This window comes from Ruegeria arenilitoris (genome assembly GCF_013032855.1).
Classification (GTDB): Bacteria; Pseudomonadota; Alphaproteobacteria; order Rhodobacterales; family Rhodobacteraceae; genus Ruegeria; species Ruegeria arenilitoris.
In genome coordinates this window covers 402,093-458,534 of sequence record NZ_WQDA01000003.1, presented here as the reverse complement: position 1 = coordinate 458,534, position 56,442 = coordinate 402,093, and the positions used below count along the sequence as shown (strand labels likewise).

The 56,442-nt window shown below is 60.3% G+C and carries 54 protein-coding genes, 3 tRNA genes and 1 pseudogene (2 of these 58 running past the window's edge); 31 read left to right on the top strand and 27 right to left on the bottom strand.

Annotation, left to right across the window (positions count from 1 at the left end; genetic code table 11):
* From GOW72_RS12405 to grxD, 5 genes are all read left to right on the top strand, one after another.
* A protein-coding gene (locus GOW72_RS12405) for a LysR family transcriptional regulator (protein ID WP_093961966.1) crosses the window boundary here: on the top strand, window positions 1–465 show its 3' portion. 444 nt of this gene lie to the left of the window's left edge; only the last 465 of its 909 coding nucleotides appear in the window; its start codon lies off the left edge, out of view; it ends in the stop codon at window positions 463–465.
* 269 nt (window positions 466–734) lie between these two features.
* Window positions 735–2,987: a mechanosensitive ion channel family protein gene (locus GOW72_RS12400; RefSeq protein ID WP_170367052.1), complete on the top strand. Its 2,253-nt coding sequence runs from the start codon at window positions 735–737 to the stop codon at window positions 2,985–2,987.
* Between the two features lie 196 nt (window positions 2,988–3,183).
* The gene (gene purL / locus GOW72_RS12395; RefSeq protein WP_170367051.1) at window positions 3,184–5,343 is read left to right on the top strand and encodes a phosphoribosylformylglycinamidine synthase subunit PurL; all 2,160 of its coding nucleotides are present in this window, start codon (window positions 3,184–3,186) and stop codon (window positions 5,341–5,343) included.
* Between the two features lie 139 nt (window positions 5,344–5,482).
* Window positions 5,483–5,719 (top strand): BolA/IbaG family iron-sulfur metabolism protein, encoded by a 237-nt coding sequence (locus GOW72_RS12390; protein ID WP_093961963.1) that lies wholly within the window; start codon window positions 5,483–5,485, stop codon window positions 5,717–5,719.
* A gap of 382 nt (window positions 5,720–6,101) precedes the next feature.
* Complete coding sequence (grxD, locus tag GOW72_RS12385; protein WP_170338767.1) at window positions 6,102–6,464, top strand: Grx4 family monothiol glutaredoxin; 363 nt, start codon at window positions 6,102–6,104, stop codon at window positions 6,462–6,464.
* 8 nt (window positions 6,465–6,472) lie between these two features.
* Here grxD and GOW72_RS12380 read toward each other — a convergent pair whose 3' ends face one another.
* The 3 genes from GOW72_RS12380 to GOW72_RS12370 are packed head-to-tail and all read right to left on the bottom strand — an operon-like array spanning window position 6,473 to window position 7,898.
* Window positions 6,473–6,820, bottom strand: a complete 348-nt coding sequence (locus GOW72_RS12380) for an MliC family protein (protein ID WP_170339345.1) — start codon at window positions 6,818–6,820, stop codon at window positions 6,473–6,475.
* Entirely contained in the window at window positions 6,817–7,212 is a 396-nt protein-coding gene (locus GOW72_RS12375) for a cell division protein ZapA (protein WP_170339348.1), read from the bottom strand. The genes GOW72_RS12380 and GOW72_RS12375 overlap by 4 nt, the downstream gene beginning before the upstream one ends.
* Window positions 7,212–7,898, bottom strand: coding sequence for a hypothetical protein (locus GOW72_RS12370; RefSeq protein ID WP_170367050.1), 687 nt, complete (start codon window positions 7,896–7,898; stop codon window positions 7,212–7,214). The genes GOW72_RS12375 and GOW72_RS12370 overlap by 1 nt, the downstream gene beginning before the upstream one ends.
* A gap of 235 nt (window positions 7,899–8,133) precedes the next feature.
* On the opposite strand from GOW72_RS12370, the gene tkt reads away from it, so the two are divergent.
* On the top strand, window positions 8,134–10,155 hold the full coding sequence (gene tkt, locus GOW72_RS12365; protein WP_170367049.1) for a transketolase: 2,022 nt from the start codon (window positions 8,134–8,136) through the stop codon (window positions 10,153–10,155).
* Between the two features lie 56 nt (window positions 10,156–10,211).
* Here tkt and GOW72_RS12360 read toward each other — a convergent pair whose 3' ends face one another.
* Window positions 10,212–11,183, bottom strand: coding sequence for a DUF808 domain-containing protein (locus tag GOW72_RS12360; protein WP_170357679.1), 972 nt, complete (start codon window positions 11,181–11,183; stop codon window positions 10,212–10,214).
* Window positions 11,184–11,365: 182 nt separating this feature from the next.
* On the opposite strand from GOW72_RS12360, the gene gap (GOW72_RS12355) reads away from it, so the two are divergent.
* The 3 genes from gap (GOW72_RS12355) (at window position 11,366) to gap (GOW72_RS12345) (ending at window position 13,679) form a co-directional block, all read left to right on the top strand.
* Window positions 11,366–12,367, top strand: coding sequence for a type I glyceraldehyde-3-phosphate dehydrogenase (gap, locus tag GOW72_RS12355; protein WP_170339356.1), 1,002 nt, complete (start codon window positions 11,366–11,368; stop codon window positions 12,365–12,367).
* Between the two features lie 71 nt (window positions 12,368–12,438).
* Complete coding sequence (locus tag GOW72_RS12350; protein ID WP_170338780.1) at window positions 12,439–12,582, top strand: hypothetical protein; 144 nt, start codon at window positions 12,439–12,441, stop codon at window positions 12,580–12,582.
* 92 nt (window positions 12,583–12,674) lie between these two features.
* Window positions 12,675–13,679 (top strand): type I glyceraldehyde-3-phosphate dehydrogenase, encoded by a 1,005-nt coding sequence (gene gap, locus GOW72_RS12345; RefSeq protein WP_170367048.1) that lies wholly within the window; start codon window positions 12,675–12,677, stop codon window positions 13,677–13,679.
* Here the strand turns inward: gap (GOW72_RS12345) and coaD are convergent.
* The 3 genes from coaD to GOW72_RS12330 all read right to left on the bottom strand — a co-directional run bounded on the left by coaD (window position 13,671) and on the right by GOW72_RS12330 (window position 15,649).
* Window positions 13,671–14,162 (bottom strand): pantetheine-phosphate adenylyltransferase, encoded by a 492-nt coding sequence (coaD, locus tag GOW72_RS12340; protein WP_093961954.1) that lies wholly within the window; start codon window positions 14,160–14,162, stop codon window positions 13,671–13,673. The two genes, gap (GOW72_RS12345) and coaD, sit on opposite strands and share 9 nt — an antisense overlap.
* 85 nt (window positions 14,163–14,247) lie before the next feature.
* Window positions 14,248–14,685, bottom strand: a complete 438-nt coding sequence (locus GOW72_RS12335) for a CBS domain-containing protein (protein WP_170367047.1) — start codon at window positions 14,683–14,685, stop codon at window positions 14,248–14,250.
* A 61-nt stretch (window positions 14,686–14,746) separates the two neighbouring features.
* Window positions 14,747–15,649 (bottom strand): LysR family transcriptional regulator, encoded by a 903-nt coding sequence (locus tag GOW72_RS12330; RefSeq protein ID WP_170367046.1) that lies wholly within the window; start codon window positions 15,647–15,649, stop codon window positions 14,747–14,749.
* A 101-nt stretch (window positions 15,650–15,750) separates the two neighbouring features.
* Between GOW72_RS12330 and GOW72_RS12325 the strand changes: the two genes are divergently transcribed.
* Window positions 15,751–17,250 carry a CoA-acylating methylmalonate-semialdehyde dehydrogenase gene (locus GOW72_RS12325; protein WP_170367045.1) on the top strand — a complete coding sequence of 500 codons (1,500 nt, stop codon included), beginning with the start codon at window positions 15,751–15,753 and terminating at the stop codon, window positions 17,248–17,250.
* Window positions 17,251–17,278: 28 nt separating this feature from the next.
* Here GOW72_RS12325 and GOW72_RS12320 read toward each other — a convergent pair whose 3' ends face one another.
* A complete protein-coding gene (locus GOW72_RS12320; RefSeq protein WP_170366789.1) occupies window positions 17,279–17,470 on the bottom strand; it encodes a hypothetical protein in 192 nt (63 codons plus the stop codon).
* A gap of 1 nt (window position 17,471) precedes the next feature.
* Here GOW72_RS12320 and GOW72_RS12315 point away from each other — a divergent pair, with 1 nt between their 5' ends.
* A complete protein-coding gene (locus GOW72_RS12315) occupies window positions 17,472–18,068 on the top strand; it encodes a L,D-transpeptidase (RefSeq protein WP_425328547.1) in 597 nt (198 codons plus the stop codon).
* A gap of 56 nt (window positions 18,069–18,124) precedes the next feature.
* Here the strand turns inward: GOW72_RS12315 and GOW72_RS12310 are convergent, their stop codons facing one another.
* Window positions 18,125–18,601 carry a fasciclin domain-containing protein gene (locus GOW72_RS12310; protein ID WP_170338788.1) on the bottom strand — a complete coding sequence of 159 codons (477 nt, stop codon included), beginning with the start codon at window positions 18,599–18,601 and terminating at the stop codon, window positions 18,125–18,127.
* A 75-nt stretch (window positions 18,602–18,676) separates the two neighbouring features.
* The gene (locus GOW72_RS12305; protein ID WP_170367044.1) at window positions 18,677–19,522 is read right to left on the bottom strand and encodes a class I SAM-dependent methyltransferase; all 846 of its coding nucleotides are present in this window, start codon (window positions 19,520–19,522) and stop codon (window positions 18,677–18,679) included.
* A gap of 143 nt (window positions 19,523–19,665) precedes the next feature.
* Between GOW72_RS12305 and GOW72_RS12300 the strand changes: the two genes are divergently transcribed.
* Window positions 19,666–20,781, top strand: a complete 1,116-nt coding sequence (locus GOW72_RS12300) for a carboxylate-amine ligase (protein WP_170367043.1) — start codon at window positions 19,666–19,668, stop codon at window positions 20,779–20,781.
* 3 nt (window positions 20,782–20,784) lie between these two features.
* Here GOW72_RS12300 and GOW72_RS12295 read toward each other — a convergent pair whose 3' ends face one another.
* A complete protein-coding gene (locus GOW72_RS12295; protein WP_170367042.1) occupies window positions 20,785–21,642 on the bottom strand; it encodes a hypothetical protein in 858 nt (285 codons plus the stop codon).
* 175 nt (window positions 21,643–21,817) lie between these two features.
* Between GOW72_RS12295 and GOW72_RS12290 the strand changes: the two genes are divergently transcribed.
* The 4 genes from GOW72_RS12290 (at window position 21,818) to GOW72_RS12280 (ending at window position 25,371) form a co-directional block, all read left to right on the top strand.
* Window positions 21,818–22,960 (top strand): acyl-CoA dehydrogenase family protein, encoded by a 1,143-nt coding sequence (locus GOW72_RS12290; protein ID WP_170367041.1) that lies wholly within the window; start codon window positions 21,818–21,820, stop codon window positions 22,958–22,960.
* A 7-nt stretch (window positions 22,961–22,967) separates the two neighbouring features.
* Entirely contained in the window at window positions 22,968–24,002 is a 1,035-nt protein-coding gene (locus GOW72_RS18960; protein ID WP_244952409.1) for an enoyl-CoA hydratase/isomerase family protein, read from the top strand.
* A 3-nt stretch (window positions 24,003–24,005) separates the two neighbouring features.
* A complete protein-coding gene (gene mmsB / locus GOW72_RS18955) occupies window positions 24,006–24,878 on the top strand; it encodes a 3-hydroxyisobutyrate dehydrogenase (protein ID WP_244952408.1) in 873 nt (290 codons plus the stop codon).
* 103 nt (window positions 24,879–24,981) lie between these two features.
* The gene (locus GOW72_RS12280) at window positions 24,982–25,371 is read left to right on the top strand and encodes a hypothetical protein (protein WP_170367040.1); all 390 of its coding nucleotides are present in this window, start codon (window positions 24,982–24,984) and stop codon (window positions 25,369–25,371) included.
* 12 nt (window positions 25,372–25,383) lie between these two features.
* Here GOW72_RS12280 and uvrA read toward each other — a convergent pair whose 3' ends face one another.
* From uvrA to GOW72_RS12260, 4 genes are all read right to left on the bottom strand, one after another.
* Window positions 25,384–28,242, bottom strand: coding sequence for an excinuclease ABC subunit UvrA (uvrA, locus tag GOW72_RS12275; protein WP_170367039.1), 2,859 nt, complete (start codon window positions 28,240–28,242; stop codon window positions 25,384–25,386).
* A gap of 105 nt (window positions 28,243–28,347) precedes the next feature.
* A complete protein-coding gene (locus GOW72_RS12270) occupies window positions 28,348–28,917 on the bottom strand; it encodes a methyltransferase domain-containing protein (protein ID WP_170367038.1) in 570 nt (189 codons plus the stop codon).
* A gap of 92 nt (window positions 28,918–29,009) precedes the next feature.
* Window positions 29,010–29,086, bottom strand: a tRNA-Asp gene (locus GOW72_RS12265).
* Window positions 29,087–29,136: 50 nt separating this feature from the next.
* Window positions 29,137–29,213, bottom strand: a tRNA-Asp gene (locus tag GOW72_RS12260).
* Window positions 29,214–30,062: 849 nt separating this feature from the next.
* On the opposite strand from GOW72_RS12260, the gene GOW72_RS12255 reads away from it, so the two are divergent.
* From GOW72_RS12255 to GOW72_RS12245, 3 genes are all read left to right on the top strand, one after another.
* Window positions 30,063–31,664, top strand: coding sequence for a M10 family metallopeptidase C-terminal domain-containing protein (locus tag GOW72_RS12255; protein WP_170367037.1), 1,602 nt, complete (start codon window positions 30,063–30,065; stop codon window positions 31,662–31,664).
* Window positions 31,665–31,871: 207 nt separating this feature from the next.
* A tRNA-Val gene (locus GOW72_RS12250) sits at window positions 31,872–31,946 on the top strand.
* A gap of 95 nt (window positions 31,947–32,041) precedes the next feature.
* On the top strand, window positions 32,042–33,625 hold the full coding sequence (locus GOW72_RS12245) for an APC family permease (RefSeq protein ID WP_170367036.1): 1,584 nt from the start codon (window positions 32,042–32,044) through the stop codon (window positions 33,623–33,625).
* Between the two features lie 47 nt (window positions 33,626–33,672).
* On the opposite strand, the gene lon is transcribed toward GOW72_RS12245, so the two are convergent.
* The 3 genes from lon to GOW72_RS12230 all read right to left on the bottom strand — a co-directional run bounded on the left by lon (window position 33,673) and on the right by GOW72_RS12230 (window position 38,401).
* Window positions 33,673–36,081 (bottom strand): endopeptidase La, encoded by a 2,409-nt coding sequence (lon, locus tag GOW72_RS12240; RefSeq protein ID WP_170367035.1) that lies wholly within the window; start codon window positions 36,079–36,081, stop codon window positions 33,673–33,675.
* Window positions 36,082–36,295: 214 nt separating this feature from the next.
* Window positions 36,296–37,426 (bottom strand): tRNA guanosine(34) transglycosylase Tgt, encoded by a 1,131-nt coding sequence (gene tgt, locus GOW72_RS12235; protein WP_170367034.1) that lies wholly within the window; start codon window positions 37,424–37,426, stop codon window positions 36,296–36,298.
* Window positions 37,427–37,489: 63 nt separating this feature from the next.
* Window positions 37,490–38,401 carry a nucleoside hydrolase gene (locus tag GOW72_RS12230; RefSeq protein WP_170367033.1) on the bottom strand — a complete coding sequence of 304 codons (912 nt, stop codon included), beginning with the start codon at window positions 38,399–38,401 and terminating at the stop codon, window positions 37,490–37,492.
* Window positions 38,402–38,576: 175 nt separating this feature from the next.
* Here GOW72_RS12230 and GOW72_RS12225 point away from each other — a divergent pair, with 175 nt between their 5' ends.
* The 3 genes from GOW72_RS12225 (at window position 38,577) to GOW72_RS12215 (ending at window position 40,203) form a co-directional block, all read left to right on the top strand.
* Window positions 38,577–39,467 carry an SPFH domain-containing protein gene (locus GOW72_RS12225; RefSeq protein WP_170338815.1) on the top strand — a complete coding sequence of 297 codons (891 nt, stop codon included), beginning with the start codon at window positions 38,577–38,579 and terminating at the stop codon, window positions 39,465–39,467.
* Window positions 39,467–39,745 (top strand): NfeD family protein, encoded by a 279-nt coding sequence (locus tag GOW72_RS12220; RefSeq protein ID WP_093962948.1) that lies wholly within the window; start codon window positions 39,467–39,469, stop codon window positions 39,743–39,745. The genes GOW72_RS12225 and GOW72_RS12220 overlap by 1 nt, the downstream gene beginning before the upstream one ends.
* Window positions 39,746–39,840: 95 nt before the next feature.
* Window positions 39,841–40,203, top strand: a complete 363-nt coding sequence (locus GOW72_RS12215; protein ID WP_170339389.1) for an SUF system Fe-S cluster assembly protein — start codon at window positions 39,841–39,843, stop codon at window positions 40,201–40,203.
* A gap of 263 nt (window positions 40,204–40,466) precedes the next feature.
* Here the strand turns inward: GOW72_RS12215 and GOW72_RS12210 are convergent, their stop codons facing one another.
* Entirely contained in the window at window positions 40,467–40,799 is a 333-nt protein-coding gene (locus GOW72_RS12210; RefSeq protein ID WP_170339391.1) for a hypothetical protein, read from the bottom strand.
* A 171-nt stretch (window positions 40,800–40,970) separates the two neighbouring features.
* Here GOW72_RS12210 and GOW72_RS12205 point away from each other — a divergent pair, with 171 nt between their 5' ends.
* Both GOW72_RS12205 and tpiA read left to right on the top strand, forming a co-directional pair.
* A complete protein-coding gene (locus GOW72_RS12205; protein ID WP_170338817.1) occupies window positions 40,971–41,336 on the top strand; it encodes a HesB/IscA family protein in 366 nt (121 codons plus the stop codon).
* A 180-nt stretch (window positions 41,337–41,516) separates the two neighbouring features.
* A complete protein-coding gene (gene tpiA, locus GOW72_RS12200) occupies window positions 41,517–42,266 on the top strand; it encodes a triose-phosphate isomerase (RefSeq protein WP_170338818.1) in 750 nt (249 codons plus the stop codon).
* Window positions 42,267–42,281: 15 nt separating this feature from the next.
* On the opposite strand, the gene GOW72_RS12195 is transcribed toward tpiA, so the two are convergent.
* The 7 genes from GOW72_RS12195 to GOW72_RS12165 all read right to left on the bottom strand — a co-directional run bounded on the left by GOW72_RS12195 (window position 42,282) and on the right by GOW72_RS12165 (window position 49,709).
* The gene (locus tag GOW72_RS12195) at window positions 42,282–42,815 is read right to left on the bottom strand and encodes a nucleoside deaminase (protein ID WP_244952407.1); all 534 of its coding nucleotides are present in this window, start codon (window positions 42,813–42,815) and stop codon (window positions 42,282–42,284) included.
* Window positions 42,808–43,119, bottom strand: coding sequence for a DMT family transporter (locus GOW72_RS12190; RefSeq protein ID WP_170357657.1), 312 nt, complete (start codon window positions 43,117–43,119; stop codon window positions 42,808–42,810). Before GOW72_RS12190 ends, GOW72_RS12195 begins: the two co-directional genes overlap by 8 nt.
* 193 nt (window positions 43,120–43,312) lie before the next feature.
* Window positions 43,313–44,689, bottom strand: coding sequence for a TRAP transporter large permease (locus GOW72_RS12185; RefSeq protein WP_170338824.1), 1,377 nt, complete (start codon window positions 44,687–44,689; stop codon window positions 43,313–43,315).
* On the bottom strand, window positions 44,689–45,366 hold the full coding sequence (locus GOW72_RS12180) for a TRAP transporter small permease (protein ID WP_170338826.1): 678 nt from the start codon (window positions 45,364–45,366) through the stop codon (window positions 44,689–44,691). Before GOW72_RS12180 ends, GOW72_RS12185 begins: the two co-directional genes overlap by 1 nt.
* Window positions 45,367–45,474: 108 nt before the next feature.
* Window positions 45,475–46,476 carry a DctP family TRAP transporter solute-binding subunit gene (locus tag GOW72_RS12175; protein WP_170357656.1) on the bottom strand — a complete coding sequence of 334 codons (1,002 nt, stop codon included), beginning with the start codon at window positions 46,474–46,476 and terminating at the stop codon, window positions 45,475–45,477.
* A gap of 273 nt (window positions 46,477–46,749) precedes the next feature.
* Entirely contained in the window at window positions 46,750–47,979 is a 1,230-nt protein-coding gene (locus GOW72_RS12170) for a sigma-54-dependent transcriptional regulator (protein ID WP_170367032.1), read from the bottom strand.
* On the bottom strand, window positions 47,976–49,709 hold the full coding sequence (locus GOW72_RS12165; RefSeq protein ID WP_170367031.1) for a sensor histidine kinase: 1,734 nt from the start codon (window positions 49,707–49,709) through the stop codon (window positions 47,976–47,978). The genes GOW72_RS12170 and GOW72_RS12165 overlap by 4 nt, the downstream gene beginning before the upstream one ends.
* A gap of 47 nt (window positions 49,710–49,756) precedes the next feature.
* Between GOW72_RS12165 and GOW72_RS12160 the strand changes: the two genes are divergently transcribed.
* Window positions 49,757–50,938, top strand: coding sequence for a cytochrome P450 (locus GOW72_RS12160; protein ID WP_170367203.1), 1,182 nt, complete (start codon window positions 49,757–49,759; stop codon window positions 50,936–50,938).
* A gap of 7 nt (window positions 50,939–50,945) precedes the next feature.
* Here the strand turns inward: GOW72_RS12160 and GOW72_RS12155 are convergent, their stop codons facing one another.
* Entirely contained in the window at window positions 50,946–51,425 is a 480-nt protein-coding gene (locus tag GOW72_RS12155) for an Lrp/AsnC family transcriptional regulator (RefSeq protein ID WP_093961931.1), read from the bottom strand.
* 174 nt (window positions 51,426–51,599) lie between these two features.
* Here GOW72_RS12155 and cobA point away from each other — a divergent pair.
* The 6 genes and pseudogenes from cobA to GOW72_RS12125 form a co-directional block, all read left to right on the top strand.
* A pseudogene (gene cobA, locus GOW72_RS12150) lies at window positions 51,600–52,346 on the top strand (uroporphyrinogen-III C-methyltransferase); the annotation flags it as partial.
* Entirely contained in the window at window positions 52,346–52,660 is a 315-nt protein-coding gene (locus tag GOW72_RS12145) for a DUF2849 domain-containing protein (protein WP_093961929.1), read from the top strand. The pseudogene cobA and the gene GOW72_RS12145, both read left to right, overlap by 1 nt.
* A 65-nt stretch (window positions 52,661–52,725) precedes the next feature.
* A complete protein-coding gene (locus GOW72_RS12140) occupies window positions 52,726–54,390 on the top strand; it encodes a nitrite/sulfite reductase (protein ID WP_170367029.1) in 1,665 nt (554 codons plus the stop codon).
* On the top strand, window positions 54,380–55,141 hold the full coding sequence (locus GOW72_RS12135) for a phosphoadenylyl-sulfate reductase (RefSeq protein ID WP_093961927.1): 762 nt from the start codon (window positions 54,380–54,382) through the stop codon (window positions 55,139–55,141). The genes GOW72_RS12140 and GOW72_RS12135 overlap by 11 nt, the downstream gene beginning before the upstream one ends.
* On the top strand, window positions 55,138–55,545 hold the full coding sequence (locus GOW72_RS12130) for a DUF934 domain-containing protein (RefSeq protein ID WP_170367028.1): 408 nt from the start codon (window positions 55,138–55,140) through the stop codon (window positions 55,543–55,545). Before GOW72_RS12135 ends, GOW72_RS12130 begins: the two co-directional genes overlap by 4 nt.
* A gap of 88 nt (window positions 55,546–55,633) precedes the next feature.
* On the top strand, window positions 55,634–56,442 hold the 5' portion of the coding sequence (locus GOW72_RS12125; RefSeq protein ID WP_170367027.1) for a ferredoxin--NADP reductase. Its footprint extends 25 nt past the window's final position; the window shows 809 of its 834 coding nt (coding positions 1–809); its start codon is at window positions 55,634–55,636; the stop codon falls past the right edge of the window.

Here is a 56,442-nt window from a genome sequence, read left to right as displayed (position 1 = left end):
CAGGCCGATCTTGTCCGCAAGCGTCTGATGACCGTTCGAATGATGTTGTATGCGACCAAGACCTACTTGGATTCGCACGGCGGTGCACCCCAGACGCTGGAGGACATTTCGAAACACCGCCTGATCTGTCAGACCCCCGCCGCACCCCAGGTTGGCGTTGGCGCGTCGATGGTCAGTCACCTGATGACCTACGAACCCAGCTCACTGCTGACGGTGAACAACTACTTTGGTGTTCTGCAGGGTGTTCTGAATGACCTCGGAATTGGCGTCCTGCCCGACTACGTGACCGAGGATTTCCCTGACCTGGTCCCGATCCTGTCCGACATCGAGACGGCGAATGTGCCGGTATATTTGGCCTATCCTGAAGAACTGAGGCACTCAAAACGGGTCGCAGCGTTCCGAGATTTTGTTCAGGATGAAATCATTGCGCATCGCAAGCAGCTGAAACATCTGGGAAAACTGTAGCTATGCACTCGCAGCATAGCGGACATGCCCTCAATGCGCCCAAAAAACCTTGATCGTTCACAGAGTGATCCCTAAATGAGCACTCGAAGGCGATGATGCTGAAACGCTCATCATCTTCATACCTCCCTGTTGGACTACGGCCGAGCTTAGTGCTCGGCCTTTTTTTTGGCCTGCACCCCGGTGCGCGGTGCCAAATCGTTTGGAATTATTTTGCCAACGGGCCTATGATCGCGAAAAACCATAATATTTCGTGTTCGAGGACAAAGTTTATGACCAGCCTACTCCGCCTGTTTTTGATGGCGTTGGTATCCGTCACGTTCCTGGCCCGGCCAAGCATGGCCCAGAGCACCAGCGAATCCACTACCACCCATGTCACCATCCCCGAAGATCTGACCCCTGAACAGGTCGACGATCTGGTGGCGCGAATGTCTGACGATCAGGTCCGGGCCATTTTGCTGGAACGGCTTGATGCGGTCGCGGCGAAACAGACTGAAACGCAGACTTCCCGTAAGGGGCTGCTGCAAACGATCTCATCCTCGGCGGGCGACATGGCTGCGTCTTGGCTGGATGTGATCCGCAAGGTTCCGCTACTGGTTTCGGCTCAGGTCGAAGCCTTCAGCAATTTCGGAAACAAGTTTGGCGCAAGCGGTCTGGCAACCCTGTTCGGGTTCACCTTCCTGGCGCTTGCAATCGGGTATGCCGCAGAAACCGCGGTTGGCCTTTGGACACGCCGTTGGATCAAAGTCGTCGATGGGGATGCTTCGACCAACCTAAAAGGCGCGGTTGTCTTTTTGTTCAAGCGCTTCTGCGTCGAGTTTCTGGGCCTGCTTGTCTTTTATTACACGCTGGTTTTCGTCGGGCGTCGATTGCTGGACGAACAGCAAATTGCCCAGGCGGCACCGTTCGTATTCTTCCTGATCTGGTTCCCCCGCCTGGGAGCCGCGATTTCCCGTTTCATTCTGGCCCCGAAGCAGAGCAACTTGCGCCTGGTCAACGTGAATGACAAATGGGCAAAATACCTGCATCGGAACCTGATCGGCCTGTTCCTGCTGATCGGGTTCACCCTGTTCATCCTGGATTTCAATGCGATGAATGGCGTGATGCCGGGTGAATCGCGCCTTGGTTTCTGGCTGAACACCGCCATCCACATCTATGTCGGTGTCATTGCTTGGACGGCCCGCAACGGTCTGACCGACATGATGCGTGGTTCCGATCCGGATCGTACGCATTTCGACGAAGAAGTCGCCCGCTACTATCCGTATTTTGCGATCGCCGTGTCGGCAGGTACCTGGCTTTTGGTCGAGTTCCTCGCCGCTCAGCGTAATCCGGCCGTGTTTGCCCTTCTGGCCGAGGGCGCGCATTTCGTCACGATGTTCTGGCTGCTGATCGCACCGGCGCTCGACACGCTGATCCGAGGGCTGACCCGGCACCTGCTGCCGCCGATGATGGGCGATGGTCCGATCGCGGAACGTGCCTACAAATCGACCAAACGCAGCTACATCCGCATCGGACGGGTTCTGGCCGGCATTTTGGTCATTCTGATGATTGCAGATGCCTGGAATCTGGACCTGCAGGATATTGCGGGCGGGGACTCGGAAACCGGCAGCAAACTGGTTCAGTTCTTCATCATCATCGCAATCGGCTACATCCTGAACGAGGTGGTCTCGCTTTGGATCAACCGCCGGCTTGCCAAAGAGCAAACAGCTTCGGAGCAGAGCCCCGATGAGGAAGCCGGCGAAGGCGGCGGTGCCGGCGGCTCGCGCCTGGCCACGGTTCTGCCTTTGCTGCGCGTGACTGCTCAGGTGGCCATCGCGGTGATCTTCGCCTTGCTGGCGCTGGGCGCTCTGGGCTTGGACATCACGCCGCTTCTGGCTGGTGCCGGTATCCTGGGTCTGGCCATCGGCTTTGGTGCGCAGAAACTGGTCTCGGACATCGTGGGCGGCATCTTCTTCCTGATCGACGATGCTTTCCGCGTGGGTGAATATGTCGATGTGGGTGGCACCACCGGCACGGTAGAGAAGATTTCGATCCGCTCCATGCAGCTGCGCCACCATCGCGGTCCGGTGCATACCATCCCTTACGGTGAGATTCAGAAGCTGACCAACTACAGCCGCGACTGGGTCATCATGAAGCTGAAATTCACCGTGCCCTTCGACACTGATCCGAACAAGGTCAAGAAGATCTTCAAGAAGATCGGCGCCGAGATGATGGAGGACCCGCTCCACAAGGATGGCTTCCTGCAGCCCTTCAAATCGCAGGGCGTGTTCGACTTTGACGATGTCGGCATGATCATCCGCGGCAAGTTCATGGCCAAGCCCGGCAAGCAGTTCACCCTGCGCAAGGAGATCTTCAACCGGGTCAAGGCCGCCTTCAAGGAGAACGGGATCGACTTTGCCCGCCGTGAGGTGCGCGTCGCCATCCCCGGTTTGGAAGAGGCCGAAAACCTGACCGAACAGCAGAAAGCGGCGATCGGCGCGGCCGCGGCCGACGCAGTGAACAAGAAGGAAGAGCCGCCTCAATAACGGCGGCGGGACAGCGGCGCACGCGCCGCTGTCCCCGTCATTCCGGTGGTGCAACCTGCATTTCCCGGTCGCCGACCGCTGCATTCTGCCAGCAAATAGCGGGTTCCTGTTCGCTGCGCGCTCTTGACCCTTTCCCAAATCGCCCGGTTGCCCTAAAAGGCCCGCAATCCCGGCCACCTTGGAAACAGGACACACGATGCAAGAGCCCGCCATCACACCGGATCTGATTGCCGCACACGGGTTGAAACCCGAAGAATACGACATGATCCTCGAGATTATCGGGCGCGAGCCGACCTTTACCGAGCTGGGGATTTTCTCGGCCATGTGGAACGAGCACTGTTCTTACAAATCCTCGAAGAAATGGTTGCGCACCCTGCCCACCTCGGGCCCTCAGGTGATCTGCGGACCCGGTGAAAACGCCGGTGTGGTCGATATCGGCGACGGGCAGGCCGTGGTCTTCAAAATGGAAAGCCACAACCACCCGTCGTACATCGAACCCTATCAAGGGGCGGCAACCGGCGTGGGCGGCATCCTGCGCGACGTGTTCACCATGGGCGCGCGGCCCATCGCGGCAATGAACGCGCTGTCCTTCGGCGAACCCAACCACCCCAAGACCCGCCAGCTGGTCAATGGCGTGGTCGAAGGCATCGGAGGCTACGGAAACTGCTTCGGCGTACCGACCGTGGGCGGTGAAGTTCGATTCCACCCGGCCTACAATGGCAACTGCCTCGTGAACGCCTTTGCCGCCGGGTTGGCCGATGCCGACAAGATCTTCTACTCGGCCGCGTCGGGCGTGGGCATGCCCGTCGTCTATCTGGGCGCCAAGACCGGCCGCGACGGTGTGGGCGGTGCCACGATGGCCTCGGCCGAATTCGACGACACGATCGAGGAAAAGCGCCCCACCGTGCAGGTCGGTGACCCCTTCACCGAAAAACGCCTGATGGAGGCGACGCTGGAACTGATGCAGACCGGCGCCGTGATCTCGATTCAGGACATGGGCGCGGCGGGCCTGACTTGCTCGGCCGTCGAGATGGGCGACAAGGGCGGGTTGGGTGTCCGGCTTGACCTGGAAAACGTGCCCCAGCGCGAGGAAAACATGACGGCCTACGAGATGATGCTGTCCGAGTCCCAGGAACGCATGCTGATGGTGCTGAAGCCCGAGCTTGAGGCCGAAGCCCGCGCCGTGTTCGAGAAATGGGATCTGGATTTCGCCATCGTCGGTGAAACCATCGCCGAAGACCGGTTCCTGATCATGCACAACGGCGAAATCAAGGCCGACCTGCCGCTGTCGAAACTGGCATCAACGGCACCGGAATACGACCGCCCCTGGGTCCCCAGCTCGACGGCCGAAGATCTGGGCGAGGTACCGCAGATCGACCCGATCGACGGGCTGCGGGCGCTGATCTCGTCGCCTAACTACGCAAGCAAGCACTGGGTCTATGAGCAATACGACACCATGGTGATGGCTGACACGGCGCGTACGCCTGGCGTTGGTGCAGGCATGGTGCGCGTACATGGCACCGACAAGGTGCTGGCCTTCACTTCGGACGTGACCCCGCGATACGTGCGCGCCAACCCCAAGGAAGGCGGCAAGCAGGCCGTGGCCGAAGCCTATCGCAACCTGACCGCCGTGGGCGCCAAGCCGCTGGCCACCACTGACAACCTGAATTTCGGCAACCCCGAAAAGCCCGAGATCATGGGCCAGTTCGTCGGTGCCATCCAAGGCATCGGAGCCGCCGTGGCCGCGCTGGATATGCCGATCGTCTCGGGCAATGTGTCGCTCTACAACGAAACCGACGGTCAGGCGATCCTGCCCACACCGACCATCGGTGCCGTCGGCCTTTTGCAGCACGCCGACGAAATCATCGGCACCGAGGTTCGCGAAGGGCATGTGGCGCTGGTGATTGGTGAAACCAAGGGGCATCTGGGCCAATCCGCCCTGCTGGCCGAGGTCTTCAACCGCGAAGACGGCGACGCGCCGCATGTGGATCTGGATGCGGAAAAGCGCAACGGCGACTTCATCCGGGCCAATCGCGAGATGATCAAGGCCTGTACTGACCTGAGCGATGGCGGCCTTGCACTGGCGGCCTTCGAACTGGCCGAAGCCGCGGGCGTGGGTGTGCATCTTGATGACGCCCCGACCGAGTTCCTGTTCGGTGAGGATCAGGGCCGTTACCTGGTGGCCTGCAACTTCGATCAGGCCGAAGCGCTGATGATTGCGGCGGGCCAGGCTGGCGTGCCGCTGGTTTCGGTCGGGCGCTTTACCGGAGAAACCGTGCGGATCGGAGCGTCCGAAGCTCCTCTGAGTGAACTCTCAGCGCTGTATCGCAGCAGTTTTGCCGAAGCCGTCGCCTGAGCACGACGACGCTGAACCATACTCGGATCCTGCGCTGTTCGATCAGCGCGGGATCTGACTTTTCCAAGGGCGCTGCACACCCTTGCGCGGGCTTCGGCATCGCTCTACATCTTTGAAAAGACCTTCAGGAGTATCTTAAATGCCAATGAGCGCCCACGAAATCGAACATCTGCTGCGCGAAGCCTTTCCGAATGCAGAAATCCAGGTCGGCGGCACCGATGGCGTACACATGTCCGCCATGGTCGTGGACGAAAGCTTTCGCGGGAAGAACAGGGTCCAGCAGCAGCGCGCCGTCTATGCGGCGCTGAAGGGCAAGATGGACGGCCCGGATGGCGAGTTGCACGCGCTGGCGTTGACCACGAAAGTACCCGAGTGATGAGGCCGGCGGCGGCCAGTGCCATGCCCACTCTGGTGATGGCGCCCGCTGCCTTGTGCATTCCGATGGCATCCGACAATTCGGTCACGTGACATGATCGGTTGGGTTGTCTGGATCGCAATATGTGTCGGCGGACTGGTGGTTGCCGCGGCTCTGCTCGAAGCCTATCTGAATCGGAACAGAACAAGATGACTGTCGGAAATGCGCCCCGACACCAACGCTATGAAACGCAGACCGTGGGAAGCCGACGGCGTGACAAAAGTCAATGAAATCGACGAGGTTCGTGCGATGAACCAGCGTACTGAACCAAGAAACTGGTGGCGCAGCCGCCAATCGAAATGACCGCCCGACAGACGGACGAACGTAAACAAGGAAACGCGAAATGACCGACGTTAAGACCCAGATCGACGAAACCGTCAAAAGCAACGATGTGGTGCTGTACATGAAGGGCACCAAAGAAATGCCGCAGTGCGGATTTTCATCTCGGGTGGCCGGTGTTCTGAACTATATGGGTGTCGAATACACCGACGTGAACGTACTGGCGGACGAGGAAATCCGCCAGGGCATCAAGGACTATTCGGACTGGCCGACCGTGCCTCAACTCTACGTCAAAGGCGAATTTGTGGGTGGTTGTGATATCATCACGGAAATGACCCTGTCAGGAGAGCTGGACACGCTCTTCGACGAAAACGGTGTCGCCTACAACAAGGAAGCCGCCGACAAAATCCGCGAGGCAAACGCCTGATCAGCCGCTCAGCGGCTGACACAGTCTTTCAAAATCTCGGTTTCGTCGGTGGCTCCGGCCGCCGCGAAACTGACCATCGCGTTCCAGCCTTTCGACCGCAGGGTATACGTACCCTGCCCGTTCACCGACTCGTAACGGATACCCGAGCCGCTCTGGACCTGACGCAACGCAATCAACTGACCATCGACGATCATAGCCGCAGCCCCTTCACCGTCGGAGGGGTTGAAGTATGTCACGGGCAGCTCAACGCCACTCTCGCAGGTGAAGGTCACCGATAGGATGTCAATCTGTGCCAATGCCGGGCCCGAGACCGCCCCGACCAACGCCGCCAGGCACAAACTCCGCAAATGTGTCATCTCGCGTTCTTCTCTTCGATCACCGAGGCCAGCGCCTCGGCGCGTGCCGCCATCTCTGCAAGTGTGTCGGTAACCGACGGCGGAACAACGGCCACTTCGATCCGTTCCGGCTCGGGCGCGGGCGCACTGCGCATACGCTCCAATTCGCCTTCAACCTCGGCCAGCTTCGCCTCGAGTGTCTTGATGCGATCCTCGGTGGCCGCCGCCTTGTCGGCCAGCATTAGCCCCGCCATCAACAGCATCCGCGACTCGGGCATACGGCCAATCTGGTCGGCCATCACCTGGGCCTCATCGTCCAGCATCTTCGCGGCTGCGTGCAGAAACGGTTCCTCGCCGTCCTGGCAGGAAACCTCAAATCCGCGCCCGCCAATATGAATGGTAACCTCGGGCATTACTCTACCTCTCCTTCGGCCAGGTTGGCGTGGGTCAGCAAAGGCTCAAGCCGCGCCAGAACCGCGTGAGCCTCGGCCGCGTCGGTGGCGCGGGCGGCCCGGGTGGCCTCCAGCTCGGCCACGGTTGCCTTGTTCAGAAGCTCGGCATCGGGAACGCCGTCCTCGGCAGCCTTGCGCAACTCGTCGACCGCTTCGCGCAATTGGTCATTTGCCTTGCGCAAGCGCTGCAGGTCGTCATCAAGCCGCGACATGGCTGCGCCGTGGCTGGCGCGTTCGGCCCGCAGCATTTCCAGTTCGGCATTCAATTCGGGGATACGCTCTGAATCCTCCAGCTGCCGCCGCAATTCGGAGATCTCGGCCTTCAGCGCTGCAACTTCGTCCTGATTTTCCAGCGCGGCCTTGGCTTCGGACAGTTCGGCACGCGCGGCCTCGACGGTGGCCAGTTTGGCATTGGACTCGCCCAACTGGGCGCGCAATGCGTCGATTTCCTGATCATGCCGCTCCCTCAGAGACTTCAGGCGCTCTTCCAATTGCGCATTAGCCAGCTTTTCCTCATCCAGGGCGGCGCGCAATTGTCCATCTTCGCTGCCCGAGACCGGACCCGCCGATTGCAACGCCTCGATCCCGGTGCCAATCCGATCCATCGCGGCCATGATGCGTCGCTGTAAGTCTTCGATCTGGCTCATTGCCCCTGTCACCTCTTTACCAAGGTTCGTTCTGTTTTTCCGATGGCCGAATCAATACGGCTCGTACCGGTACTTAGTCTAACGGAATGTTCGCCAAAATACCCACTCTTTGCTTTCAAAGGCTTGAGCAACACTCTTGAAGCGATGGCAATGCGCCGCGCCGGGTTCCGCTTGCACTTTGGGGGGTGGATGGTATTCAGCCCGCAATCTGCCGTAATCCAAAGGAACAACACCCGTGGACCTGACTGCGCTGCGCAATGCCAACCCTGAACACTGGGCGAAGGCTGCGGCCATTCGCACCCTGACCCTTGATGCTGTCGCCGCCGCCAATTCCGGCCATTCCGGAATGCCGATGGGCATGGCCGACGTCGCGACCGTGTTGTTTGAAAAACACCTGAAATTCGACGCCTCGGCCCCAAACTGGCCCGACCGCGACCGGTTCATCCTGTCGGCCGGCCATGGCTCGATGCTGATCTATTCCCTGCTCTACCTGTCGGGCTACAGCGCAGTTACTCTGGACGAGATCAAGAACTTCCGCCAACTGGGCGCGAAGACCGCCGGCCACCCGGAAAACTTCCTGATTGATGGTGTTGAAACCACCACCGGTCCTCTTGGGCAAGGAATTGCCAACGCCGTCGGTTTTGCGATGGCCGAAGAAATCCAGCGGGCCCATTACGGCAAAAAGGTTGTCGACCACTACACCTATGTGATCGCCGGTGACGGCTGCCTGATGGAAGGTGTCAGCCAGGAGGCCATCACCCTGGCCGGTCGGCACGAGCTCAGCAAGCTGATCGTGTTCTGGGACAACAACAACATCACCATCGACGGCACCGTGGACATTGCCGACCGCACTGATCAGGTGCGCCGGTTCGCCGCTTCGGGCTGGCATGTGATCGAGATCGACGGCCACGACCCCAAGGCCATCGATGCGGCGATTGTGCAGGCAAAAGCGTCGAAGAAACCGACCATGATCGCCTGCGAAAGCCATATCGCGCTGGGGCATGCCGCGCAGGATACGTCGAAAGGTCACGGCGCATTGACGGATGCCGAACAGCTGCAGGCCGCCAAGGATGCATATGGCTGGCCGCACGGGCCGTTCGAAATTCCGACCGAGGTGAAATCCGCGTGGGAAGCAATCGGCGCGCGTGGCGCAATGGAACGGAAGGCGTGGGAAGAACGTTTTGCCCAACTGTCCGAGCGCAAGCAGGCCGAGTTCAACCGCGCCTACGCGTTCGAGGCGCCGAAGAAGCTGGCTGGCGCCATCCGTGCCTTCAAAAAGCAGGTTTCCGAGGATCAACCCAAGCTGGCCACCCGCGCCTCGTCGGAAAAGGTGCTGAACGTCGTGAACCCGATCATGACCGAGACGGTCGGCGGATCGGCGGACCTGACCGGGTCGAACAACACCAAATCAGCCGATATGGGCGTGTTCTTGCCGGAAAACCGCAAGGGCCGCTATATCCACTACGGCATCCGTGAACACGGCATGGCCGCGGCGATGAACGGCATGGCGCTGCATGGTGGCATCCGTCCCTATGGCGGCACTTTCATGGCCTTCACCGACTATGCGCGCCCGTCGATGCGTTTGGCCGCGCTGATGAAGATCCCCAGCGTTTTCGTGATGACCCATGACTCGATCGGTCTGGGCGAAGACGGCCCGACGCACCAGCCGGTCGAGCATCTGGCGATCTCGCGCGCAACGCCGAATACCTATGTGTTCCGCCCTGCCGACACCGTCGAAACCGCCGAGGCCTGGGAACTAGCGCTGACCTTCAAGGACAGCCCCTCGGTCCTGTCGCTGACTCGTCAGGGCGTTCCGACCTTGCGCACTCAGCACAAGGCCAAGAACCTGACCGCCCAGGGCGCCTATGTTCTGGCCGAGGCCGAGGGCAAGCGTCAGGCGATCCTGATCGCCACCGGGTCCGAGGTGTCGCTGGCCATGGAGGCCAAGGCGATGCTCGAGGCCGAAGGGATCGGCACCCGCGTCGTTTCGATGCCCTGCATGGAGCTGTTCGCCGAGCAGGACGAAGCCTATCGCAAGAAGGTCCTGCCCGCCGGCCCCGTCCGCGTCGGTATCGAGGCCGCCGTCCGTGCCGGCGGCTGGGACCGCTGGCTGCTGGGCGAGCGTGGCCGCGAGGCCAAGGCCGGTTTCATCGGCATGTCGAGCTTTGGCGCGTCCGCTCCCGCAGGCGAACTGTACAAGCATTTCGGCATCACCGCCGAGGCGACGGTTGCCAAGGTCAAGGAATTGCTGGGCTGATCCAGCCGATCTGAGCAATCAAAGGGCGGCCATCGTGCCGCCCTTTTTTTTGGACCTCAATGGTCGGCTGTCTGCTCTGCCTTTTTGGGCCACAGCGGTGCGATGACCTTGGTCGCCAACGGGATCAGAACGAACCCCCAGGCCAGCCCGAACACGCCGTCCATCGCAGCCTTGCTGATCCACTCCACCGCGCCGACCCATTGATCGGACACGGCATGACCGGCCGCATAGGCCCAATCGTGGATGTGGTGCCCCAGCCAGCCAAAGCCCAGCACCTCGAGCCCATGGATCATGATCGAGCCGCCGACCCACAGCATCGCCGCCGTACCCACGACTGACAGGGTCTTCATGACCTTTGGCATCGCCTTGACCAGCCCGCGGCCCAGCCCGCGGCCAATCGGCGTTGGCGCGTTCTTTGCCAGATAAAGACCGACATCATCCATTTTGACGATCAACGCGACCGAGCCATAGACGGCCACCGTGACACCGATCCCCACAACCGCAAGCGTCGCGGCCTGCATCCAGACATTCGGTGCCTCGATGGCAGAAAGCGCGATGGTCATGATTTCGGCCGATAGGATGAAATCGGTCTTAATCGCGCCCTTGATCTTCTGCTCCTCCAGATGACCCGGATCACGCACGTTCATGTCCTCTTCGATCACGTGGCTTCCATGCGGGAACAGCACGTGAAAAATCTTCTCGGCGCCCTCGAAACACAGGTATGACCCGCCGATCATCAGCAAGGGCGTTATCAGCCACGGCGCGAAGTTCGCCAGCAATAGCGCCACAGGCAGCAGCAGAATGACCTTGTTGAACATCGACCCGCGCGCGATGCGCCAGATGATCGGCAACTCGCGCGCTGGAGCAAACCCTTGGACGTATTTCGGCGTAACGGCCGCGTCATCGATGATCACGCCCGCGGTCTTGGCCCCCGCCTTGCCGGCCGCCGCCGCAACATCGTCGACCGAGGCCGCCGCCACCTTGGCGATTCCCGCCACATCGTCCAACAGGGCCAGCAAACCGCTCATGCCGCATCCTTTCCGTTCATCCGTCGCACTTTGGACCCTAACCGATCCGACAGCTAGCGCAAGCGTTAGCGCAACCACGCCAAGTTTGCGCTAACACATTGCAAATATGGTATTTTCCATCTTTTTAGATGGGCCGATCATCGCTATATCGCCCGGAACACAAGCGGATTTGGAGACGTCACATGACCATCAAGGTCGGCATCAATGGTTTTGGCCGCATCGGCCGCTGTACCCTGTCGCACATCGCCGCGTCAGGCCGCAACGATATCGAAGTGATCAAGGTCAACGCCACGGGACCGCTTGAAACCTCGGCGCATCTGCTGAAATACGACAGCATCCACGGCCGCTTTCCACGCGATGTATCGATCAGCGGCAACACGATGGACCTGGGTCGCGGGCCTATGCAGATGTTTTCGACCTACGACATGAACGAGCTGGACTGGGAAGGCTGTGACGTCGTTCTGGAATGCACCGGCAAGTTCAACGACGGGCTGAAGGCGAAAACACACCTTGAACGTGGCGCTCAAAAGGTTCTGCTGTCGGCTCCGGGCAAGAACGTGGACAAAACGATCGTGTTCGGCGTCAACCACAACAGCCTGACCGCCAATGACAGGATGGTGTCGAATGGCTCGTGCACCACGAATTGCCTTGCCCCGCTTGCCAAGGTTCTGGACGAAGGCATCGGCATCGAAAACGGCATCATGACCACGATCCACGCCTATACCGGCGACCAGCCCACGCTGGATCGCCGCCACAGCGACCTGTACCGCGCCCGCGCCGCCGCCATGTCGATGATCCCCACCAGCACCGGTGCCGCCAAGGCGCTGGGCGAGGTTCTGCCGAACCTCAAGGGGCGCCTGGACGGTTCGGCCATTCGCGTGCCCACGCCGAACGTGTCCGCCGTCGACCTGACCTTCCGCGCCGCGCGCGAAGTGACCGTCGACGAAGTCAACGCCATCGTCGCCGAGGCCGCCAAGGGGCCGATGCAGCGCGTCCTGGGCTATGAACCCGCCCCCCTGGTGTCGACCGATTTCAACCACACCGAGGAAAGCTCGATCTTCGCGCCCGACCAGACCCGCGTCGTGGACGGCCGTATGGTTCGCGTGCTGGCGTGGTACGACAACGAATGGGGCTTCTCAGTACGCATGGCCGATGTGGCCGTCGCCATGGGACGGCTTAACTGATCTCATCAAGACCGCTTGAACCGCGTCGCCCGCTCAGGTTATCTGGGCGGGCTTTTTTGTTCGGAGCAGCAATGACAAACCAAATCGCGATCTGGCTGGGAGTCCTCATCCTTGGTGGTCTGATGCTGGATTTCGCGCTGTTTGGAACCGAGCACCTCCTGTTCCTCGGCAAGAAGTTCTACGACTTTCTCGACTGGGTCGCGTTCTGGCGGTGACAGAGGTTTTTCTTGACATTTTCGCCTGACTGCCTTTGTTAGCGCTAACTGATTTTAATCGCGGCTTAGCGGCCATTCAGACGGAGCGCGACATGACACTCAAACTTGCAATCAACGGATTTGGACGGATCGGGCGCGGTGTCCTGCGCGGCCTGATGGAAAGCGGTCGTACGGATGTGCAGATCGTCGCGATCAACGACCTCGCCAAGCCGGAAATGAATGCGCATCTGTTCGAGTTCGACAGCGTGCATGGCCGCTACACCAAGCCGGTCACCCTGAGCGAGGCCGGGCTGGACGTAGGTGCCGGCCCGATCCGGCTGACCAGCGAGCGCGACCCCGAGGCGCTGGATTGGTCGGACGTGGACGTGGTTCTGGAATGCACCGGCGTGTTCCGCACGCGCGAAGCTGCGTCTCGCCATTTCAAGAACGGCGCAAAAAAGGTTCTGATCTCGGCGCCAGCGCGTGGGGATGGCGAGGTTAAAACCGTGGTGTTCGGCGTGAACGACCACGAACTGACCGCCGCCGACACGGTGGTTTCCAACGCATCCTGCACCACCAACTGCCTGTCGCCGGTCGCTGCCGCGCTGGATGCGGGCCTTGGTATCGTGCACGGCAACATGACCACGGTGCACGCCTATACCGCCAGCCAGCCGGTGCATGACACCGCCGGCAAGGACCCGTACCTGTCGCGCGCGGCGGCGCTGTCGATGATCCCGACCACCACCGGCGCGGCCTCGGCCGTGGGGCTGGTTCTACCGCAACTGCAGGGCAAGCTGACCGGTCAAGCGATCCGGGTTCCCACCCCCAACGTCTCGGTCGTCGATCTCGTGGTCGAGGTATCGCGCCCCACCACCGAAGACGAGGTCAACGCCCTGTTCACCGAGGCAGCGGCCAAGATCCCGACCGTTCTGGCCGCGGAAACCCGCCCGTTGATCTCGATCGATTTCAACCACGATTCCCACAGCTCGACCGTGTCGCTGGCCGAAACCAAAGTGACCGACGGCACGCTGGTTCGCGTTCTGGCCTGGTACGACAATGAGTGGGGTTTCTCGAACCGGATGCTGGACACCGCTGCCGCGATGGGCGCCCTAGCCTAACCGCTCTTTCAGCGCGATATTGACCTGGGGCGTGACGAATTTCGACACGTCCCCACCCAGCCGGGCGATTTCCTTGACCAGCTTCGAGGCGATCGCCTGGTGTCGAGCTTCGGCCATCAGGAACACGGTCTCGATCGAATCGTCGAGCGCCCGGTTCATCCCAACCATCTGAAATTCATATTCGAAATCGGCAACAGCACGCAGGCCGCGTACAATGATCTGCGCCCCTACGTCCCGGGCGCAGTCTATCAGCAGGTTTTCGAACGGATGCGCAACAATTTCAGTGCCGGTCTGTTCGGTCAGGTAGGCGCATTCCGCCTCGATCATGGCCACCCGCTCTTCGAGCGAGAACAACGGACCCTTGTCGCGGTTGATCGCGACGCCGATTACCAGCTTGTCGACCAGCATGGCTGCCCGGCGGATGATATCGATATGACCCATGGTGATGGGGTCAAAGGTTCCCGGATATAATCCAACCCGCATCGCGCCCTCCTGAGCAATAAAATTTCTGCGCAAGCAAACACAAGTTTTCCGCAGCTGCAAGAGGCCGCAATGTCGTCAGATGGGGCTAGTGCCCCATGATCATGCCCTGCAGGGCATCTTTTTCCATGGCTAGTTCGGACAGTTGCGCTTTTACGACGTCGCCCAGAGTGACGATCCCAATCAGTTTGCCATCTTCGACAATCGGCATGTGGCGGAACCGACCTTCGGTCATGCGAGCGAGAACGTCCTGCACCTTGTCCTGTTGGGTCGCGGTCACCAGTTTCTTGGTCATGTAGGCGCTGACCGGCTGTGTCAGGCACCCGCTGCCACTGGCGGCCAATTCCCGCACGATATCGCGTTCCGAGAGGATGCCGGCTGCGGTTTCGCCATCGTCCTCCGATACGATCACCGTACCAATGCGCTTATCGGCCAGAATCTTTGCCGCCTCGGACACGGTCATCGAAGGCGCCACCGTCACAACCCCGTCCGTCGACTTGGACTTCAGAATGGCCTGTACAAGCATGGGCAATACCTCCGAAATAATTTTCCCGTTTTCCAAAGCGTTGCCCGATTAGATCAACCTGTCAAGCTTGGGCTTCGGCTTCCAGCCGCGCAACTTCGTCGCGAATTCCCCGGCTGAGCGCTTCTGCAAATCGGTTCAACCGTTCGTTGCGTTGATCACCCTGATGGCGAACCAGGTGAAAGCTGCGCGTCAGACTGACTTGATCCGTCAGAATTTTTTTCAGCTGAGGATGGAATGGCAACGTGAAGTCATGCGCGATACATACCCCGGTACCCAGCGAGGCTTGCCGCAACTGCACCGAGACCGAGTTCGATGCAAGTGGGACACGATCAATACCCAGATCGTTGAGATAATCGAGCTCGCGGTCGAAGATCATGTCCGGGATATAACCGATCATGCGGTGACCCTTCAGCTCACCGACCGAGCGAATGGGTCCATGCCGCGAAAGATAGCCGGCTGTTGCCACCGTATGCAGCTTGTAGTCGCTGATCTTTTGCACCAGCAGCTTGCCGGCCGTCGGGGCGCTGACGGTGATGGCCATATCCGCCTCGCGGCGCGACAGGTTGATGATCCGCGGCAAGGCCAGGATCTGTATGTCCAGGTCGGGATTCGAGTCGCTGATTTTGGCGCAGACTTGTGGCAGCAGATAGTTGGCGCTTCCGTCCGGAGCACCGATCCGGATTTGACCACTCAGCGACTTGGTCGCGCCTTCCATCGCGCCAGCCGCTGCGCGCATCGCCTCTTCAGCGCCTTGAGCGTGCTCGAACAGTCGCTCTCCGGCCGAGGTCAGTACGTAGCCCTGCGGTGACTTCGTGAAAAGCGGCGCTTTCAGTGCTGCTTCCAACCGGGAAACCCGCCGCCCGACTGTCGCCGGATCGATCTTTAGTAACCGCCCCGCCGAAGACAGGCTTTCCTCGCGCGCAACCGCGAGGAATACGCGCATGTCATCCCAGTTCGGGTCCATCCCCACCCCTGCATTTTTGCAAAACTCTTTTGGGATATTGCCTCTGTTCATGAGATTTATGCAAGCCTATGCTGCGCGCAAATTCAGCGGAGGAGTTTGCGATGCAAGACCTGACCCATTTCATCAACGGCGAATACACACCCGGCACATCCGGTCGATTTGACGACGTCTACAACCCCGCCACGGGCGAGGTTCAGTACAAATGCCCGATGGCCAGCACCGCCGAGACCACGGCAGCTATCGAACACGCCGCTGCAGCCCAGCCCGCATGGGGCGCGACCAACCCGCAAAAGCGCGCCCGCGTAATGATGCAGATGGTCCACCTGATGCATCGCGACATGGACAAGCTGGCCGAGGCGCTGAGCCGCGAGCACGGCAAGACCCTGCCCGACGCCAAAGGCGACCTGCAGCGCGGGCTCGAGGTGATCGAATACTGCATCGGCGCCCCGCAGATGCTGAAGGGTGAATTCACCGACAGCGCCGGCCCCGGCATTGACATGTATTCCATGCGTCAGCCGCTGGGTGTTGTCGCCGCAATTATGCCGTTCAACTTCCCGGCCATGATGCCCCTGTGGCATGTCGGCCCTGCTCTGGCCTGCGGCAACGCGGTGGTGCTGAAGCCCTCGGAACGTGACCCATCGGTACCGCTGATGCTGGCCGAACTGTTCGTCGAGGCCGGTCTGCCCAAAGGTGTGTTCCAAGTCGTCAACGGCGACAAGGAAGCCGTGGACACCCTGCTGGACAGCGAGATCATTCAGGGTGTGTCCTTCGTCGGCTCGACCCCCATCGCGCAGTACATCTATTCGCGCGCCACGGCGAACGGCAAACGCGCCCAGTGTTTTGGCGGGGCCAAGAACCACATGATCGTCATGCCCGACGCCGATCTGGATCAGGCCGCCGACGCACTGGTGGGCGCCGGTTTCGGCGCCGCCGGTGAACGCTGCATGGCCGTTTCGGTGGCCGTTCCGGTGGGCGAGGAAACCGCTGACGCGCTGATCGAGAAGCTGGTGCCGCGCATCGAGAAGCTTAAAGTCGGTCCCTATACCGCCGGCGACGACGTCGACATGGGGCCGGTCGTGACCGCCGCCGCCAAGGAACGCATCCTGGGCCTGATCAACTCGGGCGTGGAACAGGGCGCGAAGCTGGTGGTCGACAACCGCGATTTCAAACTGCAGGGTTATGAAGACGGTTTCTTTGTCGGCCCCCACCTGTTCGACCATGTCACCCCCGACATGGACATCTACAAGCAGGAGATCTTCGGCCCCGTTCTGTCCACCGTCCGCGCCGGATCCTACGAAGAGGCGCTTAAGCTGGCGATGGACCATGAATACGGCAACGGCACCGCGATCTTCACCCGCGACGGCGACACCGCCCGCGATTTCGCCAGCCGGGTCAATATTGGCATGGTTGGCATCAACGTCCCGATCCCGGTGCCGCTGGCCTATCACACCTTCGGCGGCTGGAAGAAATCCATGTTCGGAGACCTGAACCAGCACGGCCCCGACAGCTTCAAGTTCTACACCCGCACCAAGACCGTGACGTCGCGCTGGCCGTCGGGCATCAAAGAAGGTGGCGAGTTCAACTTCAAAGCGATGGATTAACAGACTGATTTTGAGAGCAAAGGCCGCCTCAATTTGGGGCGGCCTTTTTGTCCGCAGGCAAACCCAATTCGCCAACCGTCACCTTGTGCACCTTTTGCTTGGCAAAAAACTGCGCAAGCTGGGACGCGTTCACGAGAATTTCAGCACCGACCTCTGGCTTCACCTCTCTGCCCGGCATAAATTGGCCGAAAATTCGAGCAGTCAGTCGCCAGGAGGCCATCGTGACAACCAGAATTTCCCGCCGCTCGGCCCTTTTGGGGGTAGCATCCGTATTGGCGTCGCCGACCTTGTTGCGGGCGCAGAGCCAGGACGCCTTCCCTCAAACCGAAGAGGCGATCAGTACTCAGCTTCCCGTTCGTCGCAACGTATCGTCCTTTTCCAAGCAGGACTGGCAGGATCACTTCGATGAACTGGGCGTGGGCTGCTTGCTGGCAGACATCACCAGCCGGGCGGTGCATTACTGGGGTCCTGACGGTACCTACAAACTGTACCCCAGCTCGGTTCCCATGAGCGAAGAGCTGACCAAACGCGGCTACACCGAAGTCGTGCGCAAAGCGGAAAACCCCAGCTGGACGCCGACCGCATCGATGCGCGAGCGCGATCCCAACCTGCCGATCCGCATGGAAGGTGGAGATCCGGGCAACCCACTTGGCACCCGCGCCATGTACCTGTCCTGGCCGGCTTACCTGGTGCATGGCACACATGACACCCGCAAGATCGGACGCCAAAGTTCATCCGGGTGCATCGGGTTGTACAACCAGCATGTCGAGGAACTGTATCCTCTGGTCCAAATCGGAACAAAAGTCAGACTGCTTTGAAACGACAAAGCCCCGGCCGATCGACCGGGGCTTTGATTTTGTGGCGAGTGTCTTGATTACTCGGGGATCAGAACAGTGTCGACGACGTGGATGACGCCGTTGCTTGCCTCGATGTCGGCCTGAACGACATTCGCTCCGTCGACCTTGACGCCGTTCTTGGCATTGACGCTCAGACGTTCGCCCTGAACGGTCAGAACCTTGGCCCGCTTACCCGCGATGTCACCCGACATAACTTTGGCCGGCACAACGTGATAGGTCAGGATGGCGACCAGCTGATCCTTGTTTTCGGGCATCAGCAGCGTCTCGACGGTGCCCTCAGGCAGGGCGGCGAACGCTTCATCGGTGGGCGCGAACACCGTGTAGGGGCCTTTGCCCTTCAGCGTGTCCACCAGACCGGCGGCCTGCACAGCGGCGACCAGCGTGTTGAACGACCCGGCCGAAACGGCGGTGTCCACGATGTCTGCGGCTTGGGCTTTCATCGGCAGTGCGAGTGCGACGGCGGCTGCGGCACCCATGAATGTACGACGGAACATGTTTAGTCTCCTCTCCAGCGTGATATGGAAAGGGGTACGCGCGCTTTCGAAAAGCGGATCACGAAAAAATCTGCTTTACCGCTTCTGAACCCAGATACTCTGCGCTCGGCCTTCAGTCAGAAAAGGCAAGGCTTCGACGGCATCGGGGCGCGCCTGCTGAAGGTAATAACCGGGCCAAAGCATTGAAAAAGAACCAGATTGCAGCAAAACGTGCAGCATGTACTGCTCGCCCCAACCCGGGCAGTCATAGAAAAACCGCTTGGGGTATTCATAGGGCAAAAAAACATCGTGGACATGGATCACGACGCCCGGTTTCAGGTTCGGAATGATGCGGCAGAACAGATGCGCTACGTCATTGCTCATGCGCACGACATGGCTCGAGTCGATGAACAGAACGTCTCCGGCCTCGAGCTGATCGAACACGGATGCGTCGACCTCTTCCAGTCGTTTCTGTTCGAATTGATCAATAACATGCGCGATGTCTGCGCGCGGATACGGGTCAACCGCGGTGATCCGGGTTTCCAGGCCACCATCAAGAACGGCCTGCCGGGTCACTCGGGTGGAGTTTCCACATCCGACCTCGACGACGCGTTTCGGCTTGAACCGTCGGATCATCAAGTACAGAGCATCGGCATCGGGACTGTCGTAGTACCCGTTGCCGATCCGGTAGCCGGTCTGGTTCCGCTCAGGATCCTTTAAAGCAGCCAGTGCTTCGGCATGGACCGTATATTCGGCGACCAGTTCGGCAATATCGAACCCTTCCATCCCGGGTGACAGGGCATAGGCCGGTCGGGTCAGGCCGCCTGCCCGCTCGAATGCTTCAAGCCGTGCCCGCTCATCCCGCTCGGGGGCCTTGTCGATCAACCGTGTGCCGAACCTGTCCAAGAGTGCATTGAGCTTCGGGAATTTCCTTGGTTTCACGACACACGGCTCCAATTATCTGTCTGGCTTCTGCGGTGCTTACCGTCGGCACACGGGTCAGCGCAAGGTCGATGGCGCCAAGGCCTTGGCAAAAGAGCGGATTCCGTATTCACTGATCCCAAAAGGGAACGGGAGGCCCGCACATGCAGCAGGATTTCACGATCGGCATCGAAGAGGAATACCTGCTTGTCGATCGCGACAGCTTGCAGCTGGCTCAGGCGCCCGAGGCATTGATGAAGTCCTGCCAGGCGGACTTTGAGGGCCAGGTCAGCCCGGAATTCCTGCAATGCCAGATCGAGGTTGGAACCCGCCCGCATACGACGGTCAAATCCGCACGAGAGGACCTCAGGCGGCTGCGGTCCGGTGTCGCCAAGCGCGCCGCCGCGCACAACATGGCACCGATCGCCGTGTCCTGCCACCCGTTTGCAGATTGGAAAGACCAGCATCATACGCGCAAGGAACGCTATGACAACCTGCAACATGCCCTCGGCGGCGTGGCCCGCCGGATGCTGATCTGCGGCATGCACGTGCATGTGGGCGTCGAGGATGAGGCGCTGCGAGCCGACCTGATGCCACAGCTCAGCTATTTCCTGCCGCATCTGCTGGCGCTTTCAACCTCCTCACCATTCTGGAACGGACAGGATACCGGGCTGTCCTCGTATCGCTTGACGGTGTTCGACAACCTGCCCCGCACCGGCCTGCCCCCCATTTTTGGCAGTTGGTCCGAATACGAGCGCACCACCGGTGTCCTGGTCGAATTGGGTGTAATCGAGGATACCTCGAAAATCTGGTGGGACCTCCGACCGTCGCACAGCTATCCGACTCTCGAGACGCGGATCATGGATGTGCAGCCTCGCATGGAACACGCGCTGTCGCTGGCGGCCATGGTACAGGCATTGACCCGAATGCTCTGCCGTCTGAAAGACCGCAACCTGCGCTGGCGGCAATATGATCGGTTCCTGATCGGCGAAAACCGTTGGCGAGCGCAGCGCTACGGTGTGGGTGAAGGGCTTATCGACTTCGGAGACCGCTCGATCAAGCCGATGCCCGACCTGATGGGCGAGTTGATGGGCATGTTGGCCGAAGATGCCGAAGCATTGGGCACCATGGCCGAGTTGGCCCGTTTGCGTCAGATTGCCGAGAGCGGCACCTCGGCCACGCGACAGCGTCGCGTTCACGCCGAAGCACTGGCCAATGGCGACGATCCGGGTCAGGCCGTGGTCCGGCACCTGATCGACGAATTCCACGCTGATCTGTGACGCTCATACCGCATTCAGGATCTGTCTGATCCGGTCGGCCACGGGCTCGTACAGGCTGCGGGCTTTCCAATACCCATTGTGCGAAAACGGATTCCATCCGGTGAAGATATTCCCGACCCGAATAGCCTGATCGGTGATCTCACCCGTCCCGACAAGCTGCCCATAGCTGGGCGCGATCGGTCCAAGGGGAAAGCCAAGAACGTCGTGCTTGTCATAATAGTTCTGCCACCAGTTATGGAATTGCAGGGTCAGTGGCAATTCCTGGTTGGGGCGTTGGATCGGCGTGATGTCCTGTTCGGGATAGGCGAACAGAAAGATCGGGATGTTGCAGCCAAACGTGACCATCCCGACTACTGTCTGCATGTCCTCCACCGGAACGCCATGCTGCGGCAATCCACCGTGGCGCAGATGGCGCTGAAGGTCATAGATGTAGTTCGACATAATGTGCCCACCCAAGGAATGAGCGACGATCAGGATGGGCGCGCGCTCGCCGATCTGAAACCGGACGATGCGTATCACCTGCGCAACTCGTTCATGGATCGCGGCATAGGTTTTGTCGCTGCCGTCGGGGGTCGGGCGATAGGATGCCGCGTCAGACAGGTTACACACAACGAAACGGCGCGTTCGGTCATAGCCCGTATAGGGGCTTATGCTGTTCAGATAGTCCATCTGCCGGCCCTGCAGGATTTGCGCCCAGATCACCTCGTGCCAGGCAACTTTGCTCATGTCCTGCCCCAACTGCCGCCCCACCCGATCGTGCAAGTCGCTCGAAAACGTCGGCACCGAGGACGGCTGGTTCGGTCCGACCGACTGGCTGCCCATTCCGTGTATCGCAACCACGGCCATCTTGTAATTCGACATCCACAACTCCGATCAATCAATAACACGAATGGCTCAGCATAACCGCCTTTTGGCAATCGCCCAAATCCGGCGCATGTGCATCACGGGGTTTGCTCCGCGTGAAAAATTTCTGTAAGGATTGCGCAATAAATAAACAGTCGTTCAATTCACGTCGCCACAAGGGGGGAGACCGGCCATGGATTTCGCGCTGACAGAGGAACAGACGGCCATTTTCGATATGGCCTACGCGTTCGCGCAAGAACAGATCGCACCTTTCGCCCGCCAGTGGGAGGCCGAGGGCACCATACCCAAGGATCTGTGGCCCAAGGTCGGCGAACTGGGCTTTGGAGGGCTCTACGTGTCCGAGGAAAGCGGCGGCTCGGGCCTGACCCGTCTTGACGCCACGCTGGTGTTCGAGGCGCTGTCGATGGCCTGCCCCTCGGTCGCCGCCTTTCTGTCGATCCACAACATGTGCGCCAAGATGCTGGACAGCTTTGCCAGCGATGAATTGAAATCGCGCATCATGCCCGACGTTCTCAGCCTGAACACGGTGCTCAGCTATTGCCTGACCGAACCGGGCTCGGGCTCGGACGCGGCGGCGCTCAAGACACGGGCCGAGCGCACCAACGACGGTTATACGCTGAACGGCACCAAGGCCTTCATCTCGGGCGGCGGCTATTCCGATGCCTATGTCTGCATGGTGCGCACAGGCGCCGACGGACCCAAGGGGATCTCGACCGTCTATGTCGAGGACGGCACACCGGGCCTCAGCTTTGGCGCGCTGGAACAGAAGATGGGCTGGAAAAGCCAGCCCACCGCGCAGGTTCAGTTCGACGACTGCAAGATCCCGGCCGAAAACCTTGTCGGGACCGAGGGCGACGGGTTCAAATACGCGATGATGGGCTTGGATGGCGGGCGCCTGAACATCGCCTCATGCTCGCTGGGCGCGGCGCAGGCGGGGCTGGACATGACTCTGCGGTACATGTCCGAGCGCAAGGCTTTCGGCCAGACGATCGACCAGTTCCAAGCCCTGCAATTCCGGCTGGCCGACATGGAGATCGAGCTGCAGGCCGCCCGCACCTTCCTGCGTCAGGCGGCCTGGAAGCTGGATCAGGGCGCGCCCGACGCCACCAAATTCTGCGCGATGGCCAAGAAATTCGTGACCGAGACCGGATCGAAAGTGGTCGATCAGTGCCTGCAGCTGCATGGCGGTTACGGCTATCTGGCCGATTACGGCATCGAAAAGCTTGTGCGCGATCTGCGGGTGCATCAAATTCTGGAAGGCACGAACGAGATAATGCGCGTGATCGTCGCCCGCCAATTGCTCGCCCATCGCTGAGGTTTCCATGTCCGATATCGACATCCGCACCACGGGCCGCGCCGGCCGGATCACCCTGACCCGGCCCAAGGCCCTGAATGCGCTGAGCTACGAGATGTGCATGGCCATCGACACCGCCCTGCGCAATTGGCGCGAGGATGACGAGGTCGATCTGGTCATCCTTGATGCCGAGGGTGAAAAGGCCTTCTGCGCGGGCGGAGACATCGCCGAGTTGTACGCAACGGGCACCAAGGGCGACTATGCCTATGGGCAAAAGTTCTGGCGCGATGAATACCGCCTGAACGCGATGATCTTCGAATATCCCAAGCCGGTGGTCAGCTTCCTGCAGGGCTTTACCATAGGCGGCGGCGTGGGCATCGGCTGTCACGGCACCCACCGGATCGTCGGCGAAAGCTCGAAGATCGCGATGCCCGAATGCTCGATCGGGCTGGTGCCGGATGTGGGCGGGTCGCTGCTGCTGGCGCTGGCGCCGGGACGGTTGGGCGAATATCTGGGCCTCACCGGCGCGCGCATGGGTCCGGGCGACGCGATCTATGCCGGGTTCGCCGACCACTTCATCTCGCAGGAGCAATGGCCCGACATGATCGAGATGCTCGAGGCCTCGGGCCAGGCCGACCTACTGGCCGAACACGCCGTCCCCGCCCCGGACCGCACCTTGCCGCAGGACGACATCGACCGTTTCTTCGGCGGTGAAACCCTGGGCGACGTTCTGACCGACCTGTGCAATGGCGACAGCGAATTCACCCGCGGCGCGCTCGAGGCGATGGGCCGCAATTCGCCGCTGTCGATGGCCTGCGCGATCGAGATGCTGCACCGCCTGCGCGGACCCGCCCTGACCATGTGCAAGGCGCTGGAGCTGGAATACCGCTTTACCTTCCGATCGATGGAGCACGGCGATTTTCTCGAGGGCATCCGGGCGCAGATCATCGACAAGGACCGCAACCCGAAATGGCAGTTTGCGGACATGAACGTGCCGGCCACGGCGGTATCACGGATGCTGATGCCGCTGGGCGCGGACACGCTGACATTCGAGGAGGAGTGAAACATGAAGATCGGATTCATTGGCCTGGGCAACATGGGCGCGCCGATGGCGGCCAATCTGGCCAAGACCGGTCACGACGTGACCGGGTTCGACACCGCGGGCGTGTCGGTCAAGGGCGTGAACAAGGCCGAAACGGCCCCTGATGCGGTCCGCGGGGCCGAAGCGGTCATCACCATGCTGCCCAATGGCGACATCCTGCGCGCAGTGGCCGATCAGATCATTCCACACATGGAGAAAGGCGCGGTGTTCATCGACTGCTCGACCGTCGATGTGGACAGCGCCCGCGCCGTGGCGGATCAGGCTGAACAGGCCGGGCTTCTGGCCGTGGACGCGCCCGTCTCGGGCGGGATCGGCGGCGCGGCCGCCGGCACGCTGACCTTCATGGCCGGCGGCTCGGACGCGGCATTTGCCAAGGCGGCCCCGCTGTTTGAGATCATGGGCCAGAAGGCGGTGCATTGCGGTGCGGCCGGCGCAGGCCAGGCCGCCAAGATCTGCAACAACATGATTCTGGGCGTCACCATGATCGCCACCTGCGAGGCTTTTGCCCTGGCCGACAAGCTGGGCCTGGACCGGCAGAAGATGTTCGATGTGGTCAGCACCTCGTCGGGCTACAGCTGGAGCATGAACGCCTATTGCCCCGCCCCCGGTGTCGGGCCGCAGTCGCCTGCCGACAACGGCTACAAGCCCGGTTTCGCCGCCGAGCTGATGCTCAAGGACCTGCGGCTCAGCCAGCAGGCCGCCGAAAGCGCCGACGCCGACACGCCGATGGGCCAGATCGCCACTGCGCTGTACGAACAGTTCGTCGAAGCCGAAGACGGCAAGGGCATGGACTTCTCGGGCATGCTGCCCCGGTTCGAAAAGCGCGGCCGCAGTTAAGCTTTGGGCGGCATTTCGCCACCCAGGGCTTGCACTTCGGGCGGTCATTCCAAAATATCGGGAAACGCGGCATGACGGCGCGACGAACCGAGGGGAACCGCCCATGAATACACTTTTGCATATTGCACTGCTTGCCGGCCTGTCACTGACCCCGGTCGCGACGCTGGCTGACAACGGCAAAGGCAAGGGAAAGACCAAGAACACATTCTCGGTCGAGCGCGCGGCCCCGCAGAAGGGCGCAAAATCCGTTGCCAATTGCCCGCCCGGGTTGGCCAAGAAGGCCGTACCCTGCGTCCCGCCCGGTCAGGTCAAAAACTGGTACAAGGTCGGCGACCGGATCGATCGCGACTATGTCTGGATCGACGATCCGTACCGCTATGGTCTGAAACGCGGCGGTAACTACGTTCGCGCGGGCGACTACGTCTACAGCATCGACCCCGACACGCGCAAAGTGCTGAACCTGATCGGCGCGGTGGCGGATATTCTGTACTGACGCGCAGGCAGCCTATTCGGCCGCCACGCGTTCTGGGTTCAGCAGCGGCTTGAGGTATCGCCCGGTGTGGCTACGCTCGCATTCGGCCACCTCTTCCGGGGTGCCGACCGCCACGATCTCGCCGCCGCCATCGCCACCCTCGGGGCCGATGTCGATGATCCAGTCGGCGGTTTTCACCACGTCCAGATTGTGTTCGATCACCACGACCGTGTTGCCCTGGTCGACCAATTCATGCAGCACTTCCAACAGCTTGCGCACGTCTTCGAAATGCAGGCCGGTTGTGGGTTCGTCAAGGATGTACAGGGTCCGGCCCGTCGACCGTTTTGCCAATTCTTTCGACAGCTTGACCCGCTGCGCCTCGCCGCCCGACAGGGTCGTGGCCTGTTGGCCGACCTTGATGTAGCCCAGCCCCACGCGTGCCAGCGCATCCATCTTGTCGCGGATCGAGGGTACGGCTTTGAAGAACTCCTGCGCGTCCTCGACCGTCATGTCCAGCACGTCGGCGATGGACTTGCCCTTGAACTTGATCTCGAGCGTCTCGCGGTTGTAGCGCGCGCCCTTGCAGGTCTCGCAGGTGACATAGACGTCGGGCAGGAAGTGCATCTCGATCTTGATGACCCCGTCGCCCTGGCAGGCCTCGCAGCGCCCGCCCTTGACATTGAAGCTGAACCGCCCGGGCTTGTAGCCGCGCGCCTTGGCTTCGGGCAGCCCGGCGAACCAGTCGCGGATCGGGGTGAAGGCGCCGGTATAGGTGGCCGGGTTCGACCGCGGCGTGCGCCCGATGGGCCGCTGGTCGATGTCGATCACCTTGTCCAGATGTTCGAGCCCTTTGATCGTTTCGCAGGGCGCAGGCGTCTGACGCGCACCATTCAGACGCATCGAGGCGGTCTTGAACAGCGTCTCGATCGTCAGGGTCGACTTGCCGCCGCCCGACACCCCGGTCACGCAGACGAACTTGCCCAGCGGAAACTCGGCCGTCACGTCTTTGAGGTTGTTGCCCGAAGCCTTTACAACCGTTACCTTTTTCTTGTTCCCCTTGCGCCGCTCGGCGGGCACCGGAATTTCCCGAACCCCCGACAGATACTGCCCTGTAATCGAGGCCGCATCGGCCGCGATCTGCTCGGGCGTGCCGTGGCTGACCACCTGCCCGCCATGCACGCCGGCACCGGGGCCGATGTCGAACACATAGTCGGCTTCGCGGATGGCTTCCTCGTCATGCTCGACGACGATCACGGTGTTGCCCTGATCGCGCAGGTTCTTCAGCGTGCCCAAAAGGCGGTCATTGTCGCGCTGATGCAACCCGATCGAGGGTTCGTCCAGCACGTAAAGCACGCCGGTCAGGCCCGAGCCGATCTGGCTGGCCAGCCGGATGCGCTGGCTTTCGCCGCCTGACAGGGTACCACTTGAACGAGACAGCGTAAGGTATTCCAAACCAACGTTATTCAGAAACCCCAACCGCTCACGGATCTCTTTCAGAATCGCGCGGGCAATCTCGTTTTTCTGGGCGCTCAGATGGTTCGGCGCGTCCCCGACCCAGGCCAGAGCCTCTTTGATCGACATTTCGACCACCTGACCGACATGCAGCCCTGCAATCTTGACGGCCAACGCCTCGGGGCGCAGGCGATAGCCCTCGCAAGTGTGGCAAGGACGGTTGTTCTGATACCGTTCGAATTCCTCGCGGATCCACGCGCTGTCGGTTTCGCGATAGCGGCGCTCCATGTTCGGGATAACGCCTTCAAAGCTGCGGGTCACCTGATAGACCCGTCCGCCTTCGTCATAGCGGAACTGGATTTCATCATCGCCCGAGCCATGCAGAAACACCTGCTGCACATGCGCCGGAAGGTCCTTCCACGGCGTGTTCTTGTCGAACTCGTAGTGGCGCGCGATCGCCTCGATCGTTTGCAGGAAATAGGGCGACTTGCCCTTGCGCCATGGGGCCAGTGCGCCGTCATACAGTTTCAAGGTCTGATCGGGCACCACAAGCCGTTCATCGAAAAACAGCTCGACCCCCAGCCCGTCGCAATCCGGGCAAGCCCCAAAGGGCGCGTTGAACGAAAACAGGCGCGGCTCGATCTCGGGGATGGTGAACCCACTGACAGGACAGGCAAAATTCTCGGAGAACGTGATGCGCTCGGGCTCGCCCTCGCGCGGGGCGGTCTCCAGAATCGCGATGCCATCGGCCAGGTCCAGCGCGGTGCGCAGGCTGTCGGCCAGGCGGGTCTCCATCCCCTCGCGCACGACGATCCGGTCAACAACCACGTCGATGTCATGGCGGAACTTCTTGTCCAGCGTCGGCGGCTCGTCCAGTTCGTAGAACTGGCCATCGACCTTGACGCGCTGGAACCCCTGCTTGCGCAGTTCCAGAAACTCTTTCTTGTACTCACCTTTACGGTCACGAACGATGGGCGCCAGAAGATAGCCGCGGGTGCCCTCCTCCATCGCCATGATCCGATCGACCATGTCCTGAACCTGCTGGGCTTCGATCGGCAAACCGGTGGCGGGGCTGTAGGGCGTGCCTGCCCGCGCGAACAGCAGGCGCAAATAGTCATAGATCTCGGTCACCGTTCCCACGGTCGAACGCGGGTTCTTCGACGTGGTCTTCTGCTCGATCGAGATCGCCGGCGACAGGCCGCTGATGTGATCCACATCGGGCTTTTCCATCATGTCCAGAAACTGGCGCGCATAGGCCGACAGGCTCTCGACATAGCGGCGCTGGCCTTCGGCATAGATCGTGTCGAACGCCAGCGACGACTTGCCCGACCCGGACAGGCCCGTGATGACAACCAGCTGATCGCGCGGAATGTCCACGTCGATGTTTTTCAGGTTGTGCTCGCGCGCGCCGCGCACCTCGATATTCTTCAGCTCAGCCATTCAGGCCCCCAACACACAAGTGTCCTAGAGATAGGCGAGCGACGCTGAGTCTCCAACCGAAAAGTTAGAACAAAGTGTGAACGAGCAGATTTTCTCCGCCTTGGGTCACCCGTCTTCGGGCTTTCGCGCCATGGCCCAGGCACACATCGGAAAATCCGGGTCGTTTTCCAGACTGTCGGTTTCAGGGTCATAGACGGGCGGCCAGACCGGTTCGAGGTTCCGCAAAGCCGCCTGACGGTTGCCCCATTGCGCAGCCTGAATACTTTCCGGATCAAAGCCGCATTCGGTCAGCAGGTTGCGCAATCCCCGCGCCGACCAACGCGAACAGTCGTGCGGAGCGGCATGGAACGGGATGAAGAACGGCACGGCCAACCAGAACCACCCTCCCGGCCGCAGCATTTCGAGCACGTTCAGTGTGGCTTCATAGGGCCGGTCAAGATGTTCCCAGACCTGATTGGCCAGGATCAGATCGAACTGACGAACGTCCCCGCGGTCATCCGTCAGCGGGCCTTTGCAGATATCGTGTTTACGATGCCAGATCTGGGTATGGCTGCGAAATCCGAATTGCGTTCCCCATTTTCCCGAAATTTCGGCGCAGTCCAGCGCCTCCGGCCCCAGACTCCGTACCCATTTCTTGCTTTCCCGAACCATGACGACGCGGTTCAAGCTGACCATCGAAAACCCCGACTGCGTGCTACCTGCCGGGACCGATTGTCCAGAAAAGCAACCCTGTGTCCACAGGGAACGCAAAGACTTTTGAGGAGAAGTGGCGCGGTTGACGGGGCTCGAACCCGCGACCCCCGGCGTGACAGGCCGGTACTCTAACCAACTGAGCTACAACCGCGCATTAGGGTCTATGTCGATCCGTTTGCCCGGATCAAAGGCTGGCAGCGATGGCGCGGTTGACGGGGCTCGAACCCGCGACCCCCGGCGTGACAGGCCGGTACTCTAACCAACTGAGCTACAACCGCCCGCTGCCCGTTCATTGCTGAACGTTGGGGTGTATTATGGCCACGCCCGGGCATCGTCAAGCGGCGTTTTCAAGTTTTTTGCAGGAACGGGAAAATTTGTTTGCGAGCGCGTTTGGCATGCTCCTTTGGGATAGCGCCGGCGCGCACCGTTGCGTGAACCGGCACTCGCCGGACTTTCCACCGGCCAGCGTGCTCAATTGCGGTTGCCAGACTGCGCTCCCGCATAGGCTGTCGAATTGAAAGATTGCTTTTTGGTTTGTCCGCAGGAGCCTTGCTCGAACCGAAGGGGAAAGCCCACTCGCTGTGTAGACCCGACTTATCCACTGCCCCGACGTTTACTTGACGACACGGTTTTGCCGAAGTCTTGACCCAATCGAGCCACAACCATCTGGGAACTATTTACTTTCTGGCACGTCCACGAGAGAAGAGTCCCTGAAAGAATTCAGAGGCCGGGAATTCCTCCATGGTACTTTCCGATACCCTCCACCATGATCGCGCTCAGCAAACAGGGGGCTGCTAGAGGCCCCAAAAATACTGAAACCAGTTGAACACCAAAGAAGGCGATAATTTTCTATGTCGATTGCCAATACAACCAGTCCGGGCGCCAACCCGACCGGGCTTACCTACGTAGACGGATTGTTCTGGGGGACATCCTGGGATCTCAGCACCAATATCGGAGGCCCCGGCTGGAACGCTTACATATTCGTTTGATGACGGCACCCTTGGGGATCAACTGTTTGCAAAGTACATGAAGGCGCAATTCGGGCAGCATTCGACCTGATCGAAACGATCATCCCCATTGAGTTCACCGAGACAAACTTTCTCGCGCCCAATGGCACCATCAACCAGGTGAACCTGACTTATGGCGTGGTGACCCAAGACACCCTGGGAGGTTCGATCGGGTTTCACCAAGTGCCGGGCGATACGCCTCTGCTGTCCGGCTCACTCGGTTTGGATGCGCTGTTTGGCCTGTTTGCGTACGATACCGTTTTGTGGAGCAAGGCTGCTTTGCGTAAGGGCGGTGAAGGCTTCGCGACGGTACTGCATGAAATTCTACATGGCATGGGGTTAACTCACCCCCATGATGACGGCGGTTCTTCCTCGGTCTTTCCCGGGGTTACCCAACCCTTTGACGACTTCGGGACGGACGGACAAAATCAGGGCGTCTACACGATCATGTCCTACAATTCGGGTTACCCCGAAAGGTTCCCCCTGCACTACTACGATATCGGCGGCACTGCCTCGCCAATGGCGTTGGACATCGCAGCACTGCAGGCGATCTACGGCACCCAGCAGCACAACACCGAAAACGACGTGTACAAGATCAAAGGATCGAACAAGGTCGGAACGGCCTGGACCTCAATTTGGGATACTGGCGGAATCGACACACTTTCGGCCGCCGGTGTCGGGCGTTCAGTGACGATCAACCTGAACGACGCCGACCTCGAGGGGGACGACGCTGGAGGTGCAGTATCATCCGCCGAAGGTGTTCGCGGCGGTTTTACAATCGCCAATTCTGTCGTCATCGAGAACGCGATTGGCGGCAACGGTGGGGACGCCATCCTCGGAAACGAGGTTGGCAACGTCCTGCAGGGTCGCGGTGGTTCCGACACCATCTACGGCGCCGAGGGTGAAGATACACTCAGCGGCGGCGGTGGCCACGATACGTTGTCTGGTGACACTGGTGCCGATACGGTTCTTGGCGGCGGCGGCAAGGACAACATCCTTGCGCAGGACGCGGACGGAAACGATGTTCTGGACGGAGGTGGTGGCAGCGACTGGATTCGCTTCCTCGGCACCGGGGCTGCCACTGTTGATCTGTCGAATATCGAGGCGCAGGACACCGGGTACGGCGTTGACACTTTGCAACGCATCGAAAACGTTTCCGGGACCGCTCAAGCTGACCAGATAACCGGGTCCAAAAAAGCCAACATCCTGCAGGGTAATGATGGAAACGACACACTCAACGGCCTGGAAGGAAGGGACACACTGGAAGGCGGTCAAGGAAATGACACTCTGACAGGCGGAACAGGATCCGACAAACTGCTGGGCGGCACCGGTCAAGATATCTTGGCCGGAGGAACCGGAAAAGACTTCCTGACCGGTGGCGACGATGCCGATACCTTCGTGTTCAACACGATAAAGGACAGCTCAAAATCCGCAGGCTCGGCGGATGTCATCACCGATTTCGAAGTCGGCGTGGACAAGATTGACCTCAGCGGAATTGACGCCAGCACGGTTCTGGATGGCGATGATGCTTTCACCTTCAACGGAACGACGCCGTTCTCGACTGCGGATGAAGGTGAGATCTACTACAAGCAGATCGATTCTCGCGGAACGGCTTCGGACAGGACCCTGGTCTTCATCGACACCGACGGGGACAAATCGCCCGAGATGGTCATCCGCTTGAATGGCCTCCTTGACCTGACAGCGGACGACTTCATCCTCTAGAAACGGCGCGATTCTCGAATGGACAAGGCCCCGGATTTCCGGGGCCTTTTCGTAGGAACGACTACCTGCAACACGAGCCGACGCCTCAGAATGACCGTGTCGATTTCACAGCTTGGCGCAGGATATCCTCATGCCTGAAGAGGTTAAGAACTCCAGCCATCTCCCCTCTTGCAGCCGGATAAAAAGCACTGTAATACGCCGCCCTACGGGTGATTAGCTCAGTGGTAGAGCGCTTCGTTCACATCGAAGATGTCAGGAGTTCAAATCTCTTATCACCCACCATTCCCTCTCTTTTTCAACGCTTGAAACGGATGAGACTCGGCGTCTATCCTTGAGTTCGGGCCGGTGAAGCACCGGCATGGCAATCAGGGACATGCATGGCCGAACTAAAGCGCGACATCGGCCTGGTGGGTCTGACATTCATATCTGTCGGAGGAATCATTGGCTCAGGATGGCTGTTCGGGCCGCTTCTGGCCGTTCAGCACGCAGGCCCCGCGGCCGTTTTGTCCTGGGTCATCGGGGCCGTCGCAATGTTCATTCTGGCCATCACATTCGCCGAAATCTCTGCCATGTTACCCATCCCCGGAGGGATTGCTCGGGTTCCGCAGTTTTCACACGGCAATATCGTCGCCATGACGATGGGTTGGACTGCCTGGATCGGGTACAATACGACCGCTCCGATCGAGGTCGAGGCAATGCTGTCCTACCTCGCACCCTATGCACGCTGGCTGCATGCGCCATCTGGTGACCTGACCGCGCCCGGACAGGCTGTGGCCTTGGCATTCATGGTGTTCTTCGTCCTGATCAACATGCTTGGCGTAAAGTTCTTTGCCCGGGTCAACACAATGATAACAAGCGCAAAAGTGGCCATTCCAATCCTGTTGTCCGTGGTGCTGATCCTTTCACGTTTCAATGCCGAGAACTTCACGCAGCCCGAGGGGTTCGCACCGTATGGGCTCAAGGGAATAATGGCCGCCGTTTCGACCGGTGGTGTAATCTTCTCGTTCATCGGGTTCAGGCATGTGGTCGACATGGCAGGCGAGGTGCGAAACCCGAAATTCGACATTCCGGCGGCGCTTGTATTGTCGATCATCATGTGTGCGGCGATCTATCTGGGCCTGCAGATCGCTTTCATCGGCTCGCTCGACCCTCAGATGCTGGCGCAGGGCTGGGCCAAGCTGAGTTTTGCCGGAGAAGGCCCTTTGGACGGGGTCATAATGTCCGTTGGGATATTGTGGTTCATCAGCATCCTAAACGTCGGCTCGGTGATCGGACCGTTCGGAAACGCCCTCGTGGCCACCGGCTCGAACGCTCGGATCGCGATGGCCCTGTCGCAGAACGGGTTTCTGCCCGCGCGCATCCGACACCTGTCGGCGTTTGGTGTGCCCATCTGGGCGCTGGTGCTCAACTTCGTGATTGGCACCCTTTTCCTTTTGACCATTCCTTTTGAGACGGTGATCGCCCTGAACGGGGCAGCGATCGTCCTGTCCTTTGCCGTCGGCCCCATCGCCGTTGTATGCCTGCGCAGCCTATTGCCAGACAGGCCCCGTTCGATCCGCGTTCCAGCGGTTGGTTTTGTCGGAATGCTGGCCTTTGCGATTGCAACTCTGATCGTCTACTGGAGCGGCTGGGATACTGTCTGGCGCCTAGGCATCACCCTTCTAATCGGGCTGCTCCTGCTTTTGGCGCGGTTTCGGGGACGCCTGGAGCAGATGGATCTCAATCAGGCCTTGTGGCTCGCGCCCTATCTGGCTGGACTTGGGTTGATCTCGTTTCTTGGTCAGTTCGGAGACGGCGCGCTGCACCTGATCCCGTTCGGGTGGGACATCTTGTTTTGCGCTCTGCTGTCATCGACGATTTTCTGGATCGCAGTCCGGTCCGCCCTACCCCCTGAGAAATTCCAGCGCTACATAGACGAGGAAGAAGTTCTGGACCCATCAAAACCCGTAATCGGGCTTTGAATCAGAAAGGGCGAGGATTATTCCCCGCCCTTCTCGTTGTTTTCAGATCAGTGCGCCGTGGCTGATGGTCCACTGTTATCCGAAGCCTTGGCCGCTGCGGCCGCGGCTTCTTCGGCGGCCTCGTCCCATTCGATCGGCTCAGGTTTGCGCACCAGTGCGCGCTCCAGAACTTCGGACACGTGCTTGACCGGGATGATCTCCAGCCCTTCCTTCACGTTGTCGGGGATGTCGGCCAGATCCTTCTCGTTCTCTTCCGGAATAAGCACCGTCTTGATGCCCCCCCGCAAAGCTGCGAGCAGTTTCTCCTTCAACCCGCCGATCGGCATGGCGTTGCCACGCAGCGAAACTTCGCCCGTCATGGCGATGTCCTTGCGGACCGGGATACCGGTCAGAACCGACACGATCGAAGTCACCATCGCCAGGCCGGCGCTGGGTCCATCCTTGGGAGTCGCGCCGTCAGGCACGTGCACATGGATGTCGATCTTGTCGAACTGCGGCGGTTTGACCCCGATCTGAGGCGAAATCGACCGCACATAGGACGAAGCCGCGTCGATGGATTCCTTCATCACATCGCCCAGCTTGCCTGTGGTCTTCATCCGACCCTTGCCTGGCAGCTTCAACGCCTCGATATGCAGCAGGTCGCCACCGACCGAGGTCCAGGCCAGACCGGTCACAACGCCGACCTGATCATCCTGTTCAGCCAAACCGTAACGGAACTTGGGTACACTCAGGAACTCGTGCAGGTTCTCAGCCGTCACGACAACCCGGTCGGTCTCGTTCTTGATGATCCGGGTCAACGATTTGCGCGCCACCTTGGCAATCTCGCGCTCAAGATTCCGCACACCGGCCTCGCGGGTATAGGTGCGAATGATCGCGGTCAGCGCCTCATCGGTCAGCTCGAACTCTTTGGCTTTCAGCCCGTGGTTCTTCACCTGCTTCGAGATCAGGTGCTGCTTTGCGATCTCGCGCTTTTCGTCCTCGGTGTAGCCGGCCAGCGGAATGATCTCCATCCGGTCCAGAAGCGGCCCAGGCATGTTGTAGCTGTTGGACGTGGTCAGGAACATCACGTTCGACAGGTCGTATTCGACCTCAAGATAGTGGTCCATGAACGTGCTGTTCTGTTCCGGGTCCAGCACCTCGAGCATGGCCGAAGCCGGATCACCACGGAAATCCTGCCCCATCTTGTCGATTTCATCGAGCAAGATCAGCGGGTTGGTGGTTTTCGCCTTTTTCAGCGCCTGGATGATCTTGCCGGGCATCGAGCCGATATAGGTCCGGCGGTGTCCGCGGATCTCGGATTCATCGCGCACCCCACCCAACGAGATGCGGATGAACTCGCGCCCCGTGGCCTTGGCGACCGACTTCCCAAGCGAGGTCTTGCCCACGCCCGGAGGGCCGACAAGGCACATGATCGGGCCTTTCAACTTCTTCGAGCGCTGCTGAACCGCCAGATACTCGACGATCCGCTCCTTGACCTTTTCGAGGCCATAGTGATCGGCATCGAGGATCTGCTGCGCCCGGCCAAGGTCTTTCTTGACCCGAGACTTGGTGCCCCAAGGCAGCGACAGGATCCAATCCAGATAGTTGCGCACCACGGTCGCTTCGGCCGACATCGGCGACATGTTCTTGAGCTTTTTCAGCTCGCCTTCCGCCTTTTCGCGGGCTTCTTTCGAAAGCTTGGTCTCGGCGATCTTGGCTTCCAGCTCGGCGATCTCGTTCGCGCCGTCCTCGCCATCGCCCAGCTCCTTCTGAATGGCCTTCATCTGCTCATTCAGATAGTATTCGCGCTGGGTCTTCTCCATCTGCGACTTGACGCGGGTCTTGATCTTCTTCTCGACCTGAAGAACCGACATTTCGCCCTGCATCAGGCCATAGACCTTTTCCAGACGCTCGCTGATGCTGAGCGTTTCCAGCAGGTCCTGCTTCTGTTCGACCTCGATGCCAAGGTGACCCGAAACCAAATCGGCCAGTTTCGCCGGATCGGTTGTCTCACTGACAGCGGTCAGGGCTTCTTCCGGGATGTTCTTGCGAACCTTGGCGTACCGCTCGAACTCATCGGCGACAGTGCGCAAAAGCGCCTGCGTCGTCGTAACGTCGCCGGGAATTTCGGTCAGGTATTCGGCGCGGGCCTCAAAGAATTCTTCATTCTCAATGAACTCCGAAATCTTGACGCGTGCCTGCCCTTCGACCAGCACTTTGACCGTGCCATCGGGCAGCTTGAGCAGCTGCAGGACATTTGCCAGAACGCCGCTGCGGTAGATACCGTCCTGGGTCGGGTCGTCGACGGAAGGGTCAACTTGACTGGACAGCAGAATTTGCTTGTCATCCTGCATCACCTCTTCCAGCGCGCGCACCGACTTTTCACGCCCCACGAACAGCGGGACGATCATGTGCGGAAACACGACAATGTCGCGCAGCGGCAGAACGGGGTATGAGGAATTAAGAGGCTCTTGCATGCTCTATCCTTATCATTGGCAAGATGGCACTGACCCCTGTTTCAGGCAGCCGTCGGCCATCTCCTTTCTCGGACGATAAAGGTGGGGCGCGGACCGCCCCATTTCAACCTCGTCGCCTTACCTGTAGAAATCAGAATGGCCCGAGGTTTCCCCGACTGCAAGGCATCGCGGCAACATATCCACTGATTTTGACTTGGGTCGCCCAACACGCCCGTTAGAGCGGCTCGATATCACCCTGCGCCCGCTGAGCATGGAACTCGGCCTGCCAGGCCTCGAATGCACCGGCGGCGATGGCGTCCCGCATGCCCTGCATGATCTCCTGGAAATAATGAAGATTGTGCCAGGTCAGCAGCATGCCCGAAATCATTTCGTTGGCCCGGAATACATGGTGCAGGTAGGCGCGCGAGTAATTCGAGCAGGCTGGGCACGTGCACTGTTCGTCCAGCGGACGCGGATCGTCGGCGTGGCGGGCGTTCTTGATGTTCACGACCCCGCGGCGGGTGAACACCTGCCCCGTCCGTCCCGAGCGCGACGGCAGCACGCAATCCATCATGTCGATCCCGCGCGCCACGGCGCCCACGATGTCGTCGGGCTTGCCCACGCCCATCAGATAGCGCGGCTTATCGGTCGGCAGGAAATCAGGCGCATAGTCCAGACAGTCGAACATGGCCTCCTGCCCCTCGCCCACCGCGAGGCCACCAACGGCATATCCTTCGAACCCGATGGCCTTCAGCGCCTCGGCGCTTTCCTCGCGTAGGTCGCGCTCCAACCCGCCCTGCATGATCCCGAACAGCGCATGGCCGGGCCGATCGCCAAAGGCCTCGCGGGACCGTTCGGCCCATCGCATCGACAGGCGCATCGACTCGGCGATCCGGTCGCGATCGGCAGGCAAGGCGGGGCATTCGTCGAAACACATTACGATATCCGACCCCAGCAGGCGCTGGATCTCCATCGACCGCTCGGGTGTCAGCTCGTGTTTGGACCCGTCGATATGCGATTTGAAGGTCACGCCCTTCTCGGTCAGCTTGCGCAGGCCCGCCAGGGACATCACTTGAAACCCGCCGGAGTCGGTCAGGATCGGGCGCTCCCAATTCATGAACTTGTGCAGGCCGCCCAAGCGGTCGATCCGTTCGGCCGTGGGCCGCAGCATCAGGTGATAGGTGTTGCCCAGCAGGATGTCGGCGCCGGTGGCCCGCACGCTTTCGGGCATCATCGCCTTGACCGTCGCGGCCGTGCCCACGGGCATGAAGGCCGGCGTGCGCACCTCGCCCCGCAGCGTGTGGATCACGCCGGTGCGGGCTTTGCCGTCGGTGGCCTTCAATTCGAATGAGAAACGCTGGGTCATGTCATCGCCTCGGGTCGCTGAACCGGGCAGGCTTTGCCCGATCGGCGCGCGCAATGCAACCCGTCAGGGCAAGCTGGCAACCCTTTGCGTGAACAGGTCCACCACCTGCTGACCAACGACGTCACAGCACACCTGCAATGGTGGGCGAGACGGGTCCGGCCGGGTTGCCCCAACCTCGGGCCCCTCGGTTACTACCTTCAAACCTGTTTTTTGAGTTTCGAACATCGCACGGTGCGAACAGGCGATGACGGCCGTCGAGTCATGAAGACCGCAGCCGTCCAACCCGGCAACATCGCGGTAGAAATTCAGATAGAACTGAGAGATATCGTTCAGAAATCCACCGATTTGAGGCGCACGTCGTGCCAGTTCCTCGAAATCAGCCGCGCGATAGAGCGTTTTCAAGGTCACATCCAGCCCTACCAGAACCGTCGGAGCGGTCTGGGCGAACACCTCATCTGCAGCTCTCGCATCGTGATAGATGTTCGCCTCGGCGTGTTCGGTGATGTTGCCTGGACAGAAGACTGCACCGCCCATGATGACCAATTGGCCGATGTTCTGAGAAAAATCCGGATCCAGACGCATCGCATCGGCAATGTTGGTCAGCGGCCCAACCGCACACACCGTCAGGTCCTTCTTGTGACGCCGGGCCATCTCGACCAGGAACTCGGCTGCGATCAGGTCGTGGTTCGCGCCGATCTCGGGCACATCGACCACATCGCCAAAACCCTCATCCCCATGCACGTGCTTAGAGGGCGTGTGTGCGTCAGCTTCCCATGGAAACGCTGCGCCCTGCGCCACAGGTATGTCCAACCCCAGCTTGTGAGCCAGAAACCGCGCGTTCCGGCTGGACTGCTGGACATGCGTATTGCCAAAGACCGTAGTCAGGCCGATCAGGTCAATTTCCGGAGCGGCGGCGGCGTAGGCGATCGCCATGGCATCGTCTATGCCGGGGTCAGTGTCGATAATCAGTTTCATTTCGCCCCGATAGCGCAATCAACGGCGGATGCAAAGCAGCCACAACCCGAAATCTCCGCGCTTTGCCCCAATTACCTTGCATGGATATCCTGTTCGGTTCATTTCATAGCTGAGTTGAAATTTAGCCCTTCAATCCCCAAATGTATACCATCGTACACAAAAAATGAGGACAGAAATGACCGAAGACCAGATCATCGGACTGCTATCATCGAACATCATCTACCTGCTTGGGGCGGCTTTGGTCGTCGTCATCATCCTCAAGGGTATCAAGATCGTTCCACAATCCGAGAAATACGTGGTCGAACGGTTCGGACGCCTCCACTCTGTGCTGGGCCCCGGGATCAACTTTATCGTTCCTTTTCTAGACGTTGCACGCCACAAGATATCCATCTTGGAACGTCAGCTGCCCAATGCGACGCAGGATGCAATCACCAAGGACAACGTGTTGGTGCAGATCGATACTTCGGTCTTCTACCGTATCCTCGAGCCTGAAAAGACCGTCTACCGCATTCGGGACGTCGACGGCGCCATCGCAACGACCGTCGCTGGTATCGTGCGGGCTGAAATCGGCAAAATGGACCTGGACGAAGTTCAGTCAAATCGCGCGCAACTGATTGAACGCATTCAAGAAAGCGTCGAAACCGCAGTTGACGACTGGGGGATCGAGGTAACCCGCGCCGAAATTCTGGACGTAAACCTGGATCAGGCGACCCGCGACGCCATGCTTCAGCAGTTGAATGCCGAACGCGCACGTCGCGCTCAGGTAACCGAAGCCGAGGGCCAGAAACGCGCGGTCGAACTCCAGGCCGACGCCGAGCTGTATGCTGCGGAACAAGCCGCCAAGGCGCGTCGCGTTCAGGCGGACGCGGAAGCCTATGCAACCGGCGTCGTCGCAAAGGCCATCCAGGACAATGGGATCGAAGCCGCCCAGTATCAGGTTGCGCTGAAACAAGTTGAGGCATTGAATGCGATGGGCAAAAGCGGAGGCAGCCAGACGATTGTTGTGCCCGCAAATGCGCTCGAAGCGTTTGGCGACGCCTTCAAAATGCTCAAGGGAGGCAAATGATGGCAGATCCGTTCTGGCTGACGTGGTGGGTATGGCTGGCAGCCGCACTGGCGCTGGGCATTCTGGAAGTGGCCTTGCCAGGTTTCATCTTCCTTGGCTTCGCTATCGGCGCGGCTATCACCGGAATCCTTCTGGTCATCCCCGGCTTGGCCCCGAACCTGCCCGTCCTGCTTTTGATCTTCGCCACCTTGTCGTTGATCGCATGGCTAGTTCTGCGGCGCATGTTCGCGCTGCCACATGGGCAAGTCAGGACGTTTGACCATGATATCAACGACTGACCGGTGCGGCGCCCTGTAGCGGGGCGCCCTACCCCCTCTGGACGCTGCCTTCAGCTTTCCCTATATAATTGCTCAGGTAACAACCCGAGGCATTCATGACCCACCCCAGCGAACAGCTTGAAGGCACGCCCCTGATTGCGCCTTCGACCGTTGAGCACCCTCTGTACGAATCCGTGGTCGAGGCCTGCAGGACTGTCTATGACCCTGAAATTCCGGTCAATATCTATGACCTTGGACTGATCTACACGATCGACATCAGCAGCGACAACGCAGTCAAAGTCATCATGACCCTGACCGCTCCGGGCTGCCCGGTGGCCGGTGATATGCCAGGCTGGATCGTCGAGGCCATCGAGCCCGTTGCCGGGGTCAAGGAGGTGGATGTCGAACTGACCTGGGAACCACCCTGGGGCATGGAGATGATGTCCGACGAAGCCAGGCTGGAACTTGGCTTCATGTAAGGGCCTGCCGTACTGAACGCACGGGAATTGTCACAAACCTGAAACCCAGCTGTCACGGATCGGTCGTCGAACCGTTACGTTGATGCGCAACAACTACAACGCGGGCTTCGCAGTCGGACCCGTCACAGGAACTCGGCAACTCAAATATCGCTCCAGCAGTCAATGGCGACCACGTTGGAGCGTCTACCGCCCCCCTGCCGAGGCTCTGCAATACTGGGCCGTTCTTGCCCGAGAGCGGCCCTATTTTACTCGCTGAGGTGCACTTACTTCACGTTGCACTGCGCTTTGATCTCGGCGGCGCGGTCGTCCAGTTTCTTGACATAGTCACCCGACAGCATCTGCAACCGCTTCTGTTCTGTTCCAGAGATCAATCCAAGCAGCGCCCCGGCTGGCGTGATCGCGACCACACTTTCCGCCTGCTGATCCTCGGCATGTTTCTTTTCCGCCGCAATTGCACGCAGGTCACCTTCGGCGGTCGAGCAATTCACCGGGTGCCGCTTGTGATCGCCCGCTGCATGAACGGCACTGCCGGCCACCAGAAGAGCCAGAAACGCAACCTGCCGGCACAAGCCAATCTTATTTGAAATCCGCAACATCATCGAAACCCACCTTGTTCTGCTGTCAATTCGAACTCATCGGCAAACCCTGCCCACTGCCCGTACGGTACGGTCAAAACTGGCGATGAGCAAACTTGGGGCTCCGCGCTCTCTTGAGCCCGGGCCCTTGCGGCCTTAGATTAGGTTTAACGCGCGAAAATGGAGACGACGATGTTCGGCATTCCCGGCAAACAGGCCGTGACGATGACGCCCAAAGCTGCAGAGCAGATCCTCCGCCTGATGACGTCGGGTGGCCATGCCGGTCTGCGGATTGGCGTCAAGAAAGGTGGCTGCGCCGGTATGGAATATACCATGGAGTATGTCGATCAGCCGGATCCGCATGACGAAGTGGTCGAACAGGATGGGGCGCGGGTCATGATCGCTCCGATGGCTCAGATGTTTCTGTTCGGAACCGAGATCGACTACGAGGTTTCGCTGCTGGAATCCGGGTTCAAGTTCAAAAATCCCAATGTCGTCGATGCCTGTGGCTGCGGCGAGTCGATCAAGTTCGACGAAAACCTGGCCGAACAGCGCTGAGTCACCTAAAGCCTGCAACGTTTGTGGGCAGGTGAACTGCCGCCGGCGCCGTCTGGTTGAGTCCACCCAGATCGATCCGTCGCGCGAATCGCCAGCGCGCGGCCACCCAAGCGCAATTGTCAGACCTTGATCCGAGTGCTAACTGGATAGAAACGCACGAAAGATCACGGAGACCCCGCTATGCGACGCAGACTGGCAGCCGGAAACTGGAAAATGAACGGAACCGGGGCTGCTCTTTCCGAGTTGGACACGCTGACTGCGACGCACCCTTCTCCGACAGTCGATATTCTGATCTGCCCTCCGGCAACTTTGATCCACCGGGCCGCACAAGCCGTGCAAGGCTCGGGCGTCGCCATCGGCGGACAGGATTGCCACGCCGAAGTTTCGGGCGCCCATACGGGTGATCTGAGCGCCGAGATGCTGAAAGACGCCGGCGCGACCAGCGTAATCGTCGGGCATTCGGAACGGCGAGAAGACCACGGCGAGAAAGACGACGATATCCGCGCCAAGGCCCGGGCAGCCATGAACGCGGGCCTGACCGCAATCATCTGCGTCGGCGAAAGCCTTGAACAGCGCGAAGCGGCCAATACGCTCGATATCATTGGCGGACAGTTGTCCGGATCGATCCCGGATCTTGCTACCGGAGAGAACCTCGTCGTGGCTTATGAACCGATCTGGGCCATCGGCACCGGCAAGGTTCCCACCTTGGAAGAAATCGGAGAAGTCCACGATTTCATTCGCGCCAGACTTGAACGGCGATTTGGCGAAGGTGTCGGCCGGTCGGTTCGTTTGCTCTATGGCGGTTCGGTCAAGCCGGACAACGCGGCGGAGATTTTCGGAGTGTCAAACGTGGACGGCGCGCTGGTCGGCGGTGCAAGCCTGAAGGCACGCGATTTCTCGGGCATCATTTCAGCGCTGGAACAGGCCTGACCGGTCCACGCACACTCAGTCCGCGATGTCCTCGGCCCAAAGCTCAGGCTGTTCGGTCACGAACCTGCACATCAGGGCAATGCAGTCCGGGTCTTCGGCCAAAACAACCTCGACCCCATGATCGCGCAGGAAGTCTTCGTTGCCGCCGAAGTTTTCCGTGTCACCGATGACCACGCGTGGGATGCCGAACTGAACGATCGTTCCGGCGCACATCATGCACGGAGACAGGGTGGTATACAGAACGGTATCTCGGTACGTCTTCTGCCGGCCTGCCTTGCGCAGCGCATCCATCTCGCCATGGGCGATCGGATCCCCCTGCTGAACCCTTTGGTTTCGGCCCTGCGAGATGATCGTGCCGTTCCGAGCCAGTACAGATCCGATCGGGCAACCGCCCTCATCGAAACCGGCTTTGGCTTCTTGGTAGGCAACGCGCATCAGGCGCTTGTCATCATCGGTCAGCATGTTTCGGCACTCGTTGGTTGCGGTGATCAGGGTGGTTCCAGCCTGCCCACCGCGGGTGCCTGCGTCAACAACGGGCCGGTCACGCAAGTTTCATTGCGACCATGCCGGACACGATCAGTGTCGCTGCGATGACACGCAGCGGGGTCAGTGCCTCGCCCAAAAACATCACACCAACCAGGAACGCACCGACCGCGCCAATACCCGTCCACAGCACGTAGGCGGTTCCCAGTGGCAAGGAGCGCATGGCCAGGGCCAGCAAACCGAACGAACCGACCATTGCGCCTCCCATGACAACGGTCGGCCAGAGCCGCGTGAATCCAGCAGACTGCTTCATGGCAACTGCCCAGACGATTTCCAGCAAACCGGCAAAAAGAAGAAAGATCCAGGACATCGGGGACACTTCTATCAACTTCGGGTCGTCCCGAATGATCACCCATGGTGGGGAGGTCGTCCTCGTTCACTATGTGGGAAGAACCGATGGTGAGTTCAAGCCCGGCCATTCAGCGAGGCGGCCTGGCAGATGCCGGCCGACCGCGCAAAAAGTGACCCGAACCGGTTGCCCGGTTCGGATCGATTGCGACGGTCTAGTTCGTAATGATCTCGGGGCCCATGAAGGTGTTTGGCAACACCGTCGACAGCCACGGGATGTACGTGATCATGATCAGGAAGACGAACAGAACGGCCAGGAACGGCAGTGCTGCGCGCACGACGGCCATCATCGGCATTCCCGCGACGCCCGACGTAACGAACAGGTTCAGACCGACCGGAGGCGTGATCATCCCGATTTCCATGTTCACCACCATGATGATGCCCAGATGGATCGGGTCGATGCCCAGTTCGATGGCAATCGGAAACACCAGCGGCGCCACGATGACCAGCAGGCCCGAGGGCTCCATGAACTGACCGCCGATCAGAAGGATTACGTTGACCACGATCAGGAAAGTGATCGGCCCCAGACCCGCCGACAGCATTGCGCCGGCAATGTGTTGCGGCACCTGCTCATCGGTCAGAACATGCTTGAGGATCAGCGCGTTGGCGATGACGAAAAGCAGGGTGACCGTCAGCTTGCCGGCCTCAAACAGCGTATGTTTGGTGTCGGGGTGGAAAAAGGCCGTGATCAGCGCCAGCGGCTTTTTCACAAGCGAGAGGTTTTGCTCACCATCCTGGGTGCTGAGTGGCCCCATGTCCTTGTAGACGAAGCTGGCAATGAAGAAGGCGTATACAGCCGCGACCGCCGCTGCTTCGGTCGGTGTGAAGATACCGCCATAGATGCCGCCAAGGATGATGACGATCAGGAACAGACCCCAACCGGCCTCGCGTGCCGACGCAAATATCTCGCCCCAGCCTTTCCAATCACCTTTCGGCAGGTTCTTGACCTTGGCCATCACATAGATTGTGACCATCAGCATGAACCCGGCCATGAGTCCCGGAATGACACCGGCAAGGAACATCCTGCCGACCGAGACTTCGACCGCGGCCGCGTAGACAACCATAACGATCGACGGCGGGATCAGGATACCCAGCGTACCGGCGTTACAGATGACGCCAGCTGCGAATTCCTTGGAATAGCCGACCTGACGCATACCGGCGATCACGATCGAACCGATCGCAACAACGGTGGCCGGGGACGATCCTGACAGCGCGGCGAACAGCATACATGCGAACACGCCCGCAATTGCCAGACCACCAGGCAGGTGACCAACGCAGGCGATCGAGAACCGGATGATCCGGCGCGCCACCCCTCCGGTCGTCATGAAGGACGATGCGAGGATGAAGAACGGGATGGCCAGCAGGGTAAAGTGGCCCTCGAACGCCTCGAACAGGGTCCCGGCAACCGAAGCCAGCGAGCTGTCCGAGTAGATCAGTAGAAACAGGGTCGAGCTCAGCCCAAGGGCAACTGCGATCGGAACGCCGATCAACAGCAGGCCCACGACCATGGCAAAAAGTAGTACTACATCCATCAGTCGTGTTCTCCCTGAAGGGCCCGGACTTCTTCGATCTCGTCCTCAACCTCGTGGCTTGCGACAATACGGTCGGCCTCACCGCGCAGGATCTGCAGCCCTGCCTGGGCAAAGCGGATCACCAGCAGCAACATCGACAGCGGCAGAACGAAATACGGCACGACCTTGGGCAGCTTCTCGTAGTACTCGCCATAGTTGATGAGGTCTTCGAGGAACCGAAGCGGCGCGACCATGGGGATGTCGTCCACCTCGTAGAAGCTCTGACTACGAGCGTCGAAATCAAAGCCCGTGGGGAACCAGCGTCCAGAGGTCGGAGGCAGGTCGGCAAAGACCGCCCAGTAGTCGTAGGACCCCTTCAACAGCAGCAGAGAGAATACGAGGCAGCACCCCACCGCGATCAGTGCCAATACCCTGCGCGGTGCCGGTGGCAGCATGTTCAGGATGGCATCCACACCCAGATGCGCGTGTTTCTTGACGGCGTAGGACGCCCCCAGCAATACCAGCCATCCGAAGGTGAATACGGTCAGCTCTAGCGCCCAAAGGATGTTGGAGTTGAAGACGAAACGCGCAATCACGTTGGCAAAGGTCACGGCCGTCATCAGGCCAAGAAGCAACGCGATCAGGGTTTCTTCGATTCGGTCGACCAGCCCACCGGGGCCGGTTTTCGCACCAGACATCTTTCTGTCCCCATTTTTGTTGATTTATCGAGGTGGCGGGCGCGATTGGGCCCGCCTGGTATGTGCTCCGGCGGGCTTGCGACCGTCGGAGCACACCTGCGTGTCGGATCAGAACCCGGCGTTGATCGCCTGAGCGGCGTCGATCTTGTCCTGACCGACGTCACCGGAGAACTTGTCCCAAACCGGCTTCATCGCATCAACCCAGGCCTGACGCTGCTCGGGTGTCAATTCGCGGATCGAGCCGCCCGCGTCGATGATGGCCTGCTTGGCCTTTTCGTTGACCGCAAACGCCTCTTTGTTGCGCTCTTCGGTCACCTCGGCCAGGATCGTCAGGAACTGCTCGCGCACTTCCGGATCGAGGCTGTCCAGCCAGTCGACCGAAGTCACAACCAGATAGTCGATGATGCCGTGGTTGGTTTCGGTGGTGCCATCCTGCACTTCGAAGAACTTCTTGCCGTAGATGTTCGACCAGGTGTTCTCCTGACCGTCCACAACGCCCTGCTGTAGAGCACCATAGACTTCCGAGAAGGCCATTTTCTGGGGGCTGCCGCCGATGGCTTCCATCTGCGCAACCAGCACGTCCGAAGACTGAACACGGAACTTTAGGCCGTTGGCGTCCGAAGGATCGATCAGCGGCTTGTTGGCCGACATCTGCTTCATGCCGTTGTGCCAGAACGCCAGACCCTGCAGGCCGCGGCGCTGCATGCTATCCTTCATTGCCTGGCCGTCCGCCGAGGCCTGGAACGCATCAACCGCGTCGATGTTTTTGAACATGAACGGCAGGTCGAACAGGCGGAACTGCTTGGTAAACTTCTCGAACTTCGACAGCGACGGGGCGGCCAGTTGCACGTCGCCCTGCAGCATCGCCTCGAGCACCTTGTCGTCGTTGTACAAGGTCGAGTTCGGATAGACCTCCATGCACATAACGCCGTTCATCTCGTCGTTCACGCGCTGCTCGAGCAGCGACGCGGCGATGCCCTTGGGGTGTTTGTCGGTGTTCGTCACATGCGCGAACTTGACGACGATCTCGCCATCGTCGCAGGCAGCGAAGCCCGCTGTTGCGGTAACGGAAAGCGCAAGCGCGGTGGCGGCTGTTGCCAGGAATTTCATCTGTCTTTTCCTCCCAGACTTCCAAAGAAACTTCCTTTGACATCCATGCGGATGCCGGATGCGCAAGAGTGAAACGAATCGACGGTCACCGTTCAACAATTCGAAAACGACTGGCAGAAGACAGATTTTCTAATTACTTTTCATTGGCTTAAATAGAACATCCGCAATGAGTATTTTGTTATCGCAGACATTTGTGCGGGAAACCGCACACCCAAATGCGCGAGTGTGCGAAAAACCGCACATACATCGAATCAACGGGCGAATCGTTCCGCGTCAGCGCCGATAGTCTTCAGGGCGTATGCCGTAGCGGGCCAATTTGTCGTAGAACGTCTTACGCGGCAGTTTCAGGGACTTGGCCGCATCCGACGCCCTTCCGTTGTGACGACCCAAGGCCGCAATCAGCAACGAACGCTCAACGCGCGCCATCTGTTCGTTCAGCCCAAGATCGGCCGCGGCGGCAACATCCTCGGGCATCCCCAGAACAAAACGCATCGCAGCTGACATCAGTGAACGCGCGTTGCCGGGCCAGTCCCGTGCCATCAATGACGCCAAGTGTTCGGACGAGACATCAGGTACCGCGATCCCGGCCTGCTCGGCCGCCTGGGCGACGTAGTGGCGAAAGATCACCGGGATGTCCTCGGGGCGTTCGGCCAAAGACGGTACGCGCACCCGCATCACGTCCAACCGATAGAACAAATCTGCGTTGAACCGACCCTCGGCCGCCATCTCGGCCAGATCCGCGGTTGTTCCGGCGATGATGCGGACCCCGGGCCCGTTTTCGATCATCTCCAGGGCCGCATATTGCGTCGCCTCGGGCATGGCCAAGACTTCATCCAGAAACAACGATCCGGCTGCCGCATCCTTGCATATCGCCTGCAGGGCATCCGCTCCCAGACCTGACGCCGGGCGCTTGACGAACGGCCCCTGCGCGCGGGGTGACATCAAATGGATGACTTCGGCGACTTTCGAAATGCCGCTGCCGGGCGGTCCGGTGACCAGAACTTCGGCCTGAGTTGGGGCAACGCTGCGCACCCTGTTCCGCAAGGCATCAGCCTGCGGTGACAAACCGAACAACAAGCGGGCCGCAGGATCGCCCTTCTCCAGTTCGCGCTTAGCTGCCCGGTGGTCCAATACCTGACTGCGCGCGGCAAATGCACGGCTTAGAACCGCAAGCAGATCGGCGGCGGCGCAGGGCTTCTCAAGAAAGTCGAACGCGCCCTGCCCCATAGCCTGCACCGCCATCGGTATGTCGCCCTCGCCGGTCAGCAAAACGACCGGCAACTCCGAGTCGACCTCGCGGGCATAGGACAGAAGATGAAACCCATCCCGTCCCGGCATCCGAATATCCGAGACAATCACACCTGGGAAATCGTCCCGGATATGGTCTTTGGCAGCCACAAACGATCCAGCGGTAATTACGGAATAGTCCGCAAGCTCCAGAGTCTGGGCCAGCGCCTCGCGCACGGCGGCGTCATCATCGACCAATAGAACCGTTCGGATCATGCCGCGGCTTCCTTCTCAAATGGTTCCAACTCGACGGTGAATTCTGCTCCGTCGGGCATGTTCGCGCCGCGTATCTCTCCTCCGAAACTCTGGACCAGACCGTATGAGATCGAAAGGCCAAGGCCCATTCCCTCGGATGAGCCAACGGTTTTGGTCGTGTAGAAAGGCTCAAAAACGCGATCGGGATCCTGAATGCCCGGGCCGGTATCGCGCACCGCGACCATCAACCGCTCGCCACGGGTCAGCGTGATCGTCAGGCTTCGGGTTTCTCGACCGGTCATCGCGTCGGCGGCATTGGTGATCAGATTGACAAAGACCTGCACCAGCCGCACCTCTCCACCCCAGGCAAAGACAGGTGCATTGGGCGGCTGCCAGATCAACGTGACCCCGTCCGAGCGCAACCGGCCGTCGGTCAGTTCGACGGCGGTGTTGAGCACCTGAACCAGATCAACCTTGCCCATCGGCTCGCTCTCATTGCGGGCAAAAGCGCGCAAGTTCTTGATAATGCGTGCCATACGGGCAGCCATGTCCGAGATACGCCCCAGGTTTTCGCGGGCCTTTTCGGGCTTGCCCTGCGCCAGAAAGGCCGTGCCATTGTCGGCGTATTGCCGGATCGCCATCAGCGGCTGATTCAATTCGTGGCTGATGCCCGCCGACATTTTCCCCAGAGCGCTCAGCTTGCCGGCCTGAACCAGATCGTCTTGCGCGCGTTTCAACGCCGCTTCGGCCTCTTGCCGCTCGGCCACCTCGCGGCGCAGAGCCACGTTGGCGGCCGTCAACGCGCGGGTCCGCTGGGCCACTCGGCTCTCCAGCACCGCATTGGCTTCGGCCAACGTACGCCGCCGTTCGGTCGCCAGAAAAAGCAACGCGCCGAAGGCAAGGCAGATCGCTGCGACCGCGGCAGCCTGCAGTCCGGCCAGACGTCGTGCCGGCGTCACATCCATCAAAACTTCGCCAGTCATTCCAATCACCGGCAGATCGCGGGTCAGGTGCAGGGCGCGATCCGGCAGGTACGGGCTCCAGCCGATCGACCATAGTTCGTGCGGGCCCATGCGTGTAGACGAAAACGCGCCCGGCTTGCCATCAGCCGGCTGCAAGCCGATCTGTCCCGGCGGACGTTGCCAGAACAGCAGTTCGGACCGGTTGGAAATGAAGACCGAGCCAGCACGATCCACGAAGAACACCGCCTCGGTACTGCCGCGCCACGTGCTTTCAACGTCTTCGACATCCGCGATGACCATCAGGGCTCCGGTTACCTGACCATCTTCGGAAAACGCAGGCGCCGCATAGGAATAGATCCGGTTCCCAGTGTCGCGCAAAACCCCGTGCGAACTGCCGAGAGCGCCGTGTAGCGCGCGTTGAAACGCGGGCTGGTCGGCCATGTTGCCATTCACCACGTCCCGCGCAGCGGCCAGAACGCGCCCGGTCTTGTCCGCATAAAGAACATCCACAGCCGAGGTCTTGTCCGCGACCTCCAGCAGAAGCGCCTGCGCCGCCCGCCGCCGGTCGCTGGTGTCCAACGCCCGCAATGCCGGATGCTCGGCCATCAGCACCGCAAGTTCCTGATAGACCTGCAACTGCGTGCTCAGACGATCCGACGCCAACTCCAGATCGGCTTCGGCTTTCTCGCTAAGCTGAGAGAGCGCTTGCCGGTACCCATAAGACCAGACGGCCGCCGACAACAGCGCGACCGCGAACAGGAAACCAATCGTGACCCAAACCCTTTGCATGAAACAGGGTCTTGCATTCACAGCGCCGCATGGCAAGTCTGCGCCGCATGAAGACCGTTCACCAATCTCCGACCGAGCCCGAATTTGTTCAGAACCCCTACCCTTTCTACCGGGTGGCGCGCGGTCAGGGTGACCTGGTGTACTGGCAGGACTACGACATGCCCGCGGCGATGTCTCACGCGGCGGTTCAGGCGCTTTTGCGGGATCGGCGTTTCGGACGTGAAGTACCGCCGGAGATGGCCACAAAAGGTCCTGATCACCTTGCACCGTGGCTGACGGTCGAAGCGCATTCGCTGCTCGAAGCCGAACCTCCGCGCCATACCCGCCTTCGCGCTCTGGTTCTGCGCGCTTTTACCTCGCGGGCTATCGGAGCGCTTGCACCGGACATCGAAAGGCTGTGTCACGACCTGATCGACGCATTCCCCGATGCTCCATTCGACCTTCTGGATGCCTATTGCACGCAAGTTCCGGTGATCACGATCTGCCGGCTGCTGGGTGTGCCCGAGAGCATGGCACCGCAGTTGTTGCAGTGGTCCCACGCCATGGTCGCCATGTATCAGGCCAGCCGCACCCGTGAGACCGAAGATCAGGCAGCACAGGCCTCCGCCGAGTTCTCCGCATTTCTGAACGACTACGTCTCTCACCGCCGATCCGAACCGAAAGACGATCTGATCACCCGTTTGATCACGGCAGAGGAAGACGGTGAGAAACTGTCTCGCGACGAATTGATCGCAACCTGCATCCTTTTGTTGAACGCCGGCCATGAGGCGACCGTTCATTCGCTGGGCAACGGCGTCAAAACGCTTTTGGAGTCCGGAACCAGCCCTGATGCCCTGGGCCCGGACACAATCGACATGACGGTCGAGGAGATCCTGCGCTTCGACCCGCCGCTACATATGTTCACGCGCTATGTCTATGAGGACGTCGAGGTTTTTGGCCATCGGTTTGCCCGCGGCGATCAGGTGGCGTTGATGCTTGGGGCCGCCAACCGTGACCCCGACGTCTGGACCGACCCGGACAAATTCGACCCCACCCGCAGCATTCAGGCCAACACGAGCTTTGGCGGTGGTTTGCATTTCTGCGTCGGCGCTCCGCTGGCCCGGCTGGAAATGCGGATCGCTCTGCCGGTTCTTTTTGACCGCTGTCCGGGCCTGCGACTGGCCGAATCTCCGGAATATGCGAACACCTACCACTTCCACGGGCTGACACGACTAATGGTCCAAGCCTGAGCGCCGATCAGGTGTCTGCCAGGGCGTTCAGGGGCAGCATGGTGGTCGACTTGATTTCTTCCATCGACAACAGCGCCGTGACGTTGTGCACGCGCACTTCCGAGATCAGCGCCTGATAAAACGCATCGTAGGCCCGTGCGTTCCTGACCCGAACCTTCAGAATGTAGTCGATGTCGCCAGCCAGGCGGTGCGCCTCTTGAACTTCGGGACGATCACGCAGGGCCTGCAGGAACTTGCGTTGCCAATCCGCCTCATGCTCGGAGGTTCGGATCAGAACAAAGAACGTCGCCTCGAAACCCAGCGCCTCTGCGTCCAGCAGAACGGTCTGCTGACCGATGATTCCGGCCCCTTTCATCTTGCGGATCCGATTCCAAACGGGTGTCTTTGAACTGCCCACTTTGGCCGCGATTTCGTCCAGCGATTGACTGGCGTCTCGCTGCAGCTCGGCCAGAATTTTCCGATCCGTGTCGTCTATTCGAACCGACATTCCAATTTTCCTTCCGAATGAAAACCCTTGTTCCGCCTGCCGCGCAATTCAGAACGCTTGTCCTTATTTATTCGGCAATATGGCATCTGGTCGGGAATATTTCCTATATTGAGGGCCAAGTCAAACAACAGCCAGGGCTACCCAATGAAGGCCACGCAGACAAAAGGACAAACGGGACAGGTCGAATTCGTCGGCGCGGGACCCGGTGACCCTGAATTGCTGACTCTCAAGGCCCTGTCCGCATTCCAGCGGGCCGAGGTTGTTTTGCATGATCGCCTGATCAGCCCAGAGGTTTTGCAACTGGCCGGCCGGAACGCCCGGCTGGTCGACGTGGGCAAGGCCGGCTTTGGTCCGTCCTGGAAGCAGGATGACATCAACGCATTGCTGGTTGACTACGCGCTCAAGGGACAACGGGTCGTTCGCCTCAAATCCGGTGACGCGACCCTTTTCGGCCGGCTGGACGAAGAGATCGATGCACTGGACGCAGCCGGTATCCCGTGGACGATCGTTCCCGGCATTACGGCTGCCTCGGCGGCGGTGGCCGGAATTGGCCAAAGCTTGACCCGACGCGGCCGAAACTCCTCGGTCCGGTTTCTGACCGGGCACGACATGCAGGGCTTTGCCGATCACGACTGGGCTGCGCTGGCCCGACCGGGGTCTGTTGCAGCCATCTACATGGGCAAGAAATCCGCCCGCTTCATTCAAGGACGCTTGATCATGCACGGCGCCGATCGCGCCACGCCGGTCACGTTGGTCGAAAATGCCTCGCGACCTGATCAGCGCGTTGTTGCCACGACGCTGGATCAACTGCCTGCAGACCTCGCCGCTGCCGGCCTCGACGGTCCTGCACTCACATTCTATGGCCTGGCCCCGCGCGACGCGGCCAAAGCCGTCACCGAATTCAACAAGGAGCTTGCCTGATGGCCCGCGCTTTCACCCCCAAAGTCGTTACCGCAAATGACCTGCTGGAAGGCGACGTGATCTATCTGACCGCCGATGACCGTTGGTCGCGCGATCTGCGCGAGGCCGAGCTGATCACCGACGAAGCGCATGCTCAGCTGCGTCTTCTGGATGCACAGAAGCAAGTCGACAAGATCGTAGGTGCCTATCTCGCCGATGTCGTTGCAGGCGAAAACGGTCCTGAACCCACCCATTTTCGGGAAGACTTCCGCCGGACTGGTCCGTCCAACTATGCCCACGGCAAACAGGAATCTTCTCCGCAGCCCCGGGTCTGACCTCAGGCCCCTCTCTCCCCGTAAAAAGGCCCCGGATCCGGGGCTGCAACAAAGGACAGCCAAAGATGTACCGCTACTCCGAGTTTGACAAAGCATTCCTGGCCGAGCGCAACGCACAGTTCCGCGCCCAGATCGAACGCCGCATCGACGGCTCGCTGACCGAGGACGAGTTCAAGCCCCTGCGCCTGATGAACGGCCTGTATCTGCAATTGCACGCCTACATGCTGCGGGTGGCCATCCCCTATGGCACGCTAAACAGCGCCCAGATGCGCCAACTGGCCCTGCTGGCCGAGAAGTGGGACAAGGGCTACGGCCATTTCACCACGCGCCAGAACATCCAGTACAACTGGCCCAAGCTGCGCGACGTGTCTGACATGCTGGACGCGCTGGCCGAGGTCGGCCTGCATGCGATCCAAACCAGCGGCAACACCATCCGCAACGTGACCGCCGACCATTTCGCCGGTGCCGCCGCGGATGAGGTCGCCGATCCGCGCCCCTATGCCGAACTGCTGCGTCAGTGGTCGACCGATCACCCGGAATTCCAGTTCATGCCGCGCAAGTTCAAGATCGCCATCACCGGGTCCGAGCATGACCGCGCCGTGATCAAGGCCCATGACATCGGCCTGCAACTGATCGAGCGCGACGGCGTTTTGGGCGCCCGCGTCTTGGTGGGCGGCGGTCTGGGCCGCACGCCGATGATCGGCAAGGAGCTGTCTGACTTCGTCGCCTTCGACGACCTGCTGGCTTATCTGGAGGCCACAGTTTCCGTGTGGAACCAGATTGGCCGCCGCGACAACAAGTACAAGGCCCGCATCAAGATCACCGTGCATGAACACGGCATCGACGCGATCCGCGCCAAGGTCAACGAACGCTTCCTGCAGGTCCGCCCGCAGTTCAAGGGCGCCGACATGGCGCTGCTGGATCAGATCAAGGCGCATTTCGCCCCGCCCGCCTTCCGCGAAGGCTCAGTCGCGGCATTCGAGAGCGCCTATTCGAACGACCCGGTATTCCGCTCGTGGATCGACACCAACATTGCGCCGCACAAGCAGGCGGATCACGCGATCGTCACGATCTCGATCAAGAAGCACGGCCAAACACCGGGTGACGCAACCGCCGAGCAGATGCGCGTGATGGCCGATCTGGCCGAGCAATACGCCTATGACGAGCTGCGCATCAGCCACGAACAGAACGTGATCCTGCCGCATGTCCACAAATCGGACCTGCCCGCGATCCATGCCAAGCTGAAAGAGCACGGCCTGGCCACCGCGAATATCGGTCTGATCAGCGACATCATCGCCTGCCCCGGCATGGACTATTGCGCACTGGCGACGGCCCGCTCGATCCCGGTGGCCCAGCAGATCGCGACCCGGTTCGACGAGCTGAAGCTGGAGCACGACATCGGCCACCTGAAGATCAAGATCTCGGGCTGCATCAACGCCTGCGGGCATCACCACGTGGGTCACATCGGCATCCTGGGCTTGGATCGCGCGGGCGTCGAGAACTACCAGATCACGCTGGGCGGGGACGCCACCGAAACGGCCGCCATCGGCGACCGCACCGGTCCGGGCTTTGCCTATGACGAAATCGTGCCCGCGGTCGAACGGATCGTGGAAACCTATCTGGAACAGCGCGCAAGCGCCGAGGAGACCTTTTTGGAAACCTACCGCCGTGTTGGAATGGCCCCGTTCAAGGCGGCCCTCTACCCCGAGGCGCGGGCCAATGCCGCTTGACCTGATCCAGACGGAACTGGGCCGGGAACGACGCGAACTGACCGAAAAGGTCGAGGCGCTGAACGCCCGGTTCCGCCACCACAGCGCACATGACGTCATGCATGGTGCGCTTGAGGAGGCAGGCAACCTGGCGCTGGTCTCCAGCTTCGGCGCCGAGTCGGTGGTGTTGCTGCACATGGCTGCCGTGGTCGACAAGGCCACGCCGGTCCTGTTCATCGACACGATGATGCTGTTTACCGAGACGCTGGAATACCAGCATGAGGTCAGCGAGCGTCTGGGTTTGAAGAACGTCCAGATTATCCGCGCGGATGACGAGGATATTCAGCGCGAAGACCCCTATGGCGCACTGCGGCTGCGCGACATGGATGCCTGCTGCAACTTGCGCAAGACCTTCCCCTTGCAGCGGGCCTTGGCGGGCTATGAAGGCTGGATTACAGGGCGAAAGCGGTTCCAATCCGGCACCCGCGCCACGCTCGAGTTCTTCGAGGTCGAGGACGGCACCGGCCGGATCAAGGTGAACCCTCTGGCGCATTGGGCGCCTCAGGACGTGCGCGCCTACATGGAAGAAAACCGCCTGCCCCGGCATCCGTTGGTGGCAAAGGGCTATCCCTCGATCGGCTGTGCGCCCTGCACCTCGCCGGTGAAGGATGGCGAAGATCCCCGCGCCGGACGCTGGCGCGATCAGAACAAGGAAGAATGCGGCATCCATTTCGTCGACGGCAAAATGGTACGCAGCGGAGAGAAAACATGAACGTGATCGTGAATGACCGGGGCTTTGCCCCTGATGACTGGACCGACGGCTTTGTCACACTCGACGATGCCGCAAACGATGTGATCGCACTGGACGTCACCTCGGATACGGACCCCGACGAATTGTTCGAACGGCTTGGAAACACGCGCATGGTGCGCGTCGACTTTCCGTCCTTTGCCGATGGCCGAGGCTTTACCATTGCCCGTACGCTGCGCCTGAAGGGCTATGAAGGCCGCCTGCGCGCTAAAGGACACGTGTTGGCCGACCAATACGCGATGGCTCGGCGCAGCGGCTTCGATGAAGTCGAGATTGACGCAGACCTTGCCGCCCGCCAGCCCGAGGACCAATGGCTGGCCCGCGCCAACTGGCAGGACAACGATTATCAGGCCCGCCTGCGCGGCTGACGCGACGATCGGGGCAATCTGCCCCCTTTTCCTGACCTGGATCAAAGCTTAAACGGAGATGCCGGTTTACCAGACCGGTAGTGAAACGATGACAGAGATGAAGCCCGTGACCGAAGCAACCGCCGTGAAGGCCCCCGTCCTGCCGGACGCCCAGACCGTTCTGGAAGTGAAACACTGGACCGACCGCCTGTTTTCGTTCAAGGTCACGCGTCCGCAATCGCTGCGCTTCCGCTCGGGCGAGTTCGTGATGATCGGCCTTTTGGGCGACAACGGGAAACCGTTGCTGCGCGCCTATTCGATCGCGTCGCCGTCGTGGGACGAGGAACTAGAATTCTATTCGATCAAGGTGCAGGACGGCCCGCTGACCTCGAAACTGCAGCACATCCAGCCCGGCGACCAGATTATCCTTCGGCCCAAACCGGTGGGGACGCTGGTGCATGATGCACTGCTGCCGGGCAAGCGCCTGTGGTTCTTTGCCACCGGAACCGGGTTTGCCCCCTTTGCCTCGCTGCTGCGCGAGCCGCAGACCTATGAGGACTATGATGAGGTCATCATCACCCACACCTGCCGCGAGGTGGCGGAACTGGAATATGGCCGCCAGCTGATCGAGAACATCCGCAAGGACGAGTTGCTGGCCGAACTGATCGGCGAAGGTTTCGCCGACAAGATCCGCTATTACCCGACCACCACCCGTGAACAGAGCCCCAAGATGGGCCGGATTACCGACCTGCTGAAGGACGGCACCGTCTTCAAGGACATGGGCATCGATGGCGGCATCAAGCCCGAGACCGATCGAGCGATGGTCTGCGGCAGCCTGGCCTTCAACCACGACATCAAGGCCATTCTCGAAGAGTTCGGCCTGCGCGAAGGCGCGAACTCGGACCCCAAGGAATTCGT

Bases quoted from the DNA above. Each gene is read 5' to 3' on its own strand.
- GOW72_RS12400 (WP_170367052.1), top strand. From the start codon at position 735: ATGACCAGCCTACTCCGCCTGTTTTTGATGGCGTTGGTATCCGTCACG.
- purL (WP_170367051.1), top strand. From the start codon at position 3,184: ATGCAAGAGCCCGCCATCACACCGGATCTGATTGCCGCACACGGGTTG.
- GOW72_RS12390 (WP_093961963.1), top strand. From the start codon at position 5,483: ATGCCAATGAGCGCCCACGAAATCGAACATCTGCTGCGCGAAGCCTTT.
- grxD (WP_170338767.1), top strand. From the start codon at position 6,102: ATGACCGACGTTAAGACCCAGATCGACGAAACCGTCAAAAGCAACGAT.
- GOW72_RS12380 (WP_170339345.1), bottom strand. From the start codon at position 6,820: ATGACACATTTGCGGAGTTTGTGCCTGGCGGCGTTGGTCGGGGCGGTC.
- GOW72_RS12375 (WP_170339348.1), bottom strand. From the start codon at position 7,212: ATGCCCGAGGTTACCATTCATATTGGCGGGCGCGGATTTGAGGTTTCC.
- GOW72_RS12370 (WP_170367050.1), bottom strand. From the start codon at position 7,898: ATGAGCCAGATCGAAGACTTACAGCGACGCATCATGGCCGCGATGGAT.
- GOW72_RS12360 (WP_170357679.1), bottom strand. From the start codon at position 11,183: ATGAGCGGTTTGCTGGCCCTGTTGGACGATGTGGCGGGAATCGCCAAG.
- gap (WP_170339356.1), top strand. From the start codon at position 11,366: ATGACCATCAAGGTCGGCATCAATGGTTTTGGCCGCATCGGCCGCTGT.
- GOW72_RS12350 (WP_170338780.1), top strand. From the start codon at position 12,439: ATGACAAACCAAATCGCGATCTGGCTGGGAGTCCTCATCCTTGGTGGT.
- gap (WP_170367048.1), top strand. From the start codon at position 12,675: ATGACACTCAAACTTGCAATCAACGGATTTGGACGGATCGGGCGCGGT.
- coaD (WP_093961954.1), bottom strand. From the start codon at position 14,162: ATGCGGGTTGGATTATATCCGGGAACCTTTGACCCCATCACCATGGGT.
- GOW72_RS12335 (WP_170367047.1), bottom strand. From the start codon at position 14,685: ATGCTTGTACAGGCCATTCTGAAGTCCAAGTCGACGGACGGGGTTGTG.
- GOW72_RS12330 (WP_170367046.1), bottom strand. From the start codon at position 15,649: ATGGACCCGAACTGGGATGACATGCGCGTATTCCTCGCGGTTGCGCGC.
- GOW72_RS12325 (WP_170367045.1), top strand. From the start codon at position 15,751: ATGCAAGACCTGACCCATTTCATCAACGGCGAATACACACCCGGCACA.
- GOW72_RS12320 (WP_170366789.1), bottom strand. From the start codon at position 17,470: ATGGCCTCCTGGCGACTGACTGCTCGAATTTTCGGCCAATTTATGCCG.
- GOW72_RS12310 (WP_170338788.1), bottom strand. From the start codon at position 18,601: ATGTTCCGTCGTACATTCATGGGTGCCGCAGCCGCCGTCGCACTCGCA.
- GOW72_RS12300 (WP_170367043.1), top strand. From the start codon at position 19,666: ATGCAGCAGGATTTCACGATCGGCATCGAAGAGGAATACCTGCTTGTC.
- GOW72_RS12295 (WP_170367042.1), bottom strand. From the start codon at position 21,642: ATGTCGAATTACAAGATGGCCGTGGTTGCGATACACGGAATGGGCAGC.
- GOW72_RS12290 (WP_170367041.1), top strand. From the start codon at position 21,818: ATGGATTTCGCGCTGACAGAGGAACAGACGGCCATTTTCGATATGGCC.
- GOW72_RS18960 (WP_244952409.1), top strand. From the start codon at position 22,968: ATGTCCGATATCGACATCCGCACCACGGGCCGCGCCGGCCGGATCACC.
- mmsB (WP_244952408.1), top strand. From the start codon at position 24,006: ATGAAGATCGGATTCATTGGCCTGGGCAACATGGGCGCGCCGATGGCG.
- GOW72_RS12280 (WP_170367040.1), top strand. From the start codon at position 24,982: ATGAATACACTTTTGCATATTGCACTGCTTGCCGGCCTGTCACTGACC.
- uvrA (WP_170367039.1), bottom strand. From the start codon at position 28,242: ATGGCTGAGCTGAAGAATATCGAGGTGCGCGGCGCGCGCGAGCACAAC.
- GOW72_RS12270 (WP_170367038.1), bottom strand. From the start codon at position 28,917: ATGGTCAGCTTGAACCGCGTCGTCATGGTTCGGGAAAGCAAGAAATGG.
- GOW72_RS12245 (WP_170367036.1), top strand. From the start codon at position 32,042: ATGGCCGAACTAAAGCGCGACATCGGCCTGGTGGGTCTGACATTCATA.
- lon (WP_170367035.1), bottom strand. From the start codon at position 36,081: ATGCAAGAGCCTCTTAATTCCTCATACCCCGTTCTGCCGCTGCGCGAC.
- tgt (WP_170367034.1), bottom strand. From the start codon at position 37,426: ATGACCCAGCGTTTCTCATTCGAATTGAAGGCCACCGACGGCAAAGCC.
- GOW72_RS12230 (WP_170367033.1), bottom strand. From the start codon at position 38,401: ATGAAACTGATTATCGACACTGACCCCGGCATAGACGATGCCATGGCG.
- GOW72_RS12225 (WP_170338815.1), top strand. From the start codon at position 38,577: ATGACCGAAGACCAGATCATCGGACTGCTATCATCGAACATCATCTAC.
- GOW72_RS12220 (WP_093962948.1), top strand. From the start codon at position 39,467: ATGGCAGATCCGTTCTGGCTGACGTGGTGGGTATGGCTGGCAGCCGCA.
- GOW72_RS12215 (WP_170339389.1), top strand. From the start codon at position 39,841: ATGACCCACCCCAGCGAACAGCTTGAAGGCACGCCCCTGATTGCGCCT.
- GOW72_RS12210 (WP_170339391.1), bottom strand. From the start codon at position 40,799: ATGTTGCGGATTTCAAATAAGATTGGCTTGTGCCGGCAGGTTGCGTTT.
- GOW72_RS12205 (WP_170338817.1), top strand. From the start codon at position 40,971: ATGTTCGGCATTCCCGGCAAACAGGCCGTGACGATGACGCCCAAAGCT.
- tpiA (WP_170338818.1), top strand. From the start codon at position 41,517: ATGCGACGCAGACTGGCAGCCGGAAACTGGAAAATGAACGGAACCGGG.
- GOW72_RS12190 (WP_170357657.1), bottom strand. From the start codon at position 43,119: ATGTCCTGGATCTTTCTTCTTTTTGCCGGTTTGCTGGAAATCGTCTGG.
- GOW72_RS12185 (WP_170338824.1), bottom strand. From the start codon at position 44,689: ATGGATGTAGTACTACTTTTTGCCATGGTCGTGGGCCTGCTGTTGATC.
- GOW72_RS12180 (WP_170338826.1), bottom strand. From the start codon at position 45,366: ATGTCTGGTGCGAAAACCGGCCCCGGTGGGCTGGTCGACCGAATCGAA.
- GOW72_RS12175 (WP_170357656.1), bottom strand. From the start codon at position 46,476: ATGAAATTCCTGGCAACAGCCGCCACCGCGCTTGCGCTTTCCGTTACC.
- GOW72_RS12170 (WP_170367032.1), bottom strand. From the start codon at position 47,979: ATGATCCGAACGGTTCTATTGGTCGATGATGACGCCGCCGTGCGCGAG.
- GOW72_RS12165 (WP_170367031.1), bottom strand. From the start codon at position 49,709: ATGCAAAGGGTTTGGGTCACGATTGGTTTCCTGTTCGCGGTCGCGCTG.
- GOW72_RS12160 (WP_170367203.1), top strand. From the start codon at position 49,757: ATGAAGACCGTTCACCAATCTCCGACCGAGCCCGAATTTGTTCAGAAC.
- GOW72_RS12155 (WP_093961931.1), bottom strand. From the start codon at position 51,425: ATGTCGGTTCGAATAGACGACACGGATCGGAAAATTCTGGCCGAGCTG.
- GOW72_RS12145 (WP_093961929.1), top strand. From the start codon at position 52,346: ATGGCCCGCGCTTTCACCCCCAAAGTCGTTACCGCAAATGACCTGCTG.
- GOW72_RS12140 (WP_170367029.1), top strand. From the start codon at position 52,726: ATGTACCGCTACTCCGAGTTTGACAAAGCATTCCTGGCCGAGCGCAAC.
- GOW72_RS12135 (WP_093961927.1), top strand. From the start codon at position 54,380: ATGCCGCTTGACCTGATCCAGACGGAACTGGGCCGGGAACGACGCGAA.
- GOW72_RS12130 (WP_170367028.1), top strand. From the start codon at position 55,138: ATGAACGTGATCGTGAATGACCGGGGCTTTGCCCCTGATGACTGGACC.